Origin of the sequence: Pseudomonas syringae pv. coryli str. NCPPB 4273 (assembly GCF_000972175.1) — a bacterium.
Taxonomy (GTDB): domain Bacteria; phylum Pseudomonadota; class Gammaproteobacteria; order Pseudomonadales; family Pseudomonadaceae; genus Aquipseudomonas; species Aquipseudomonas syringae.
On sequence record NZ_AWQP01000062.1, the window covers coordinates 1 to 54,426 of the forward strand.

The 54,426-nt window shown below is 60.1% G+C and carries 43 protein-coding genes and 1 pseudogene; 25 read left to right on the forward strand and 19 right to left on the reverse strand.

The features are described 5' to 3' along the window. Positions 1-147 precede the first annotated feature (147 nt). Both acnD and prpF read left to right on the forward strand, forming a co-directional pair. Positions 148-2,736 carry a Fe/S-dependent 2-methylisocitrate dehydratase AcnD gene (acnD, locus tag P406_RS22215; protein WP_046237385.1) on the forward strand — a complete coding sequence of 863 codons (2,589 nt, stop codon included), beginning with the start codon at positions 148-150 and terminating at the stop codon, positions 2,734-2,736. A gap of 136 nt (positions 2,737-2,872) precedes the next feature. Next, positions 2,873-4,063 (forward strand): 2-methylaconitate cis-trans isomerase PrpF, encoded by a 1,191-nt coding sequence (gene prpF / locus P406_RS22220; RefSeq protein ID WP_046237386.1) that lies wholly within the window; start codon positions 2,873-2,875, stop codon positions 4,061-4,063. 34 nt (positions 4,064-4,097) lie between these two features. Here prpF and ppsR read toward each other — a convergent pair whose 3' ends face one another. After that, positions 4,098-4,916, reverse strand: a complete 819-nt coding sequence (gene ppsR, locus P406_RS22225; RefSeq protein ID WP_003347114.1) for a posphoenolpyruvate synthetase regulatory kinase/phosphorylase PpsR — start codon at positions 4,914-4,916, stop codon at positions 4,098-4,100. A gap of 39 nt (positions 4,917-4,955) precedes the next feature. Beyond that, on the reverse strand, positions 4,956-5,192 hold the full coding sequence (locus P406_RS30405) for a hypothetical protein (RefSeq protein ID WP_370737612.1): 237 nt from the start codon (positions 5,190-5,192) through the stop codon (positions 4,956-4,958). On the opposite strand from P406_RS30405, the gene ppsA reads away from it, so the two are divergent. The 8 genes from ppsA (at position 5,139) to P406_RS22265 (ending at position 13,264) form a co-directional block, all read left to right on the forward strand. Next, positions 5,139-7,514, forward strand: a complete 2,376-nt coding sequence (gene ppsA, locus P406_RS22230) for a phosphoenolpyruvate synthase (protein ID WP_004418234.1) — start codon at positions 5,139-5,141, stop codon at positions 7,512-7,514. The genes P406_RS30405 and ppsA overlap by 54 nt on opposite strands. 192 nt (positions 7,515-7,706) lie before the next feature. Next, positions 7,707-8,696 (forward strand): alpha/beta fold hydrolase, encoded by a 990-nt coding sequence (locus P406_RS22235; RefSeq protein WP_046237387.1) that lies wholly within the window; start codon positions 7,707-7,709, stop codon positions 8,694-8,696. A 98-nt stretch (positions 8,697-8,794) separates the two neighbouring features. Further along, the gene (gene rraA / locus P406_RS22240) at positions 8,795-9,283 is read left to right on the forward strand and encodes a ribonuclease E activity regulator RraA (RefSeq protein ID WP_046237388.1); all 489 of its coding nucleotides are present in this window, start codon (positions 8,795-8,797) and stop codon (positions 9,281-9,283) included. A gap of 11 nt (positions 9,284-9,294) precedes the next feature. After that, positions 9,295-10,290 (forward strand): divalent cation transporter CmaX, encoded by a 996-nt coding sequence (gene cmaX, locus P406_RS22245; protein WP_003315689.1) that lies wholly within the window; start codon positions 9,295-9,297, stop codon positions 10,288-10,290. 85 nt (positions 10,291-10,375) lie between these two features. Beyond that, a complete protein-coding gene (locus tag P406_RS22250) occupies positions 10,376-10,624 on the forward strand; it encodes a hypothetical protein (RefSeq protein WP_003347124.1) in 249 nt (82 codons plus the stop codon). 2 nt (positions 10,625-10,626) lie between these two features. Then, positions 10,627-11,451: a mechanosensitive ion channel family protein gene (locus P406_RS22255; RefSeq protein ID WP_004410479.1), complete on the forward strand. Its 825-nt coding sequence runs from the start codon at positions 10,627-10,629 to the stop codon at positions 11,449-11,451. Positions 11,452-11,533: 82 nt separating this feature from the next. Then, positions 11,534-12,124, forward strand: coding sequence for an RNA polymerase sigma factor SigX (gene sigX, locus P406_RS22260; RefSeq protein WP_003315686.1), 591 nt, complete (start codon positions 11,534-11,536; stop codon positions 12,122-12,124). Between the two features lie 105 nt (positions 12,125-12,229). Continuing rightward, the gene (locus P406_RS22265) at positions 12,230-13,264 is read left to right on the forward strand and encodes an OmpA family protein (protein WP_003416159.1); all 1,035 of its coding nucleotides are present in this window, start codon (positions 12,230-12,232) and stop codon (positions 13,262-13,264) included. 87 nt (positions 13,265-13,351) lie between these two features. Here the strand turns inward: P406_RS22265 and cobA are convergent, their stop codons facing one another. The 5 genes and pseudogenes from cobA to P406_RS22290 form a co-directional block, all read right to left on the reverse strand. Beyond that, a complete protein-coding gene (cobA, locus tag P406_RS22270; RefSeq protein ID WP_004410483.1) occupies positions 13,352-14,113 on the reverse strand; it encodes a uroporphyrinogen-III C-methyltransferase in 762 nt (253 codons plus the stop codon). A 10-nt stretch (positions 14,114-14,123) separates the two neighbouring features. Continuing rightward, positions 14,124-16,844 (reverse strand): nitrate reductase, encoded by a 2,721-nt coding sequence (locus P406_RS22275; protein ID WP_046237389.1) that lies wholly within the window; start codon positions 16,842-16,844, stop codon positions 14,124-14,126. A 26-nt stretch (positions 16,845-16,870) separates the two neighbouring features. Further along, positions 16,871-18,070, reverse strand: a pseudogene (locus tag P406_RS22280) (NAD(P)/FAD-dependent oxidoreductase); the annotation flags it as partial. Between the two features lie 276 nt (positions 18,071-18,346). Next, entirely contained in the window at positions 18,347-20,008 is a 1,662-nt protein-coding gene (locus P406_RS22285; protein ID WP_046237390.1) for a bifunctional protein-serine/threonine kinase/phosphatase, read from the reverse strand. 7 nt (positions 20,009-20,015) lie between these two features. Beyond that, positions 20,016-21,227: a nitrate/nitrite transporter gene (locus P406_RS22290; protein WP_024649053.1), complete on the reverse strand. Its 1,212-nt coding sequence runs from the start codon at positions 21,225-21,227 to the stop codon at positions 20,016-20,018. Between the two features lie 903 nt (positions 21,228-22,130). Between P406_RS22290 and P406_RS22295 the strand changes: the two genes are divergently transcribed. Further along, complete coding sequence (locus P406_RS22295; protein WP_046237391.1) at positions 22,131-23,378, forward strand: glycoside hydrolase family 68 protein; 1,248 nt, start codon at positions 22,131-22,133, stop codon at positions 23,376-23,378. Positions 23,379-23,437: 59 nt separating this feature from the next. Here P406_RS22295 and P406_RS22300 read toward each other — a convergent pair whose 3' ends face one another. Further along, positions 23,438-24,013: an ANTAR domain-containing response regulator gene (locus tag P406_RS22300; protein WP_046237392.1), complete on the reverse strand. Its 576-nt coding sequence runs from the start codon at positions 24,011-24,013 to the stop codon at positions 23,438-23,440. 14 nt (positions 24,014-24,027) lie between these two features. Beyond that, entirely contained in the window at positions 24,028-25,239 is a 1,212-nt protein-coding gene (locus P406_RS22305; RefSeq protein WP_046237393.1) for a CmpA/NrtA family ABC transporter substrate-binding protein, read from the reverse strand. A 251-nt stretch (positions 25,240-25,490) separates the two neighbouring features. Between P406_RS22305 and P406_RS22310 the strand changes: the two genes are divergently transcribed. Then, complete coding sequence (locus tag P406_RS22310) at positions 25,491-26,522, forward strand: quinone-dependent dihydroorotate dehydrogenase (RefSeq protein WP_003346110.1); 1,032 nt, start codon at positions 25,491-25,493, stop codon at positions 26,520-26,522. A 141-nt stretch (positions 26,523-26,663) separates the two neighbouring features. Here P406_RS22310 and rmf read toward each other — a convergent pair whose 3' ends face one another. Continuing rightward, entirely contained in the window at positions 26,664-26,879 is a 216-nt protein-coding gene (gene rmf / locus P406_RS28255; protein WP_002553055.1) for a ribosome modulation factor, read from the reverse strand. A 588-nt stretch (positions 26,880-27,467) separates the two neighbouring features. On the opposite strand from rmf, the gene rlmKL reads away from it, so the two are divergent. The 3 genes from rlmKL to P406_RS22325 all read left to right on the forward strand — a co-directional run bounded on the left by rlmKL (position 27,468) and on the right by P406_RS22325 (position 34,410). Next, the gene (rlmKL, locus tag P406_RS22315) at positions 27,468-29,720 is read left to right on the forward strand and encodes a bifunctional 23S rRNA (guanine(2069)-N(7))-methyltransferase RlmK/23S rRNA (guanine(2445)-N(2))-methyltransferase RlmL (protein WP_003416174.1); all 2,253 of its coding nucleotides are present in this window, start codon (positions 27,468-27,470) and stop codon (positions 29,718-29,720) included. A 513-nt stretch (positions 29,721-30,233) separates the two neighbouring features. Continuing rightward, positions 30,234-31,853 carry a methyl-accepting chemotaxis protein gene (locus P406_RS22320; protein WP_046237394.1) on the forward strand — a complete coding sequence of 540 codons (1,620 nt, stop codon included), beginning with the start codon at positions 30,234-30,236 and terminating at the stop codon, positions 31,851-31,853. Between the two features lie 166 nt (positions 31,854-32,019). Next, positions 32,020-34,410 (forward strand): sensor domain-containing diguanylate cyclase, encoded by a 2,391-nt coding sequence (locus tag P406_RS22325; protein WP_046237395.1) that lies wholly within the window; start codon positions 32,020-32,022, stop codon positions 34,408-34,410. A gap of 52 nt (positions 34,411-34,462) precedes the next feature. Here the strand turns inward: P406_RS22325 and dacB are convergent, their stop codons facing one another. Further along, positions 34,463-35,929 carry a D-alanyl-D-alanine carboxypeptidase/D-alanyl-D-alanine endopeptidase gene (gene dacB / locus P406_RS22330; RefSeq protein WP_003346102.1) on the reverse strand — a complete coding sequence of 489 codons (1,467 nt, stop codon included), beginning with the start codon at positions 35,927-35,929 and terminating at the stop codon, positions 34,463-34,465. Between the two features lie 338 nt (positions 35,930-36,267). Between dacB and P406_RS22335 the strand changes: the two genes are divergently transcribed. After that, positions 36,268-36,612: a YggL family protein gene (locus P406_RS22335; RefSeq protein WP_003346101.1), complete on the forward strand. Its 345-nt coding sequence runs from the start codon at positions 36,268-36,270 to the stop codon at positions 36,610-36,612. Between the two features lie 94 nt (positions 36,613-36,706). Here P406_RS22335 and P406_RS22340 read toward each other — a convergent pair whose 3' ends face one another. The 7 genes from P406_RS22340 to P406_RS22370 form a co-directional block, all read right to left on the reverse strand. Beyond that, on the reverse strand, positions 36,707-40,327 hold the full coding sequence (locus P406_RS22340; RefSeq protein ID WP_082100905.1) for a transporter substrate-binding domain-containing protein: 3,621 nt from the start codon (positions 40,325-40,327) through the stop codon (positions 36,707-36,709). Between the two features lie 8 nt (positions 40,328-40,335). Next, positions 40,336-40,962, reverse strand: coding sequence for a response regulator transcription factor (locus tag P406_RS22345; RefSeq protein WP_003346094.1), 627 nt, complete (start codon positions 40,960-40,962; stop codon positions 40,336-40,338). A gap of 358 nt (positions 40,963-41,320) precedes the next feature. Then, the gene (locus P406_RS22350; protein ID WP_003346092.1) at positions 41,321-41,713 is read right to left on the reverse strand and encodes a response regulator; all 393 of its coding nucleotides are present in this window, start codon (positions 41,711-41,713) and stop codon (positions 41,321-41,323) included. A 249-nt stretch (positions 41,714-41,962) separates the two neighbouring features. Further along, the gene (locus P406_RS22355; protein ID WP_003416181.1) at positions 41,963-43,294 is read right to left on the reverse strand and encodes a deoxyguanosinetriphosphate triphosphohydrolase; all 1,332 of its coding nucleotides are present in this window, start codon (positions 43,292-43,294) and stop codon (positions 41,963-41,965) included. A 179-nt stretch (positions 43,295-43,473) separates the two neighbouring features. Beyond that, entirely contained in the window at positions 43,474-43,830 is a 357-nt protein-coding gene (locus P406_RS22360) for a hypothetical protein (protein ID WP_003346087.1), read from the reverse strand. Next, on the reverse strand, positions 43,827-44,219 hold the full coding sequence (locus P406_RS22365; protein WP_002553117.1) for a phage holin family protein: 393 nt from the start codon (positions 44,217-44,219) through the stop codon (positions 43,827-43,829). The genes P406_RS22360 and P406_RS22365 overlap by 4 nt, the downstream gene beginning before the upstream one ends. Before the next feature lie 4 nt (positions 44,220-44,223). Further along, positions 44,224-44,538, reverse strand: coding sequence for an ElaB/YgaM/YqjD family protein (locus tag P406_RS22370; RefSeq protein WP_003315618.1), 315 nt, complete (start codon positions 44,536-44,538; stop codon positions 44,224-44,226). A gap of 247 nt (positions 44,539-44,785) precedes the next feature. Here P406_RS22370 and P406_RS22375 point away from each other — a divergent pair, with 247 nt between their 5' ends. The 8 genes from P406_RS22375 to pcaC all read left to right on the forward strand — a co-directional run bounded on the left by P406_RS22375 (position 44,786) and on the right by pcaC (position 51,818). After that, a complete protein-coding gene (locus P406_RS22375) occupies positions 44,786-45,856 on the forward strand; it encodes an acyltransferase family protein (protein ID WP_046237396.1) in 1,071 nt (356 codons plus the stop codon). 57 nt (positions 45,857-45,913) lie between these two features. Beyond that, entirely contained in the window at positions 45,914-46,156 is a 243-nt protein-coding gene (locus tag P406_RS22380; RefSeq protein WP_032698229.1) for a glutaredoxin family protein, read from the forward strand. A 52-nt stretch (positions 46,157-46,208) separates the two neighbouring features. Further along, complete coding sequence (gene pcaQ / locus P406_RS22385; protein WP_046237397.1) at positions 46,209-47,129, forward strand: pca operon transcription factor PcaQ; 921 nt, start codon at positions 46,209-46,211, stop codon at positions 47,127-47,129. Between the two features lie 137 nt (positions 47,130-47,266). Then, complete coding sequence (gene pcaH / locus P406_RS22390) at positions 47,267-47,986, forward strand: protocatechuate 3,4-dioxygenase subunit beta (protein ID WP_003416184.1); 720 nt, start codon at positions 47,267-47,269, stop codon at positions 47,984-47,986. Between the two features lie 11 nt (positions 47,987-47,997). Next, entirely contained in the window at positions 47,998-48,600 is a 603-nt protein-coding gene (pcaG, locus tag P406_RS22395) for a protocatechuate 3,4-dioxygenase subunit alpha (protein ID WP_003315612.1), read from the forward strand. Positions 48,601-48,687: 87 nt separating this feature from the next. Beyond that, the gene (pcaK, locus tag P406_RS22400; RefSeq protein WP_046237398.1) at positions 48,688-50,037 is read left to right on the forward strand and encodes a 4-hydroxybenzoate transporter PcaK; all 1,350 of its coding nucleotides are present in this window, start codon (positions 48,688-48,690) and stop codon (positions 50,035-50,037) included. 24 nt (positions 50,038-50,061) lie between these two features. Next, on the forward strand, positions 50,062-51,423 hold the full coding sequence (locus tag P406_RS22405) for a 3-carboxy-cis,cis-muconate cycloisomerase (RefSeq protein WP_046237399.1): 1,362 nt from the start codon (positions 50,062-50,064) through the stop codon (positions 51,421-51,423). Next, on the forward strand, positions 51,420-51,818 hold the full coding sequence (pcaC, locus tag P406_RS22410) for a 4-carboxymuconolactone decarboxylase (protein WP_003315610.1): 399 nt from the start codon (positions 51,420-51,422) through the stop codon (positions 51,816-51,818). The genes P406_RS22405 and pcaC overlap by 4 nt, the downstream gene beginning before the upstream one ends. Positions 51,819-51,876: 58 nt before the next feature. Here the strand turns inward: pcaC and P406_RS22415 are convergent, their stop codons facing one another. Then, the gene (locus tag P406_RS22415; RefSeq protein WP_046237400.1) at positions 51,877-53,133 is read right to left on the reverse strand and encodes an OprD family porin; all 1,257 of its coding nucleotides are present in this window, start codon (positions 53,131-53,133) and stop codon (positions 51,877-51,879) included. Between the two features lie 246 nt (positions 53,134-53,379). Here P406_RS22415 and P406_RS22420 point away from each other — a divergent pair, with 246 nt between their 5' ends. Next, on the forward strand, positions 53,380-54,267 hold the full coding sequence (locus tag P406_RS22420; protein ID WP_046237401.1) for a DMT family transporter: 888 nt from the start codon (positions 53,380-53,382) through the stop codon (positions 54,265-54,267). Positions 54,268-54,426 lie beyond the last annotated feature (159 nt).

Here is a 54,426-nt window from a genome sequence, read left to right on the forward strand (position 1 = left end):
TCTACGTGTTGTAAATGAGCATTCCGAGCCTGTTTTTAACGAAGCATCACCGAGCGCAGCCACTTTTCGTACAGAGCCTAAAAGGGGGCAGGGGAGCCGCTGAAGCTCCCCACCCGTATTCCGAACACTCCGTGATCGAGTCCCGCAATGAACAGTGAATTTCGCAAACCGCTCCCTGGCACCCGACTGGATTATTTCGACGCTCGGGCGGCCGTCGAGGCGCTCAAGCCCGGTGCCTATGCCACGCTGCCCTACACCTCGCGGGTGCTGGCCGAGAACCTGGTGCGCCGTTGTGATCCGGCGACCTTGAATGCCTCGTTGATGCAGCTCATCGAGCGCAAGCGTGATCTGGATTTTCCCTGGTTCCCGGCACGCGTGGTCTGCCACGATATTCTGGGTCAGACCGCGCTGGTCGACCTTGCCGGGCTGCGCGACGCGATCGCTTCGCAGGGCGGCGATCCTGCGCTGGTCAACCCGGTGGTTCCGGTGCAACTGATCGTCGATCACTCGCTGGCAGTGGAGTCCGACGGTAATGACCCGCAGGCGTTCGCCAAGAACCGCGCCATCGAAGACCGTCGCAACGAAGACCGTTTTCATTTCATTGACTGGACCAAGCAGGCGTTCAAGAACGTCGAAGTGATCCCGCCGGGCAACGGCATCATGCACCAGATCAATCTGGAGAAAATGTCACCGGTGGTGCAGGTGCTCGACGGCGTAGCCTTTCCCGACACACTGGTGGGCACGGACAGCCACACGCCGCACGTCGACGCCCTTGGCGTGATTGCCATCGGCGTCGGCGGGCTCGAGGCCGAGAACGTCATGCTCGGGCGCGCCTCGTGGATGCGTCTGCCGGACATCATCGGCGTCGAACTGACCGGGCGCCATCAGCCAGGCATCACCGCCACCGACCTGGTGCTCGCGCTGACCGAATACCTGCGTCAGCAGAAAGTGGTCGGTGCCTATCTGGAGTTTTACGGCGCAGGTGCGTCGAGCCTGACCCTGGGCGACCGGGCAACAATCTCCAACATGGCACCTGAATACGGCGCGACGGCGGCGATGTTTTCGATTGATTCGCAAACCATCGACTATCTGCGTTTGACAGGTCGCGAGGACGAGCAGGTCAAGCTCGTCGAGCTGTATGCCCGGCACACCGGTCTTTGGTCGGACAGCCTGAGCGAGGTGCAGTACGAGCGGGTGCTGAGTTTCGATCTGTCCAGTGTGGTACGCAACATGGCCGGGCCCTCCAACCCCCATGCGCGGGTCGCCACCGCTGATCTGGCGGCCAGAGGGATTGCCGGGCAATGGGACGAGGTGCCGGGGCAGATGCCCGACGGCGCGGTGATCATCGCTGCGATCACCAGTTGCACCAACACCAGCAACCCGCGCAACGTCATTGCCGCCGGTCTGCTGGCACGCAACGCCAACCGCCTGGGGCTGCTGCGCAAACCCTGGGTCAAGTCATCGCTGGCCCCCGGCTCGAAAACCGTAGCGCTGTACCTGGATGCCGCCGGGCTGACGTCCGAGCTGGAGCAACTGGGTTTCGGCGTCGTGGCCTTTGCCTGCACCACCTGCAACGGCATGTCCGGCGCGCTCGATCCGCTGATCCAGCAGGAAATCATCGACCGCGACCTTTACGCCACGGCGGTCTTGTCCGGTAACCGTAATTTCGACGGGCGTATTCACCCCTATGCCAAGCAGGCCTTTCTGGCCTCGCCGCCCTTGGTCGTGGCGTACGCCATTGCCGGGACCATCCGTTTCGATATTGAGAACGACGTGCTGGGCGTCGCCGAGGGCCGGGAAATCCGTCTCAAGGATATCTGGCCGAGCGATGAAGAGATTGATGCCGTCGTGCAGGCATCGGTCAAGCCGGAGCAGTTCCGCCAGGTCTATATCCCGATGTTTGCCATCGAAGAGCACAGCGGGCCGAAGGTCGAGCCGCTTTACGACTGGCGTCCGATGAGCACCTACATCCGTCGCCCGCCCTACTGGGAAGGTGCGCTGGCCGGAGAGCGCACGCTCAAGGGCATGCGGGCGCTGGCCGTACTGCCGGACAACATCACCACCGATCACCTGTCGCCGTCCAACGCGATCATGCTCGACAGTGCGGCGGGCGAGTACCTGGCGAAAATGGGCCTGCCGGAGGAAGACTTCAACTCCTACGCGACCCATCGGGGCGACCACCTGACCGCCCAGCGCGCGACCTTTGCCAACCCGCAACTGGTCAACGAGATGGCAGTGGTCGACGGCAAGGTCAAAAAAGGCTCGCTGACCCGTATCGAACCCGAAGGCGTGGTCACGCGCATGTGGGAAGCCATCGAAACCTACATGGCGCGCAAGCAACCGTTGATCATTATTGCCGGTGCCGACTATGGGCAGGGCTCGTCCCGTGACTGGGCGGCCAAAGGCGTCAGGCTGGCGGGCGTCGAAGCGATTGCTGCAGAAGGGTTCGAGCGTATTCACCGCACCAACCTGGTGGGCATGGGTGTGCTGCCGCTGGAGTTCAAGCCCGGCACCAGCCGTCTGACCCTGGGCATCGACGGCAGTGAAACCTTCGATGTGATCGGCCAGCGCACACCCCGTGCGACGTTGACGCTGGTGATTCAGCGCCGTAACGGCGAGCGCGTCGAGGTGCCGGTGACCTGTCGTCTGGACACCGCCGAAGAGCTCTCTATTTATGAGGCGGGCGGCGTATTACAGCGTTTTGCTCAGGACTTTCTGGAGGCTACTGCATCGTAGCTACGCTGGAGCGTGAGGAACGCCAAGCGTGCGCAAGAGCACTATCGTGCCCATGCTCCGCGTGGGCATGCAGTTCTGGACGCTCTGCGTCCGATTTTGAGCGCGCAGCGCGCTCTTTGAACAGGACAACGAATTCATGGCTCATTCACCCCAGATCCGCATCCCCGCCACCTACATGCGCGGTGGCACCAGCAAGGGTGTGTTTTTCAGGCTGACTGATCTGCCCGAAGCTGCACAGGTTCCGGGCGCGGCGCGGGATGCGCTGCTGTTGCGGGTCATCGGCAGCCCTGACCCCTATGAAAAGCAGATCGACGGCATGGGCGGGGCGACGTCGAGTACCAGCAAGAGCGTGATTGTGTCGCGTAGCAGCAGGCCCGACCACGATGTCGATTACCTGTTCGGCCAGGTGTCCATCGACAAGCCGTTTGTCGACTGGAGCGGCAATTGCGGCAACCTGTCAGCGGCCGTGGGGCCATTCGCGATTACGAATGGCCTGGTCGACCCGGGCCGTGTTCCGCAGAACGGCGTCGCGGTGGTGCGTATCTGGCAGGCCAACATCGGCAAGACCATCATCGCCCACGTGCCTATCAGCAACGGCGCGGTGCAGGAAACCGGTGATTTCGAGCTGGATGGCGTGACCTTCCCGGCAGCTGAAGTGCCACTGGAGTTTCTTGATCCGGCGGCGGACGAAGAGGGCGCGGGCGGCTCGATGTTCCCCACCGGCAACCTGGTGGACGAGCTGGAGGTGCCCGGCATCGGCATTCTGAAGGCGACCATGATCAATGCCGGCATCCCGACGATTTTCGTCAATGCTGCCGACATTGGTTACTCCGGCACTGAGCTGCAGGGCGATATCAACAGTGATTCGCAGGCGCTGGCCCGTCTGGAAGCCATTCGCGCCTACGGTGCTGTACGCATGGGCCTGATCGGCAACATCGATGAAGCTGTCGCACGCCAGCACACGCCCAAGGTTGCATTTGTCGCTGCACCCGCCGATTACGTGGCGTCGAGTGGCAAGCCTGTCGCTGCGCAGGATATCGAGCTGCTGGTCCGCGCCGTGTCGATGGGCAAGCTGCACCACGCGATGATGGGCACGGCTGCGGTAGCCATCGGCACAGCTGCGGCCATTCCGGGCACGCTGGTGAATCTGGCCGCTGGCGGTCAGGCGCGCAGTGTCGTCAGCTTTGGCCATCCCTCCGGCACATTGCGGGTCGGCGCTCAGGCCGTTCAGGAGGGCGGAGACTGGAAAGTCACCAAGGCCCTGATGAGTCGCAGCGCCCGCGTGCTGATGGAAGGCTGGGTACGTGTGCCGCAGCCAGGCGCCTGAAGTCGTCAGCTTGCAAGGGGGGGGCTCGCAGCGTCTACTTGAAACGTCGCTCCACGCCTTTTTCGACCAGCACCTTGGCGGAGATTTCTTCCACCGAAAAATGCGTGGAATTGATGTGCGCGATGTTCTCGCGGCGGAACAGGCTTTCCACCTCGCGCACCTCGAATTCGCACTGCGCGTAGCTGGAGTAGCGGCTGTTGGGCTTGCGCTCATGGCGGATCGCGGTGAGACGGTCCGGGTCGATGGTCAGGCCAAACAGTTTTTCGCGATGCTGTTTGAGCGCCGCAGGCAGTTGCAGCCTCTCCATGTCATCTTCGGTCAGCGGATAGTTGGCGGCCCGGATACCGAACTGCATGGCCATGTACAGACAGGTCGGGGTTTTGCCGCAGCGCGAGACGCCGACGAGGATGATATCGGCCTTGTCGTAATAATGTGTTCGTGCGCCGTCATCGTTGTCCAGCGCAAAGTTGACCGCCTCGATGCGCTCCATGTAATTGGAGTTATGCCCGATGGAGTGAGATTTACCCACGGAGTAGGAGGAGTGTGAACTAAGCTCCTGCTCCAGCGGGGCGAGGAAGGTCGAAAAGATATCGATCATGAAGCCATTGGACGTCGCCAGAATCTCGCGAATGTCCTGATTGACGATGGTGTCGAAGATGATCGGCCGTACATCGTCCTTGTCGGCGGCATTATTGATTTGTTGTACCATCGCCCGCGCCTTCTCGACGCTGTCGATATAGGGCCTGGTGAACTTGTTGAACGTAATGTTTTCAAATTGTGCCAACAGGCTCTGGCCCAGGGTTTCGGCGGTGATACCCGTGCCGTCCGAGATGAAGAAAGCGGATCGTTTCATTTTTGCCCCAGGCCTTAAGCAGTTGACGAATTCTGGCTATCATAGGCGTGCTGGCCTGCCATGAGAGCCCGCAGGTGCAGCTTTTTTGCACGCATGGTTCTGCACACTCGGTTTTGAACGCCCGACCTGTACGTCCGGGCAGACACGCCTGAAGCCACACCGCCTGTGGCGCAGGTGAATGAGCTTTTCCCAACAACAAACACAGTTAGTGGAGAGATCACCTTGGTAGAGTACGTAGTTTCCCTCGATAAGCTCGGCGTCCATGATGTAGAGCACGTGGGGGGCAAAAACTCGTCCCTCGGCGAGATGATCAGCAACCTCGCAGGTGCTGGTGTTTCGGTGCCCGGCGGCTTCGCGACTACCGCCCAGGCTTACCGTGACTTTCTTGAGCTCAGCGGCCTGAACGAGCAGATCCATGCTGCGCTGGACGCCCTTGACGTCGATGATGTCAACGCGTTGGCCCGCACCGGTGCGCAGATTCGTCAGTGGATCATGGAGGCCGAGTTCCCCGAGCAGCTCAACGCCCAGATCCGTACTGCGTTTGCCGAGCTCTCTGCGGGTAATCCGAACTTGGCCGTGGCCGTGCGTTCCTCCGCAACGGCCGAAGACTTGCCGGATGCCTCGTTCGCCGGCCAGCAGGAGACCTTCCTGAACATCCGCGGCGTCGAGAACGTGATCCGTGCCGCCAAGGAAGTCTTCGCTTCACTGTTCAACGACCGTGCGATTTCCTACCGCGTACACCAGGGCTTCGACCACAAGCTGGTCGCGCTGTCTGCGGGCGTGCAGCGCATGGTGCGTTCCGAAACCGGTACGGCCGGTGTCATGTTCACCCTCGACACCGAGTCCGGCTTCCGCGACGTGGTGTTCATCACCGGCGCTTACGGCCTGGGCGAGACGGTTGTGCAGGGCGCCGTCAACCCGGACGAGTTCTACGTGCACAAGGACACGCTGGCGGCTGGCCGCCCGGCGATCCTGCGTCGCAACCTGGGCAGCAAGGCGATCAAGATGATTTACGGCGAAGAAGCCAAGGCCGGTCGTTCGGTCAAGGTGATCGACGTCGAGCCTGCCGATCGCGCGCGTTTCTGCCTGAGCGATGCCGAAGTGTCCGAGCTGGCCAAACAGGCGATGATCATCGAGAAGCACTACAAGTGCCCGATGGACATCGAGTGGGCCAAGGACGGTGACGACGGCAAGCTGTACATCGTTCAGGCGCGTCCGGAAACGGTGAAGAGCCGTGCTTCGGCCAACGTCATGGAACGCTATCTGCTTAAGGAGACCGGCAAGGTGCTGGTCGAAGGCCGTGCCATCGGTCAGCGCATCGGCGCGGGCAAGGTGCGCATCATCAAGGACGTGTCCGAGATGGACAAGGTCCAGCCCGGCGACGTGCTGGTGTCGGACATGACCGACCCGGACTGGGAGCCGGTCATGAAGCGCGCCAGCGCAATCGTCACCAACCGTGGCGGTCGTACCTGCCACGCGGCGATCATCGCCCGTGAGCTGGGCATCCCGGCAGTGGTCGGCTGCGGCAACGCCACGCACACCCTTCAGGATGGCCAGGGTGTCACGGTTTCCTGCGCCGAGGGCGACACCGGTTATATCTTCGAAGGCGAGCTGGGCTTCGACATCAAGACCAATTCGGTCGACGCGATGCCTGATCTGCCGTTCAAGATCATGATGAACGTCGGCAACCCGGACCGCGCCTTTGATTTCGCCCAGTTGCCCAATGCCGGTGTCGGTCTGGCGCGTCTGGAGTTCATCATCAACCGCATGATCGGCGTGCACCCCAAGGCGCTGCTCAACTATTCGGTGCTGCCACCGGAAATCAAGGAAAGCGTCGACAAGCGCATCGCCGGTTACGACGATCCGGTCGGTTTCTATGTCGAAAAGCTGGTCGAGGGCATCAGTACCCTGGCTGCCGCGTTCACGCCGAAGAAGGTCATCGTGCGCCTCTCGGACTTCAAGTCCAACGAGTACGCCAACCTGATCGGCGGCAAGCTCTACGAGCCTGAAGAAGAAAACCCGATGCTGGGCTTCCGCGGTGCGTCGCGCTATATCAGCGAGAACTTCCGTGACTGCTTCGAGCTGGAGTGCCGTGCGCTCAAGCGTGTGCGCGAAGAGATGGGCCTGACCAACGTCGAGATCATGGTGCCGTTCGTCCGCACCCTGGGCGAGGCGAGCCAGGTGATCGATCTGCTGGCCGCCAATGGCCTGAAGCGTGGCGAAAACGGCCTGCGCATCATCATGATGTGCGAACTGCCGTCCAACGCGATTCTGGCGGAAGAGTTCCTCGAGTACTTCGACGGCTTCTCCATCGGCTCCAACGACCTGACCCAGCTGACGCTCGGTCTCGATCGTGACTCCGGCGTGATTGCCCACCTGTTCGATGAGCGTAACCCGGCGGTCAAAAAGCTGCTGTCCAATGCCATTCAGGCGTGCAACAAGGCTGGCAAGTACATCGGCATCTGCGGGCAGGGGCCTTCCGATCACCCGGATCTGGCGCGCTGGCTGATGGATCAGGGCATCGAGAGTGTGTCGCTGAACCCCGATTCGGTACTGGAGACCTGGTTCTTCCTCGCCGAGGCACAGGCGCCTGTCTGACAGGCGGCGGCTTACCTGAGGCACGTCCCTTACAAGACCGGGCGGCCGTGTGACGCGAACGCGGCCTGAGCCGTCATGTGGTTCAGGTGTTTGAATGAGGCGGTTTCTTCGGAAGCCGCCTTTTTTATGGCGCACCGCGAGAAGCCGGAACGCGTGGTTTCATCCCGTCTGTCAAACCAGATAAAGAGTGATATGCAGAGCAGCAGCCAGCTTTTTCCCGTGGCCTTGATCAGCGCCGAGCGTCGTGGCGATCTGGTCGAGGACGTCTACCGTCTCAAACCTGCCAACAGCCCCGACGCCAGTGTCGAACTGGCGGTAACCCGGCTGGGGCGCGTCGATCAGCCGGATGTGCGTGGCACTCCGGTCATACTGCTGCATGGCAGTTTTTCCAACCGGCGGTTCTGGTATTCGCCCAAGGGCATCGGTCTGGGCGCGTATCTGGCGCGGGCCGGCTATGACGTGTGGATTCCTGAAATGCGCGGCCATGGCTTGTCGGCTCGCAACCTGAGTTATCGCAGCAATTGCGTGGCGGACTACGCGCGTTTCGATTTGCCAGCCATTGCCGCGTTCGTCGTCGAGCAAAGTGGCCAGATACCGCACTGGATCGGCCACTCGCTGGGCGGCACGAGCCTGGCGGCAGCCTTGGGCGGTCAGTATCTGGGGGCTGATACTGCGGCGTCTGTGGCGCTGTTCGGCAGCCAGGTCAGCCGCACCTACTGGCCGCTGAAAGTCCCGCCACTGCAATGGTCTGCGAAGTTGCTGTTGAGGTCCTTCGAGCATATCTCCGGACCGCGTTTCAAGCGCGGGCCGGAAGACGAGCCGATCGGTCTGGTTCTGGAAAGCATGCGCTGGCACGGGCTGTTCGGACGTTTCGGTGAGCGTGACAACAACTGGTGGGCAGGGTTGAGCGCGGTTCAGGTGCCGGTTCTGGCTGTCGCTGCGGCCGGCGACCATCAGGACCCGGTGTGGGCATGCCGTGAACTGTTCGAGCAGATCGGCAGCGAACACAGGCAATTCCTCTGCCTGGGCCGCGAACACGGCTTCAGCGAGGATTTCGACCATGTGCAGATGCTGGTCAGCAAGGCCGCGCAGCAGCAGGTCTGGCCGCGAGTGATCGAGTGGCTGGGTGAGCGTTCCGTTCCTGAACAGGTTGCAGAGTTTCAGGTCGCGGTAGGCAGTTAGCCGGTAAAGTCGCTATGGTTAGGCTCATCCGGTCGTGTCTGTTTCAGTAAACCGTCTGTATCAATCGCGACCCCATAGCCGATGACAGGAGTTGACCCATGCACTACCTCACCCCCGATCTGTGTGACGCCTATCCGGACCTGATTCAGGTCGTGGAGCCGATGTTCAGCAATTTTGGCGGCCGCGATTCATTTGGTGGCCAGATCGTCACGCTGAAATGTTTCGAGGACAACTCCAAGGTCAGGGAGCACGTCGAGCTCGACGGCAAGGGCAAGGTCCTGGTCGTCGACGGCGGTGGCTCACTGCGTTGTGCGCTGCTGGGTGACATGCTGGCTGACAAGGCTGCAAAGAACGGCTGGGAAGGCATGTTGATCTACGGCTGCGTCCGTGATGTGGATGTCATCGCCCAGACTGACCTGGGTGTCCAGGCGCTCGCCAGTCATCCGAAGAAAACCGAGAAGCGCGGCATAGGTGAGCTGAATGTGCCGGTGACCTTTGGCGGCGTGACGTTCCGCCCCGGTGAGTACCTGTACGCCGACAACAACGGCGTCATCATTTCCCCATCACCTCTGACCATGCCGGAATAAGCGAAGTATCCATGTTCGATGAAGCAAACGCGCAGTGGGGGCTGGTTCATGCCCTCGTTTTGGACGGTAAGGGTGGGGCGCGTTTCATCGCTCGAACCGAGTTGCAGGACCTTGCATTGCAGCCAGAAGAAAGCCTCTGGCTGCACTGGGATCGTAGCCATCCGCAGACGCATGCCTGGCTGCGCACCGGCAGCGGTCTGAGCGAGTTTGCCTGCGACCTGTTGCTGGAAGAGAACACCCGGCCGCGTTTGCTGCCGTTGCCGGAGCAAGAGCTGCTGCTGTTTCTGCGCGGCGTGAATCTGAATCCCGGTGCGGAACCCGAAGACATGGTCTCGGTGCGTATCTTCGCTGCCGCGCAGCGGGTGATCTCGCTGCGCCTGCGTCCGTTGCGCGCCACCGAGGAACTGATTGAGCTGCTGGGGCAGGGCAAAGGCCCGAAGAGCGCCTCGGAGCTGATTCTGCACCTCGCGCAGCACCTCACTGACAAGGTTCAGGACCTGGTGGGTGAACTGACCGAGTCGGTCGATGAAGAGGAAGAAAAGAACGACGCCGACGAACGGTACAATCCCGAGCATGGCAAGCTGCTGCACATCCGTCGACGCGCTGCCGGCCTGCGCCGGTTCCTTGGGCCGCAGCGAGATATTTATGGTCAGCTTTCACGCATCAAGCTGTCCTGGTTTGCCCATGACGACGCTGATTACTGGAATGAGCTGAACAACAGCCTGACCCGTTATCTGGAAGAGCTCGAGCTGACCCGCGAGCGGGTGGGGCTGCTGCTGGAGTCCGAGGACCGGCGCCTGCGCGAGCACATGAACCGCACCATGTACCGCTTCGGGATCATTACCTGTATCTTTCTGCCGATGAGTTTTCTCACCGGTCTGCTGGGTATCAACGTTGGCGGCATTCCGGGTTCGGCCAGTTCGTACGGCTTTCTGGTGGCCTGTCTGCTGATCGTCGCACTGGGCGCAGGGCAGTGGTGGTTGTTCCGCCGTTTGCGTTGGGTATAGGGCGGGCCTGGATGGTTATTTGGCGAGCCTGTGTGACTTGTTGTTTTCGCGTCGCGTCTTTGAATGACATTACGTGAGGTGCCTGATGCACGATCCGTTTGAAGAATCTTTACGCGACATGCTCAATTCTTCATCCTCCAGCCGGGATGATGACGCATGTCTGGGACGCGTCCTGAAGACCGCCAATCGCCAGGTCGGCGCCGGTGTGTTGTTCGGGTTGCTGGGCCGCTGGTCGCAGGCGCTGATGATCGCCGTGAACAACGGTTCGGCCCACGTCTCTCCCGTTTCTCGTCGCACCTCGAGTGGTGCGCGTTCTATCGATAAGGCTGATTGAGCATGGAACTGAACCTCTGGACCCAGAGCCTTCTTGCTGCAATGACTGCATTGTGGACCAAAGTCGCAAACTTCATCCCCAACCTGTTCGGCGCCCTGGTTGTGGTGTTGCTCGGTTTTGTCGTCGCCAAGCTGCTCGACGCACTGCTTTCCAAATTACTGGCCAAACTGGGCCTTGATCGTCTGGTCGGCGGTACCGGCCTGACCAAGATCATCGGCCGCGCTGGCGTCAAGGTGCCGGTCTCCACGCTGATCGGCAAGGTCGTCTACTGGTTCGTTCTGCTTATCTTTCTCGTATCGGCCGCTGAATCTTTGGGCCTGCAGCGGGTCTCAGCGACGCTGGACATGCTGGCGCTGTATTTGCCCAAGGTATTTGGTGCCGCGCTGGTGCTGCTGGTCGGTGTGCTACTGGCGCAACTGGTCAATGGCCTGGTACGCGGTGCTGCCGAAGGCGTAGGGATCGACTACTCTGCAGGCTTGGGGCGAATTGCCCAGGGGCTGGTCATTATCATCAGTATTTCGGTCGCGATCAGCCAGTTGGAGGTCAAGACCGACCTGCTGAACCACGTTATCGTGATTGCGCTGATTACCGTTGGTCTGACAGTGGCGCTTGCCCTGGGCCTCGGCAGTCGCGAAATTGCCGGTCAAATCATTGCCGGAATTTACGTCCGCGAGCTGTTTCAGGTCGGGCAACAGGTACAGATAGGCGAGACGGAAGGGCAGATCGAGGAAATCGGTACGGTCAAGACAACACTACTGACAGACGAGGGGGAGCTGGTGTCGTTTTCCAACCGCATCCTGCTCGAGCAGAGAGTAAGCAGCCGTTAAGCGGTTAACCTGCTAATGTATGCCGCCAGGTTGCCGATACAGGCCATGGCGGACATTGACCTGACTGTCGGCAAGATTTGTTTTGAATAAACCTCAACCGTTTTCGACGCGCTACGATCCACGCGAGCTCTCAGATGAGGAGCTGGTTGCGCGCGCCCACGTTGAGCTGTTCAATGTGACGCGGGCCTACGAAGAATTGATGCGCCGTTACCAGAGGACACTTTTTAACGTCTGTGCACGTTATCTGGGGAACGATCGCGACGCTGACGATGTCTGTCAGGAGGTGATGCTTAAAGTGTTGTATGGGTTGAAAAATTTTGAAGGTAAATCTAAATTTAAAACCTGGCTGTACAGCATCACCTACAATGAATGCATCACGCAGTACAGGAAGGAACGGCGTAAGCGTCGCTTGATGGACGCGCTGAGTCTGGATCCACTTGAGGAAGCGTCGGAAGAAAAGGCGCCCAAACCTGAAGAACGGGGCGGACTTGATCGCTGGCTTGTGTATGTGAACCCGATCGATCGGGAGATTCTGGTCCTGCGTTTTGTTGCAGAACTTGAATTCCAGGAGATCGCTGACATCATGCACATGGGCTTGAGCGCAACGAAAATGCGTTACAAGCGGGCTTTAGATAAATTACGAGAGAAATTTGCGGGAATCGCCGAAACTTAATACGGTGCAAATATCTCTAACAAACTGGCAAGGTCTGGTAGACTTGCCGCTGAGTTGTCCCCCTGTGTGGGACTGCTTAATAATCATCAGATGGGGATTTAACGGATGAAACTGAAAAACACCTTGGGCTTGGCCATTGGTACTATTGTTGCCGCAACTTCGTTCGGCGCTCTGGCTCAAGGCCAAGGCGCGGTCGAAATCGAAGGCTTCGCCAAGAAAGAGTACTACGACAGCGATCGTAACTTCAAAAACGACGGCAACCTGTTCGGCGGCTCCGTTGGCTACTTCCTGACTGACGATGTTGAGCTGCGTCTGGGCTACGACGAAGTCCACAACGTCCGTAGCGACAGCGGCAAGAACATCAAGGGCGCAGACACTGCTCTGGACGCTCTGTACCACTTCAACAACCCAGGCGACATGCTGCGTCCATACGTATCTGCCGGTTTCTCTGACCAGAGCATCGGTCAAGACGCTCGCCGTGGCCGTGACGGTTCCACCTTCGCCAACATCGGCGGCGGCGCCAAGCTGTACTTCACTGACAACTTCTATGCCCGTGCAGGCGTTGAAGCTCAGTACAACATCGACCAAGGCAACACCGAGTGGGCGCCTAGCGTCGGTATCGGTGTAAACTTCGGCGGCGGCAGCAAGAAAGTTGAAGCAGCTCCAGCTCCAGTAGCTGAAGTGTGCTCCGACAGCGACAACGACGGCGTGTGCGACAACGTCGACAAGTGCCCGGACACCCCAGCCAACGTTACCGTTGATGCTGATGGCTGCCCAGCAGTTGCCGAAGTGGTTCGTGTTGAGCTGGACGTGAAGTTCGATTTCGACAAATCCGTAGTCAAGCCTAACAGCTACGGCGACATCAAGAACCTCGCTGACTTCATGCAGCAGTACCCACAGACCACCACCACTGTTGAAGGTCACACTGACTCCGTCGGTCCTGACGCTTACAACCAGAAACTGTCCGAGCGCCGTGCAAACGCCGTTAAACAGGTTCTGGTTAACCAGTACGGTGTTGGCGCTAGCCGCGTAAACTCGGTTGGTTACGGCGAATCCCGTCCAGTTGCTGACAACGCAACTGAAGCTGGCCGCGCAGTTAACCGTCGCGTAGAAGCAGAAGTAGAAGCTCAAGCTAAGTAATTAGCCGCTTGTACTGAAAAGCCCGGCTTATGCCGGGCTTTTCTTTGCCTGCGATTTGGCAATGCGTCTGTTCAGGCGGCCTCGAGGTCAGCCGGCATTCAGCTGCGCGTGGTCTGTCAGGGTTTGATTGAGCAGCTCATTGCTGTACGCGGCAACCGCGCCGATCACCAGAATGGCGGGGCTCTTCAGCTGGAAAGCGACTGCGTCCTGTTGCATGGCACTCAGGGTGCTGCGGCATTCACGCTGCCACGGCAGTGAAGCGTTCTCGATCATCGCCACCGGCATCTCGCCACCCATCCCGCCTGCCAGAAGACTCTCGCGAATTTCCGCCAGTTTCGCCACGCCCATGTAAACCACCAGGGTGGTTCCGCCTTGCGCGAGTGCCTGCCAGTTGAGGGTGCTGTCGTCCTGAGTGTGGGCGGTGACCAGCGTCACGCCACGGCTTATACCGCGCAGGGTCAGCGAAATGCCGCACTGTGTTGCGCCGGCAAGACCCGCTGTAATGCCGTTGACCAGTTCCACGGCGACACCGCGCTCCTGCAGCCATTGAGCCTCTTCACCACCACGTCCGAAGATGCATGGATCGCCGCCTTTGAGGCGAACGACACATTTGCCCTGACGTACATAGCGCAGCATCAGGCGATGGATAAACGCTTGCGGCGTCGAACGACAACCGCCGCGCTTGCCGACCGCGATCACCCGCGCTCCCGGACAATGTCCCAGCACTGCGGGGTTGACCAGATCGTCGATCAGCACCACGTCGGCTTCAGCCAAGGCACGTACCGCCTTGAGGGTCAGTAATTCCGGGTCGCCGGGGCCTGCGCCCACCAGCCATACTTTTGCGCTCATGCCGCATTCCTCATTCTGTAACCGCCACGGTATGGATCAGTCTTCTTATTTCCGGCACGCAGGAGCCGCACTGGGTGCCGCAGCCCAACTGTGTCTTGAGTTCATTCAGGTTCAGGCCACGCTCGATAGCGCTCATTACTGCGTTCTGGCTGACATTCATGCAGTTGCACAAGGTCTTGTCGCGAGTCTGTGTCGAGTCTTTGCCCGGTTCGCTGCTCAACGGTGCCAACAGCCAGCGTCGCAATGAAGCATCGACGCGTTCTTCCAGCCACAACGTCTGCAGCCAATGCCGGGCAAGTGTTTCGCCGGCCAGGCGAATCGCGGTAATACGATCATCGTCAATCCGAACCCGCTTACCGATCGAGCGCTTTGGGTCGTCATACGCCATGACCGGTCCTTCATCCAGGCCCAGTACACGATCAATCTGCTGCAGCAGCCCGGAATCCGGTGCTTCTGCGCTGGCGGCACGTATCACCAGCGCCGGCCGCTCGCGTCCGGCAAGGCTCATGCTCAGGTAAGTGAAGGTGTCGCACAAGGCGCGCAGCGTTTCCATTCGTTGCTGCACGTTGCCCTCGACCAGCGCAAAAAACTGCCAGGGCAGGTGGGCTTTTTCGATCCTCACGCCGGCGTGCTTGAGTTCCGGTTGCTTCGAGACCGGGTCGAAGGCTGGCTGAGTGAGAACGTTGACACCGCCCTTGAGGAACCTGTCGCCCCAATGCATCGGCACAAAGGCCTGGTCGACTGCAACGCTGTCCTCACTGCTGACCGGCAACAGCAGCTCGCCGCGCCGACTGATCAGTTTGACCAGGTCGCCGGGTTGCAGGTCATGGCTGAGCATGTCCTGCGGATTGAGGCTCAACACAGCTTCGCTGGCATGCCCGAACAAGCGCGCAGCGGTGCCGGTGCGGCTCATGCCGTGCCACTGATCGCGCAGCCTGCCGGTGTTGAGCGTCAGCGGGTAGTCGGCATCGCGCAATTCCCTTGCGGCAATGTAAGGCTCGGACAGGAACTGCGCCCGGCCTGAATCGGTGGGGAAGATGCCATCGTTGTACAGGCGCGGCGTGCCGCTGCTGGCGCCACGCGGGAAGGGCCATTGTTGTGGGCCATGCTGGTCGATGAGCTCGCGGTCGATTCCGGACATGTCCAGATCGCGCCCGACCGTCAGGCCCTTGAACTCATCGAACAAGGCTTTGGGTGTCGCGAAATCGAACAGCGCGGGTGCGTCGGGTTGCAGGCGTTTTTGCAGGCGCTGGGCGAAATCTACCGTGATTGCCCAGTCCGAGCGCGCTTCGCCGGGCGCCTGGATGGCTTTGCGCACGTTGGAGATGCGCCGTTCGGAGTTGGTCACCGTGCCTTCTTTCTCGCCCCAGCTGGCAGCAGGCAGCAACAGATCGGCATAACGCGCAGTTTCGGTGGTTTTGAACGCTTCCTGGAGTACCACGAACGGGCAGGTTTCCAGCGCTTGCCTGATGCTGTTCTGGTCGGGCAGTGATTGTGCCGGGTTGGTGCAGGCAATCCACAGGGCCTTGATTGTTCCGTTCTGCAATTGCTCGAACAGTTCGATGGCTGAAAGACCGGGATTGGCAGGCAGGCTGTCGACGCCCCAGTAGTCTGCAACCTCCTGACGATGCTGAGGATTTGCCGCGTCGCGATGGCCAGGCAACAGGTTGGACAGGCTGCCGGTCTCACGTCCGCCCATGGCGTTGGGCTGGCCGGTGAGCGAGAAGGGGCCTGCGCCGGGTTTGCCAATCTGCCCGGTCGCCAGGTGCAGGTTGATCAGCGCGCTGTTTTTCGCGCTGCCGGCCGTGGACTGATTCAGCCCCATGCACCACAGCGACAGAAAAGCCGGCGCTTCGCCCACCCAGCGGGCGCAGGTGTGCAGTTGTTCAAGGGGGATGCCGCAGAGGGCGGCCACGTGTTCGGCCGGGTAATCACCGGCCAGCGTGGCCAGTTCCTCATAGCCCTGCGTGTGCGCGGCAATGAACGCCGAGTCGATCAGGCGTTCGTTCATCAGTATATAAAGGATGCCGTGAAACAGCGCGACGTCCGTGCCGGGCTGAATCGCCAGGTGCAGGTCGGCCAGTTCGCAGGTGTCGGTACGCCGTGGGTCGATGACGATGAGTTTCATCTGCGGACGACGGCTTTTTGCCTCTTCCAGACGACGAAACAGAATCGGGTGCGCGTACGCCATGTTGCTGCCGACGATCATCACGCAGTCGCTCAGTTCGATATCTTCGTAGCTGCAGGGCGGTGCATCGGCACCCAGGCTGCGCTTGTAGCCAGCTACGGCCGAGGACATGCACAGCCGTGAGTTGCTGTCGATATTGTTGGTGCCGATCAGTGCGCGCGCCAGCTTGTTGAACGCGTAGTAGTCTTCGGTCAGCAACTGGCCGGAAATGTAGAAGGCGACGCTGTCGGGACCGTGTTCGCGAATGGTCTCGGCGAACACATTGGCCGCGTGCTCCAGCGCGGTATCCCAATCGGTGACGCTGCGCGCCAGGCCCTTGCCCAAACGCAGTTCCGGGTACAGCGCGCGGGCTTCGATGTCGCCGGTCAGGTGCAGGCTCGAACCTTTGCTGCACAGCTTGCCGAAGTTGGCCGGGTGCTTCGGGTCGCCGCTGACACCAAGAATATGCTCGCCGTCATGTTCGATCAGTACGCCGCAGCCCACGCCGCAATAGCAGCAGGTAGACGCCGTGACTTGAGGGGTGTGGAGGGCAAGGCTGTTCATGCGCAGGCAGTCTCTGGAGCAACGGGTTTGCCGAACATCAGGTGGTCGCGTATGGCGTCGATACCTTGGCCATCACGGATCTGCTGCAGGTACCAGTTGCCGTCGGCGGTGTCGCCGTACAGGCAGGCGCCGACCAGTACATCGTTCTTTATTACCAGCTTCTTGTAGACACCGCCGATGGGGTCGGAAAGGGTGATGCTTTCAGTGCCTTCACCACCCAGGAAATCCCCGGCGGAAAACAGGTCGATGCCGGTGACTTTCAGCTTGGTCGAGGTGACCGAGCCCGGATAACGCGCAAAGCCCAGTTGCGCAAGGTGATTGGCGCACACTCGCGCCTGCTCGAACAGCGGCGCCACCAGCCCATAGGCGATGCCACGGTGGCTGACACATTCGCCAATCGCGTAGATGCGCGGGTCGTAGGTCTGCAAGGTGTCATTGACCAGGATGCCGCGGTTACAGGGCAGGCCGGCTTGCTCGGCCAATTCGGTGTTGGGCCGTATGCCGGCGGCCATGACCACCAGATCGGCGTCGATCCTGTCGCCGTTGTTGAATGTCACTGCGGTTATACGGCCCTGATCATCGCCGAGCAGGGCGTTGGTCTGTTCGTTGAGGCGAAAGCTCAGGCCGCGCTTTTCCAGCGCCGCTTGCAACATCCGCCCGCTGGTTTTGTCCAGCTGGCGCTCCAGCAGCGTCTGGCCGTTATGCACCACCGTGACGTGCATGCCGCGCAGGCTCAGACCGTTGGCCGCTTCCAGGCCGAGCAGTCCGCCGCCGATGACGACTGCGCGTTTGTGCGTGACGGCGGTGTCGATCATCTGCCGCGTGTGGCCGATGTCGCGATAACCGATGACGCCGTTCAGCGTGTTGCCGGGGATCGGCAGTATGAACGGTCGCGAACCGGTGGCAATCAGCAGCCGATCGTAATGGGCCTGGGTGCCGTCATCGGCGATCACCAGGCGTTTGATGCGGTCGATCTTCACCACGCGACGGTTGAGCAACAACCGGATACCGTTGCGTTCGTACCAGTCGAGGTCGTTGAGCACGATGTCTTCGAAATTCTGTTCGCCGGCCAGTACCGGCGACAGCAAAATGCGATTGTAATTGGGGTGTGGCTCGGCGCCGAAGACCGTGATGTGGTAAAGGTCTTCGCTCAGTTTCAGCAACTCCTCGAGTGTGCGCACGCCGGCCATGCCGTTGCCGATCATCACCAGTTTGAGTTTGGTCATCTTGCCTCCGAGTCACTGCAGCGCGTGCTCGACACGTTTCGCGCAAACAAAAAAAGGCGTCCCGTCAGTGGCCTGACGAGGACGCCTTTGTCCGGTCCCGTTCTCTCGGGAGACGCAGCCTTCAGCGTTGAGGGCGGCGTTTTATGAATTATCTAACAAGGACCATGCAGCGCTTGTGCCAACTCGGATTTGCCGGCCTGCGCGGCGTGCAGCCGATAATGCAGACCCTTTCTGCACTGCGTTGAGGCGCGTTGCACAGAAGCGGGGCGCAAGGGCTCAGTGGCGGCTCATCAACCAGATCATCAGCACCAGATTGAACAGCAGGGAGAGCAGGGCCAGTGTTCGCCAGACTTTCAGCGGTTCGCGTTCCAGCAGCGGACGCGGCTTTGCCACCAGCGGACGATGCTCGGCCTGCTCCAGTTCCAGCAACCACTGTTCGGCGGTTTCATAACGCTGGTTCGGGTCGGCGTGCAGTGCCTTGTCCAGGCTTTGGCTCAGCCACTGCGGCAGATCCGGCCGATAACGGCTGGCGGGTATCGGTGCGCCGAAGCGACGGTGCTGAAAGGCTTCGATCTCACCGTACGGGTATTGCCCTGTCAGCAGGTAATACAAGGTGACGCCTGCCGCGTAGAGGTCCTGCTGCGGATGCGGTTCGGCACCGTTGAAGGCCTCCGGTGCTATATAGCTCGGTGTGCCGGGCAGGTCTTCGGTATTGACCGCCGAAAGGCCCGGGCAGAACGCCAGGCCAAAATCCAGCAAGCGCAACTCGCCGTCGTCGGCCAGCAGCAGGTTTTCCGGTTTGATATCGCGATGGATGATGTTGCGTCGATGCAGCAGGCCCGTGGCCCGCAGCAGCCGAGTGGCGAGGTCCTGCCACTGGGCCAGCGGCAACGGCCCTTTGCCAGTGAAAAGCTCGGCCAGTGTGTGCCCGCGGTACTCGCGCATCACGTAATACAGATGCTGCCGGTCTGGCAGCGGGTGTATCTCGGGAAAGAAGCGCCCGGCGACCCGGCGCAGAAACCACTCCTCCAGCAGCAGCCCCTGACCGGCACCGGTCTCGTCATGACGACTGGCTGGCAAGGTCTTCAGCAGCCAGGGCTGCTCATGGATATCGGTGACTCGATAAACGATGGACTGGCGTGATTGCGCCATGATGCTGCCGACTTTCCAGCCCTCGAATGCCTGATCGGCCTTGAGCGCGGGTGGCAGCGGCCATTGTTGCAATTGCAGCAGCGCATCCCCCAAATCGTCTTCGCCGAGCGTGTCGACCTGGATCAGCAGGGCGCTGGCATTGTCCTGACTGCCGGCCAGGTGCGCCGCGCTGACCAGGGTTTTCACCGCCGCGTCGAGGTCGTGCTGTTCACTTAGAATAGAGCGAATGCTCGCATCGCCCAGCGTCGCCCAGACCCCGTCGCTGACCAGCAGCAGGCGTTCGCCCTCACACAGCTCGCCGTCCAGGTAATCCATGACCACGTACTGATCCAGCCCCAGCGCACGCTTGAGCACATGCTGCATGTCGGCCTGTTCCCAGACGTGATCTTCACTGATGCGTTTGAGCGTCCCGGACTGCCAGCGATAAGCCCGGCAGTCGCCGACATGGGCGAGAGTGAAACGCCGTCCGCGCAGCACCAGCGCGCTGAGGGTGGTCAACAGGCCGTTGGCCAGCAGCCAGCGATTCTGCGCCAGCAGCAAGCGATCGAGGGACTGCGCCACGCCCCAGGTTTCCGGCGTGGCGTAATAGTCGAGCGCCAGCGCCTGCAGGGTCGACTGCGCGGCCAGTGCGCCGTCGGCACACTGGCTGACGCCGTCGGCAAGGGCGAACAGATAACCCTTGCTGGCCGCCAGCGCCGGGACTGGCGTGACCAGGCGCACGGCGTCCTGATTCTCCGCTCGCGGTCCGCTGGCGCTGAACTGCGCGAACTGCAGTCGCAGGGTCATCGGCGCTTCAGACCCGAGCCGCCGTGACTGCGGCCGAACCCCAGGTGGTTCTCCAGCGACGCTTGACGTTCAGCAGGCCGAACCAGGCCAGTACCGCCAAGCCGGCGAACAGCCACAGGCCCAACTGGTAATCGCCGGTGTTCTGTTTGATGGTGCCCAGGCCGGCCGCCAGCAGGAAGCCACCGATGCCACCCGCCATGCCGATCAAGCCGGTCATGACCCCGATTTCCTTGCGGAAGCGCTGCGGTACCAACTGGAATACCGCGCCGTTGCCAGCACCCAGACCCAGCATGGCGGCCACGAACAGCGCCAGCGCTGCCCAAGAACTCGGCAGGTTGAAGCCCACGGCGGCAATGCCGATGGCGGCAACCGCATACATGACGGTCAGCGTGCGAATCCCGCCGAAACGGTCGGCCAGCGCGCCACCCAAAGGGCGCATCAGGCTGCCTCCGAACACGCAGGCAGCGGTGTAGTAACCGGCGGTGATCGGGCTCAAGCCATATTGGTCGTTGAAATAGCCGGGCAGGGCGCTGGCCAGGCCAATGAAGCCACCGAACGTCACGCTGTAGAAAAACATGAACCACCAACTGTCACGATCACCCAGCGCCTTGAGGTAGTCCGCCACGGATTTGGGTTTGCTGCGTTGCGGGGCGTTGCGTGCCATCAGGGTGAAGGCAATCAGGGTCAGAACCAGCGGGATCAGCGCCAGGCCGAAGACGTTGCCCCAGCCGAAACTGGCCGCCAGCACTGGCGCGATCAGCGCGGCCAGCACAGTGCCGGAATTGCCAGCACCGGCGATGCCCATGGCCTTGCCTTGATGCTGGGCTGGATACCATTGCGACGCCAGGGGCAGCGCTACAGCGAACGAAGCACCGGCCATACCGAGGAACAGGCCCAGCACCAGCACCTGGCCATAGGTGTGAATGCCCAGTTGCCAGGCCACCAGCAGTGCGCCGATAACGATTACCTGGCCGATGATCCCGGCAGTCTTGGGTGACAGCTGGTCGGCCAGCAGGCCCATGAAGAAGCGCAGCACCGCGCCCGCCAGAATCGGCGTGGCGACCATCAGGCCACGTTGCTGAGTGGTCAGGTGCAGGTCAGTGGCAATCTGCACCGCCAGCGGGCCAAGCAGGTACCAGACCATGAAACTCAGGTCAAAATAGAGAAAGGCCGCGAACAGGGTCGGTTTGTGGCCTGCCTTCCAGAAGCTTGTATCCATGTGCACACCTCATCATCTGCTAGTTAGTCAGTCGGGCCATGACCGCGACACGGGGTATTCAGACGCTGTGGTGGAGTGTTCCGAATGACGGCGACTCCACCGGCCCCTTCGCCGGGGCCAAAACGCAAAAACGTCGCCTCTCTGTCCATGGGGGCGGAAAGAGATGAGCGACGTCTTTGTCGTAAAAGGTGATAGCCGCCGTTGGCTACCGGTGCGATTGCTTTAGCAATAGACGGGCCAAGGGTTGTGCAGGCGCGTCAGCCATAGGTTGCAGGCAGGTTGTGTGGCTTTCAGGGGCTGCGAGCAGACTGATGTATGACCTCGAACCGGGCGTGGGTCGGCAGGTACGCTGCAAAAAAGGGCGTGGCGGCGAAAAGCCAGATAACGGCTTGCACAGTTCGTATCAGTCAACAGAAACAGGCAGTTAACAGGATTCAAGAATATTTTATTAAAGTTCAAACTATTTAATATTATTTAATGTGCCATCAGTTTTGCGTGTAAGTACTGTCATTGTGATGCTGTTTCGATACGCCGCTATGATGACCTTAATGTATATAAGTTAATGCGCGGCTCGCACAGTTGTACGATAACAATGCTGCAAATATTTAATTTACTTTGCGTGGTATGTCTGAGAGCATCGCTTCTGTCGCAACGTGTGACGCTTATTCAGCAGAAAGTGATTTCACTTTTCAATCCGGTAATCTGTAGTTGCAGTTTGCCAGTCAATTTCGATAAATGCTTACTTTAAAAGAAGTAATCGGCTACTCGCTCTTTTATCGGCTTCCGGTCGTCCTCGACACCTGAATGCCCGACACACTCTGCACTTCGGCATTGCACCCATGCCTGCCGTGTGCCTTCCTATCCGCGCTGCTTGTAAAGGCGCCTGCAAAGGACATCATCATCATGAGTAACATCAATTACGCACCTACCATCTGGTCCCGTGCCGATGCGTTGAAGGTCAATGAAAATGACCCGACCACCACGCAACCGTTGGTAAAAGCGGACTTCCCGGTCATGAGTGATAAGGTCTTCATCTGGGACACCATGCCGTTGCGCGAGCTTGACGGCACGGTGGTCTCGGTCAACGGCTGGTCGGTCATTGTCACGCTGACAGCTGATCGCCATCCCGATGACCCGCAGTATCTCGGCGCCAACGGCCGCTACGACATCAAGCGCGACTGGGAAGATCGTCACGGGCGGGCGCGCATGTGCTACTGGTATTCGCGTACCGGCAAGAACTGGATCTTCGGTGGCCGGGTCATGGCCGAAGGCGTGTCGCCCACCACCCGTGAGTGGGCGGGCACACCGGTACTGTTGAATGACAAGGGTGATATCGATCTTTACTACACCTGCGTGACACCGGGGGCGACGATTGCCAAAGTACGCGGCCGTATTGTGACGTCCGATCAGGGCGTGGAGTTGAAAGACTTTACCCAGGTCAAAAAACTGTTCGAGGCCGACGGCACTTATTATCAAACCGAAGCGCAGAACTCGACGTGGAACTTCCGCGACCCGAGTCCATTTATTGATCCCAATGATGGCAAGTTGTATATGGTCTTTGAAGGTAATGTCGCCGGCGAACGCGGTACGCATACCGTTGGCGCTGCGGAACTTGGCCCGGTGCCACCCGGCCATGAAGAAGTTGGGGGTGCGCGTTTTCAAGTGGGCTGTATCGGGCTGGCGGTTGCTAAGGATCTCAGCGGTGAAGAGTGGGAAATATTACCGCCACTGGTCACTGCGGTGGGTGTCAATGATCAGACCGAACGTCCGCATTATGTCTTTCAGGACGGCAAGTATTATTTGTTCACCATTAGTCACAAGTTTACGTATGCCGACGGTGTGACCGGGCCGGATGGCGTTTACGGTTTTGTGGGCGAGCATTTGTTCGGGCCTTACCGGCCGATGAACGCATCCGGACTGGTGCTGGGCAATCCGCCTGCACAGCCTTTCCAGACGTACTCCCACTGCGTGATGCCGAACGGCCTGGTGACTTCGTTCATTGACAGCGTGCCCACCACCGGCGATGACTACCGTATCGGCGGCACCGAGGCGCCGACGGTCAGAATCCTGTTGAAGGGCGACCGCTCGTTCGTGCAGGAAGAGTATGACTATGGCTACGTGCCAGCGATGAAGGATGTGCAGCTGAACTGACAGGCTGTGCTCCTGTAACCCTTGAAGAACGCCTGTGCGGGCAGGCGTTCTTCGTGGCTTCAGCCCAGCAGTTCGCTCATCGCGATAATCTGCTCGGCCACCTGAATCAGCTTCTGCTGGCGACTCATTGCCTGACGTCGCATCAGCGTATAAGCCTCTTCTTCGTTGCAATCCTTCATCTTCATCAGCAGCCCCTTGGCCAGTTCGATGCGCTTGCGCTCGGCCAGTTGCTGGTCGCGGGCATGCAATTGCGCGCGCAGCGCCTGATCGCTTTCAAAGCGGGCCATTGCTACATCCAGAATCGGTTGCAACCGTTGCGCCTGGATACCCTCGACGATATAAGCGCTGACCCCGGACTTGATCGCCTGGCGCATCACGCCTGGATCGTGCTCGTCGGTGAACATCACGATGGGACGTGGCTGGTCACGGCTGACCAGCACCACTTGCTCCATCACGTCGCGACCTGGCGATTCAGTGTCGATGAGGATGACGTCCGGGCGCACGGCTTCAACGCGTGCGGGCAGGTCGATGATCAGGCCGGATTCGTCGATCACTTCGAAACCGGCTTCTATCAAGGCTGACCTGAGGCGACCGACCTTTTTGGCGGTGTCATTGATAAGCAGGATACGCAGCATGGTTACGTTCTCCTTCAACGACTGGCCACAGCGGGCACGTCGTCGGCCAGCGAGTGGAGCTTGAAGCTACGCGCGTAGCCCGCCGGATCGCTGCCGTCCCAGACCCTGCCGTCGATCAGCTGGCTGCTGCGCAAGGTTGCGGCGGGTACGTCGACGCCCAGCGCACTGGCGGCCTGACGGTACAGGTCGAGTTGCTGCACGCGGCTGGCCACCGCCAGGTAATCCGGGTCTTCGCGCAACAGGCCCCAGCGTCGGAACTGGGTCATGAACCACATGCCGTCAGACAGCCAGGGGTAGTTGACCTGTCCCCGGGCATGGAAGCTGACCGCGTGAGGGTCTTGCCAGCGATTGCCAAGACCGTCGCTGTACTGGCCGAGCAAACGCGGTTCGATGCAGTCCACTGAGGTGTCCAGGTAATCGGCACCGCTGAGCAGTTGTGCGGTGCTGCGCCGGTTATGACCGTTTTCCTCGATGAAGCGGCTGGCTTCCAGCACGGCCATGATCAGCGCTCTGGCGGTGTTGGGGTTCTGCTCGACAAACTCACGGGTACAGCCCAGCACCTTGCCCGGGTGATCCGGCCAGATCGACTGGCTGGTCGCCATGGTGAAGCCCAGTTGCTGCTGAACGGCGCTGGCGCCCCAGGGTTCGCCGACGCAGAAACCGTCGATGCGCCCGGCCTGCAGGTGTTGCGCCATTTGCGTGGGCGGCACCACGACACTGTTCACATCATCGAGCGGATGAATGCCCTGGCTGGCCAGCCAGTAGTAGAGCCACATGGCATGGTTGCCGGTGGGGAAGGTCTGCGCGAAGGTCAGCCTTGAGCCGCTTTGGTGCGCGCGTTTGTCCAGTGCTTCAGGAGTGATCACGCCCGCCTGTTGCAACTCGCGGGACAGGTTGATGCACTGGCCGTTCTGGTTGAGCCCCATGAGGATGGCCATGTCGGTCGCCGGGCCGCCGCTGATGCCCAGTTCCACAGCATAGATCAGACCGTACAGGCTGTGTGCCGCCTGCAGTTGTCCGCTGACCAGTCTGTCGCGCAGCCCGGCCCAGGAGGTCTGACGCTCGAGGTTCAGGCTCAGGCCGTAAGGCTGGGCGAAACCCTGCGTGGCCGCGACCACCAGCGGGGCACAGTCGGTCAATGCCATGAAGCCCACGTCCAGGCTGTTCATTTCCGGGGCGTCGCTACCGGCCACCCAGTCCAGCGCATTACCGGTTCGTTCGTTCATCGCGCGTGCTTCATCAAAGGTCCGTCCAGAAAAAAGGCGTCGTCCGACCCATTGCAATGCAAGTGTCGAAGCGACGCCGTTGTCCATGCACCGCTCCGCCGTTGGAGTGAGTGCCGATAGCGGTTTCAAGCAAGGCATATGCCATCGCCGGGGGAGGGCGAGCAACAAGTTTGTCGCGCGCCTCGCCTGACAGGCCCGCACACGTCTATAATCGCCACCCTGAATTCAGCTGCTCACGAGCCCATCCCGCCATGTATAACCTGGCCCGCCAGTTACTGTTCAAACTTTCCCCGGAAACCTCTCATGACCTGTCGCTGGACCTGATCGGTGCAGGCGGACGGCTGGGCCTCAATGGCCTGCTGAGCAAGTCCCCGGCGAAGTTGCCGGTCAGTGTGATGGGCCTTGAGTTTCCCAACCCCGTGGGGCTGGCAGCCGGCCTGGACAAGAATGGTGCGGCCATCGATGGCTTCGCGCAACTGGGCTTCGGTTTCGTCGAGATCGGCACAGTGACGCCACGTCCGCAGCCGGGCAATCCCAAGCCGCGTATTTTCCGCCTGCCCAACGCCGAGGCGATCATCAACCGCATGGGCTTCAACAATCTGGGCGTCGACAACCTGGTGTCCCGTGTCGAAGCGGCAAAGTATCGCGGTGTTCTGGGCATCAATATCGGCAAGAACTTCGACACGCCGGTCGAGCGCGCGGTCGACGATTACCTGATCTGTCTGGACAAGGTCTATGCCCATGCCAGCTACGTCACGGTCAACGTCAGTTCGCCCAATACGCCGGGGCTGCGCAGCCTGCAGTTCGGCGACTCGCTCAAGCAACTGCTCCAGGCCCTGAGCCTGCGCCAGCAGGAACTGACGCAACGGCATGGCAGGCGTGTGCCACTGGCGATCAAGATTGCCCCGGACATGACCGACGAAGAAACCGTGCTGGTGGCCGCAGCCCTGATCGAGTCCGGTATGGACGCAGTCATTGCCACCAACACCACGCTGAGCCGCCAAGGCGTCGAAGGCCTTCCGCATGCTGATCAGGCGGGCGGTTTGTCGGGCGCGCCGGTTCGGGAAAAAAGCACGCACATCGTCAAGGTTCTGGCCGGTGAGCTCGCGGGTCGTCTGCCGATCATCGCCGCCGGGGGGATCACCGAAGGCCGGCATGCCGCCGAGAAGATCGCTGCGGGTGCCAGTCTGGTGCAGATCTATTCGGGGTTCATCTACAAGGGCCCTGCGCTGATTCGCGAGTCGGTGGATGCCATTGCGGCAATGCCTCGCGCCGCACGCTGAACCCGGGATAAAAAAAGGGGCTCTGCAAGAGAGCCCCTGGGCGTTGGCCCGCCGCCCGGGTCGGGCGTGCATGGTGCAGGTGTGAATCAGTCAGTCATGTATGGCCCGACAGAGGCCTGAAAGTCTTTGATGTGAATCGCCTCATCCGACCGCGTGAAGTTCGTTGAGTCTGTGGATGCCCGCAGTGCCGGTCATACCGTCCCAGTTGTCGCCGCGTCCTTCGCGCCAGCCATTGATCCATGCCTGGCGTACTGACGGTAGAGTAAAAGGGCAAAGCTCACGGGATTTACCATGAACGCCGTATTGATAACCGCGTAAAAATGCTCTTTCCAACGGATCACGCTTAAGTCTTCTCATAGGGTAATGCCCTCGTCTGTTGACTGTAATATCCCTGAGACCCCGTGTTGAGGTCGGGCAGAATCTTCTGCCGTTGGGGCCCGCTGCCGGCGTCGCGGGCCTTGATGCCATCCCCATTGCGGCGATGACCTGAGACGATTTCTAACCAAAGCGCAGGGCGGTGTGAATGATCGTTTTGTCATAAGCACGTCATATTCAGGTCTGTCGAGCAATAAGCGCTGACCTGTTTCAACCACGATTTTTTCTGCAGCCCCGTGAACATGGGGGTTTGCGAGCCCATTGAGATCGCTTATCAGGCTCATATACTGGCTCAATGCCTTGGCTGCTTAAGCGACGAAGGGTCACAGCAAGGCTGCAAAAATGTGACTTTTCAAAAAAAGACTTTTGACTGCGCGCCTTCATTGCCGACATCGCCTTGCCTGATATCTGTTCTAATACGCGCCAAAACTGCCGCAATGACATGACAGGATCATGCGGTGGACCGGCACACATCACGTGCCACGCAGGCGTTCTCCATGAAAGACGCCTGTTCAAATCTGGCAGGGCAATGCGTTGCCCGCCGCAGACGGCTCAGGCCCTGGAATACACATGTCGGATCGCTACGAACTTTTCCTCACTTGCCCAAAAGGCCTTGAAGGCCTGCTTGCCGAGGAAGCCACTGCGCTGGGTCTGCAAGAGACCCGCGAGCACACTTCAGCCATTCGCGGCTCGGCCGACATGGAGACCGCTTACCGGCTGTGTCTCTGGTCGCGCCTGGCCAACCGCGTGTTGCTGGTGCTCAAGCGCTTCCCGATGAAGGATGCCGAAGACCTTTACCACGGCGTACTGGATGTCGAGTGGCAGGACCATCTCGAATCCGACGGCACCATTGCCGTGGAATTCAGTGGCCATGGTTCGGGCATCGACAACACCCATTTCGGTGCACTGAAGGTCAAGGATGCGATCGTCGACAAGCTGCGCACCCCGGATGGCGAGCGCCCTTCGGTCGACAAGATCAACCCCGATCTGCGCGTGCACCTGCGTCTGGATCGCGGTGAGGCCATTCTGTCCCTCGACCTGTCCGGGCACAGCCTGCACCAGCGCGGTTACCGTCTGCAGCAGGGAGCTGCACCGCTGAAGGAAAACCTCGCCGCCGCCATCCTGATCCGCGCCGGCTGGCCGCGCATCGCTGCCGAGGGTGGCGCGCTGGCTGACCCGATGTGCGGTGTCGGTACATTCCTGGTCGAGGCCGGGATGATCGCCGCCGACATCGCCCCGAACATCAAGCGTGAACGCTGGGGCTTCTCGGCCTGGCTGGGCCACGTCCCGGCGTTGTGGCGCAAGCTGCACGACGAAGCGCTGGCCCGCGCCGAAGCCGGGTTGGCCAAGACACCTTCGTGGATCCGCGGTTATGAGGCCGATCCGCGGCTGATCCAGCCGGGACGCAACAACATCGAACGTGCCGGCCTGAGTGACTGGATCAAGGTCTATCAGGGCGAAGTCGCGACCTTCGAACCGCGTCCCGACCAGAACCAGAAAGGCCTGGTGATCTGCAACCCTCCGTACGGCGAGCGTCTGGGAGATGAAGCCAGCCTGCTGTATCTCTACCAGAACCTCGGTGAGCGCCTGCGTCAGGCCTGCCTCAACTGGGAGGCTGCGGTGTTCACCGGCGCGCCGGACCTCGGCAAGCGCATGGGCATTCGCAGCCACAAACAGTATTCGTTCTGGAACGGCGCCTTGCCGTGCAAACTGCTACTGATCAAGGTCACGCCTGACCAGTTCGTGACCGGTGAGCGACGCACCCCCGAGCAGCGTCAGATCGAACGCGAAAACCCTGTCGAGGTTGAAGTCGTTGAGCGCAAACTCAACAAGAACGGCAACCCGATCAAGCCGGAACCGGTGGTGGTCGAACAGGCGCGCCTGAGCGAAGGCGGGCAGATGTTTGCCAATCGCCTGCAAAAGAACCTCAAGCTGATGGGCAAGTGGGTGCGTCGCGAAGGGATCGATTGCTACCGCGTGTATGACGCCGACATGCCTGAATACTCGCTGGCGATCGATCTGTATCACGACTGGGTGCATGTTCAGGAATACGCAGCACCCAAATCCATCGATCCGGAAAAGGCCTCAGCCCGGCTGTTCGATGCGCTGGCGGCCATTCCGCAAGCACTGAACATCGACAAGAACCGCGTGGTGATCAAGCGTCGCGAGCGTCAGAGCGGCACCAAGCAGTACGAGCGCCAAAGTGCCCAGGGCCAGTTTCTGGAAGTCAGCGAAGGCGGCGTCAAGCTGCTGGTCAATCTGACCGACTACCTGGACACCGGGCTGTTTCTCGACCACCGCCCGATGCGCATGCGTATCCAGCGCGAGGCGGCCGGCAAGCGTTTCCTGAACCTGTTTGCCTACACGGCGACGGCCAGTGTGCATGCTGCCAAGGGCGGTGCGCGCAGCACCACCAGCGTCGACCTGTCGCGGACCTATCTGGACTGGGCGCGTCGCAACCTGTCGTTGAACGGTTTCTCCGACAAGAATCGTCTGGAGCAGGGCGACGTGATGGCCTGGCTGCAGGCCAACCGCGACGAGTACGACCTGATCTTCATCGACCCGCCGACGTTCTCCAACTCCAAGCGCATGGAAGGCATTTTTGATGTCCAGCGTGATCAGGTCGAGCTGATCGATCTGGCCATGGCACGTCTGGCACCGGGTGGCGTGTTGTACTTCTCCAACAACTTCCGCAAGTTTGTGCTCGATGAAAACCTGAGTCAGCGTTATGCGGTCGAAGATATTACCGCGCACACCATCGATCAGGACTTCGCCCGTAACGGCAAGATCCACCGCGCCTGGAAAATCATGGCGCGTAGCTGATCCGGTGCGCGATGAACGGATCGGTAACGGTCCGTTCATCGCACCTCGCGATATCTACTGCACTCGTTTGCATGCCATTGTGCTCAAACGCGTTTAATCCGTTGGCAAACGTCTGATTGGGTGTTGCGTATAAACGTCCTTTGAATCAACAGCTTGATGTGCAACATCTACGTTCATTGGGTATTTTAAACTTATTTCGGGAAGTTTTGAACTTTTGCATTGCACGGCGTTGCGCGGTGTTATACTCGCGATATCAGATGGCTATATATTTTTCTTTATTCATATTTCGATCGTAATCCTACGGTTATGCAGCGGCTGTCTTGTTGAATGTCTTGTCTGTTTTCGTTTCCTCGGAGTGCGCACTTTTATTCCCGATAATATTTCCTCGGGAAAGCGGTATAACGAATTTCAACTGCCGACCTCTTGAGTGACGTCCCTGTCCAATCGGGCGACTGAAGGTATCGACCGTGTCTTGAGATTGTCCACGCCGTACCTACCTCCGAAGGTAACAAGATGAGAAACGTCAAGGTCGCTGTTCGTGCCGGGATGAGCTTTATGCTGATCACCTGCCTGCTCATTGCGTTGGGAGGGATCGCGCTATGGAAAATGGGCGAGTTACGGTCCAGCATGGACACGCTGCAGAATAACGCTATGGCCAGCATCATCGTAGCGAACAAGGTAAGCAGCGCTACCATGCGCTTGCGGCTGGATGTACGGCGGCTGATCGGGCAGTCCGATCCTCAGGCCCAGGCAGCAACTGCGGCGCGAGTGAAAGCCTCGCGAGAGGAAATGCTCAAGCAGTCTGCCGCGTACGCGCCACTTGTAAGCAATGCCAGCGAGGCAAGCCTTTATCAAACGGTCAACACCTCCGCCCAGAAGTTTGCGTCACTTCTGGAGACGGTGCTCGAGTTTAGTCAGAAAGGCGACAACGCCGGGGCTGTAATGTTTACCGACGTCAACATAGTGCCCATTACCGAGACCTTGCAAACGGCAGTGGATGAACTGGTTCAGATGAATATCGAGCAGGCCGATAGTTTGGGTGCAGATGCAATGGCGTCGTATCAAAGCGGCTTCACCTTTACCGTAGTTATTATTATCGCGTCGCTGATTATTACGATCATCCTCGCTGTTCTGTTGACGCGCAGTATTGTCACTCCTTTGAAATCATTGTTGTCGGTCAATGAGCGTATTGCCAGCGGTGATCTTCGTGGTGACATTCCGGTCACGGGTGACGACGAGTTTTCCGAACTGCAACGCTCGACACTGGCCATGCAGAAGAACCTGCGACAAACCATTGGCCTGATCGGCAACTCGTCACAGCAACTGGCTTCCGCTGCCGAAGAAATGAACTCCATCACCGTGCAATCCAGTACCGGGTTGGGTCGTCAGAATCAGGAGATCGAGCAGGCCGCCACAGCGGTCAACGAAATGACCGCAGCGGTGGATGAGGTCGCGCGCAACGCAGCGGCTGCATCTGATGCTGCGAAAGAATCCAATGCCTCCACCGTGCGCGGAGCCGAGCGAGTGGCCAGTACCGTCACCGCGATCGAAAAACTGAGCGCCACGGTGCTTGCCACCAGCGCCGATGTGCAGCGTCTGGCCGGGCAATCCAACGACATCAGCAAAGTCCTCGCGGTGATCCGTACCATCGCCGAGCAAACCAACCTGCTTGCCCTCAATGCCGCCATCGAAGCTGCGCGTGCCGGCGAGCAGGGGCGCGGTTTTGCCGTCGTGGCGGATGAGGTCCGGGCACTGGCGCATCGTACTCAGCAGTCGACCCAGGAAATCGAGCAAATGATCGGTGCCGTTCTAGAGGGCTCCGAACAAGCCACCCGGTCGATGCAGGAAAGCTGCATGGGCGCGCAGGATACTCTGGGAATTGCACATGAGGCCGGTGCGGCGCTTGACGATATTGCCCGGCGTATCGAAGAAATCAATGACATGAACACGCTGATCGCTACAGCTTCCGAAGAGCAGGCGCAGGTGGCTCGTTCCATTGACCACAATCTGATCAGTATTCGCGACCTTTCCGTACAGAGTACCGAGGGCGCCAATCAGACTTCCCTTGCCAGTGGCGAACTGTCGAGACTGGCGATTGAAATGAACGGCGTCGTTACACGATTCAAGATGTAACTTGAGTGGCTGCCCGCAAGGTTGAAGCCCGGTCTTCAACCTTGCGGACAGACCAACGGATCGTTCTGAAACAGTCATAAGCCTATGAAAATTACTGGCGAATAGCTATAACAGAAGTTATAGCCAGCCTGACGCTTCCGTATGTTGGCGTCTTGAGTTTGTGTGTATGACAGTCAAGCGGTTCAAGCTCAGAATTCTGAGTTTTATCAATGGTCAGCTTTCAGCGTGGCTTATCGCAGTCCTGGCATTGCTGGTCGGCGCGGCACTTACGATCATGTTGGCGCTGGCCGACAACGAGTTGTATCAGCGCCAGTTGCGTCAGCGTTTCGACATGGTTGCCGCGGAGCGCTTCAGTCGTCTGCAGGAACGTCTGGACAGGCAGGTTACCCGGCTCGACACCCTGGCTCGTTTCTTTATCTACTCCCATCAGGTTGAACTGTCCGAATTCGACGGGTTTGTCGCGCCGTTGCTGATTGGCACCCAGGCGTATGCCTGGAACCCGAGGGTACTGCAGGCCGAACGAGCAGCTTTTGAAAGACAGTCGCGTGAGGAAGGCTCGCCTGGATATGCCATACGCGAGATGGATGAAAACGGCGCCTTGAAAATCGCCGCGGCACGAAATGAGTATTTCCCGGTTCGATACATCCAGACGCTCAGCAACATTCCGACGCCAGCGGGGTTCGATATCGCCTCGGAGCCGGTGCGCCGTGCCGCGCTGGAGCGTGCGCGGTTGCTGAAACGAACCGTCGCAACGCCGCGTATTCACCTGTTGTCCCTGGAGCCTTCCGACACGTATGGCATTTTGCTGGTCGCGCCGGTGTTCTCGATTGGCCAACCGGTTGCACAATTGCGGGGTTACGTCACCGCAGTGATCAGCCTGACGCAATTGATGAACATCGGCACGGCAGAGCAGGACAACCTTGCCGTGACCATGCTCGACCTCAGTTCGCCGGAAACGCCCGAGCAGGTCTATCAGTCGCCGCTCCCTGCGATACGCAGTCCGCTGTACGCCAGCAGTCTGCTGAGCCTGGGCGACAGGGATTATCTGGTCGAGGTTCGCCCTACGCAGATTTTCAGCCTGAACAACCAGATCATGATGCCTGGCCGGGTGCTGTGGCTTGGAGGGCTTTTGAGCCTGATGCTCAGTGCCTTGCTCTACAGCCTGATCAGCCAGCGTCAGCGTGCCCTGCAACGGGTTGCGCAGCGCACCCGCGAGCTGCGCCAGCGCGAGCAGCAATTGAGGGCAGCGCACGGGCAGTTGCGCAGTGTGCTCGATGCGGCGACCGAAGTGGCGATCATCGCGACCGATCTGGACGGGCTGATCAAGACGTTCAACGTCGGTGCACAGAAGATGCTCGGCTATGCGCAGGAGGATGTGCTGGGCAGGTTCCGCCTCATGGACTTTTACCAGTCAGCCGATCTGGAGGCCCGTGCGAGCCGCTTGAGCAAAAGCCGCGGGCAACCGATCAGCGCCTCGCAACTGATGTTTCTCGATGCCGTGCAGGACGGTAACCACCCTTCGCAGGAGTGGACCCTGCAGCGCAGCGATGGCAGCACGCTGGTGGTGAACATGCTGGTCACTGCGGTGCGTGACGATCAGGGGTTGTGGACCGGGTACCTGGCGGTGTGCATCGACGTCACTGAGCATAAACGCGTCAACCAGGCGCTTGCCGAGAAGGGGCAGTTGCTGAAAAAGCTCGGCTCGCAAGTGCCAGGCGGCATTTACCAGTACCACCTGGCCGTCGATGGCAGCGCACGTTTCAGGTACGCCAGCGCCGGCATGTGCGAGCTGTTCGAGGTGGGCGAAGAACAACTGCTGGACGATTCCGAAACTATCCTGCGACGCATACAGGCGGTGGACCTGATGCGGGTCAGAAGCTCCATCCTGATCAGTGCCGAACACCTGACACCGTGGAGCGAAGAGTACCGCGTCGAGCTGCCACGCAAGGGGCTGCGCTGGTTACGTTCGGCGTCGACGCCTGAACGCCTGGCCGATGGCAGCGTGCTGTGGCATGGCTTTGTGTCCGATATCACCGACCTCAAGCGCGTCGAGCAGGAGCTGCGGGCGCTGTCGGTCACCGATGTGCTGACCGGTGCCTACAACCGGCGCTACTTTCAGGACCGGATGCAGGCCGAGTTGAAAAGAATCGACCGGCACGGCGGTAACCTGTCGATCATCATGCTCGATATCGATCACTTCAAGCGGATCAATGACCGCTTCGGGCATGCCGCAGGCGATCAGGTGCTCAAGGCCATCTCGGAAAAGATCAGCCAGCGGCTGCGCAGCGATGATGTGTTCTGCCGTCTGGGTGGTGAAGAGTTCATGGTGATCTGCCCCGGAACGCGCGGTGCCCAGGCCTATCAACTGGCACTGAGCCTGCGCGAGGAACTGCGCAGGCAGGTTATCGAAGGCGTCGATCAGGTGGTCACAGGCAGCTTCGGGATCGCCAGCTGGCGCGAGGGTGAGGGGATCGACGCGATGTTGCTGCGCGCCGACTCCGGAGTCTACGCCGCCAAACAGGCCGGTCGCGATCGGGTCGAGCCCGAGCAGGACTGATGCAGACAGACCCGCTGCTCAAGCGGGCCTGCCGATTGTCGGTATCGATTGGTTATTGCTGGATCGAGACCGTGGTGTTGGTCAACTTGGGCTGCCGGTACAGATCGACCAGTACCTCGTCGAGTATCGAGGATGCACCAAACGGACGCGGGTCGTTGAGGATCGCCACGACGGCCCAGGTGTTGCCGTTGCTGTCGCGGCTGAAGCCGGCAATCGCACGCACAGTATTCAGGGTGCCGGTCTTGATGTGTGCCTCGCCGAGCAGCGGGGTGCGCTTGAGTCGCTTGCGCATGGTGCCGTCGAGGCCGGCCAGCGGCATGGAGCTCATGAACTCGGCAGCATAGGGACTGCGCCAGGCCGCTTGCAGGATCACCGCCATTTCACGCGCGCTGACACGCTCGGCCCGCGACAGCCCGGAGCCATTCTCCATGACCAGATGCGGCGCGGTGATGCCTTTCTTCGCCAGCCACTGACGGATGACACGCTGTGCGGCCTTGCCGTCGTCACCGTCGGCTTCGTTGCGGAACTCTTCGCCCAGGCTCAGGAACAGTTGCTGGGCCATGGTGTTGTTGCTGAACTTGTTGATGTCACGAATGACTTCCACCAGATCCGGGGAAAAGGCCTTGGCCAGCAGCTTGGCATTGCCGGGCAGCACGCCAACGCGGTCCTTGCCCTGAATGGTGCCGCCCAGTTCCTGCCAGATGGCCCGCACTGCGCCAGCCGCATAGGTGGGGTGGTCCAGCAGTGACAGGTAGGTCTGTGAGTTGCAGCCATTGCCCAGCTGGCCGGTGACCGTCACGTTGACGCTGCCATCGGCCTGGGTGACCGGGTTGTAGCGCACATCCCCGGTGCATTGCTTCGAGGCGCTTGCCTTGACCTGATTATCAATGCGGATGCTGGCAATCGGCGGCTCGACCGAGACCAGAATCCTGCCGTCGTCATTGCGGGTCACGAAGCGCAGCGCCTTGAGGTTGACCATCAGCGCGTCGGGCTTGACCAGAAACGGCTTGTTGTCGTCATTGCCGTCATCGTTGAACACCGGCAATTGCGGTTGCACGAAATGACTGCGATCCAGTACCAGGTCGCCAGTCACCTGCTGCACGCCATTGGCGCGCAGGTCACGCATCAGCAGCCAGAGCTTTTCCATATTCAGCTTGGGATCGCCGCCGCCCTTGAGGTACAGGTTGCCGCGCAGCACGCCATTGCTCAGGGTGCCGTCGGTGAAGAATTCGGTTTTCCACTGGTGGGTCGGGCCGAGCATTTCCAGGGCCGCGTAGGTGGTGATCAGCTTCATGGTGGAAGCCGGATTGACCGAGACGTCGGCGTTGAACACGGTTGGCGTGCCGGGGCCATTGAGCGGCAACATCACCAGCGACAGTGCGTCATCGCCGAGTTTGCTGGCTTTCATGGCCTGTTGAACCTTGGGGGGCAGCGTGGTGTTGATGACGGCGGCGTAGGAGGGCAGAGCCAGGGGCAAAAGGAGTGACGCGAGCAACAATGGACGTAGCGACTTGATCATTGACTAAAACCCTACTGCAAAGAGGGAAACGAAAAAGAGGGCATGGATGAATTCCCTCGGTAACTATTGCAAATGTCGATTCGATTTCGATAACTATAGTAGTGAATGCGCGGCGGGCTTTTTTTGTAACACACAATGCCACGCATGAAACGAGCCGCATTATGCCCCAAGCGGGGCAGGCTTGTGACCGGGGGGCAAGCCGGTAAATGCTATTTTTTATTGATTCGGCGTTCATGGCGGTCGCAAAGCCGGATATCCACCACACGCCGCAATTGTCGGGCTTTTAAATCGCCAAGCTGGTAAAGTGCCGCCCGATATTTATTGATGAGGATTGTCCCATGGCCACTAACCGCTCCCGCCGTCTGCGCAAAAAACTGTGTGTGGACGAGTTCCAGGAATTGGGTTTTGAACTGAACCTGGACTTCAAGCAAGAGCTGGACGACAAGGCAATCGATGCTTTCCTTGACGCTTTCCTGAAAGAAGCAATGGAAGCCAACGGTCTTGGCTATGTGGGCGGCGACGACTTCGGTCTGGTTTGCCTGAGCAAGCGTGGCTCGGTCAGCGAAGAGCAGCGTGCTGCTGTCGAAGCCTGGCTCAAGGGCCGTAGCGAACTGACAGAAGTCACTGTCAGCCCGCTGATCGACGTCTGGTACCCGGAAAAGGAAATCAATCCGGCCGCCTGATGTAACGGGAAGCAGGCCAGCGCCTGCTTCCCTTGCTTGTTCCCCGCACGTCTCCCGTATATCTCCCCCTTCGTTGTACCGTCTCTGCGCTCGCTCAGTCAGGCTTTGCCTGTTGCAGCATCAGTGCGTCCTCAAGTTCGATCATGGCCAGTTCGACTGCCTGCTGGCAGGTGTAGAACTGTTCATCGGGTGTGTCCGGTTCGCAGGCCAGTTCGAGCGCATCACAGGCATCGACCACCCGTGAAGCCGTGATGATCCGTGCCGCGCCCTTTATCCTGTGCGCCAGGTCACGGGTTTTCTGACGATTGTTTTCCGGTATCAGTCTGGCCAGCAACAACCGGTCTTCGTGGTTGCTGTGCAGCAGTTGCGCGAGCAGACGCTCAACCATTTCAGGACGGTCACCGGTCAGGTTGCTGATGCTCTCGAGGCTGAAGGGCAGGGCCCGGCTGGGCGCCAGCGGGGCAATGGCTGCCAGTCGTTCGCTGAGCATCGAGAGGCTGATGGGTTTGAACAGGCAGTCGTCCATGCCCGCCGTCCGGCAGCGCTCGATCTCGTCAGGCTGCGCGTTGGCCGTGAAGCCCCAGACAGGGCAGCGTTGGCGTTCGCAGGCGCGCTCCTGTTCGCGGATCGCAGCGGTCATGTCGTAGCCGTTCATGATCGGCATGTTGCAATCGGCGACGACCAGATCGAAGGCATCTGTTTTCCAGCGATCGAGCCCTTGCGCGCCGTTTTCGGCCATTTCGCAGTGATGGCCGAGAAAGCCGAGCTGCTGGTAAAGCAGCAGTCGATTGGCAGGATGATCGTCGACGATCAGGATTCTGAGGGTCTGATGAGCGACGGCTGCCGGTTGCGCAACGACGGGCTGCCCGGTCAGCGGTTCAAGTGTGGTCAGCACCAGATTCATGCTGATCCGGGTGCCGTGCCCCGGCGTGCTGTCGAGCGAGAGATTGCCGCCCATCATCATGCACAGGTTGCGGCAGATCACCAGCCCGAGCCCGGCGCCGGTACGCGCCATTTGTCCGGTGTTGTCGGCCTGGGCGAACGGTTCGAACAGGCGTTGCTGGTCTTCGAGACTGATGCCGATGCCGCTGTCCTGAACGGTGATGTGCAGATGCAGCAGTTGCGGGTCTGGACTTTCGGCTGCCTGCAGTACGACCTTGATCCGCCCCATCGGGGTGAACTTGATGGCGTTGCTGACCAGGTTGGACAGGATCTGTTTGAAGCGCAACGGGTCGATCAGCACGTCGGCGTTGATCCTGCTGTCCAGTTCCAGCACCAGTTCGAGGTCCTTCTGTCGCGCCAGACCGTCGAATACCCTGAGCACCGACTCCACCAGCCGGCGCAGATTCGCCCGCTCGGGGTTGAGTGACAGCCGCCCGGATTCGATGCGGGCGATGTCGAGGATATCTCCGATCAGGTCCAGCAAGTCGTTGGCCGAGCTGTAGGCGACTTCGATGGCGGACCGATCCAGTTCGCCGTGATCGGCACGTTTGAGCGCCAGCTCCAGCATGCCGATCACCGCATTCATGGGCGTGCGGATTTCATGGCTCATGGTGGCAAGGAAGGTGCTCTTGGCCCGGCTGGCGGCGTCGGCCTGTTCCTTGGCAGCCTGTAGGTCCTCGATGAGCTGGCGACGCTCGCTGATGTCGATCCAGCCACCGATGATGCCCTGTACTTCGCCCAGAGAGTCACGAAACGGCAGGATCCAGTGGTAGATGGTCAGCTGTCGATCGCCAATGCGCAGAGGGCGGTCGAGGATCAATGCGGTATTGCTGGCCATGACCCGCTGATAGTCGGCAGCGTATTCCCGGGCTTCGAAGGCGTTGCCCAGCACCCCTTCGGTGGCGCTCTTGCCGATGATGTCTTCCCGTTGCGCGGAGAACACCCTGAGGTAGCTGTCATTGCACATGCGCAACATACCTTCGCGATCCCGTACGTAGATGGGATGCGGCGTACCCTCGACCAGGGCGCGCATGAATTCGAACTGATCGCCCAGCGCCCGCTCAGCAGCCTCGCGCTGACGTATCTGCCGGCGCATCCAGGCATTCCAGGCCAGCAGGCCCAGCAGCAACAGGCCTGCACCCACCACAATCTGATAGATCAGCCGTTCATAGTCATGCCAGTTGGCGCGTGAGGGTGTGTAGACGCGCCAGCGGTTGTTGATCGCTGCCATGTCCTGCGGAGCGATGCTTGCCAGGGCCTTGTCGAGAATCGAGCTCAGCTCGATGGCATTGCGTGAGGTCGCCATGGAAATCAGCGCCGGGTCCTCGCCGACGGTGGCGGTCATCTGCAAACGCTCCTCGAAGATCCCGGAAGACAGGAAATAGTCTGCGCTGAGCAGCGAGATGACCGCACCTTCCGCCCGGCCCAGTGACAACATGTCCAGCGCCTGGAACGGGTTGTCGATTTCCAGCGGCACGACCCGGGGGTATTTGCGGCCTAGCCAGTCGAGCACCGGGCTGCCCTGGGTGATTGCCAGACGCTTGCCGTCCATTTGCTCCAGATAGCTGGGGGCACCCTGGTCCTTGCGGGTGACCAGCACGAACGAATTGTCGATGTAGGGGCGGGTGAAGCTGAATCGGTCCTCACGCGCATCACTGGACACCAGCGCGCCGATCATGTCTGCCTGACCTTCGCCGACCTGATTGAGCATGTCGGTCAGGCTGGGCGAGCGTTTGACGTCGAACCTGAGCCCGGTACGCAGGCGCACCAGTTCGAGCAAGTCTGCGGTGATGCCGCGAAAGTTACCCTTGGCATCGAAGAATGTCAGCGGTGCATACGCTTCGTTGACGACCACGCGCACGGTCGGGTGCTGAGCGATCCAGCGCTCCTCGCGTTGCGTCAGTTGCAGCTTCTGGTCGGTGAGCATCAGGTCGCTGCCGGTGCTCCAGCGTCTGGAAATATTGATCCGTTCATCGACGGGGATGGCTTTCAGCGTCTGATTGATGATGCCCAGCAGTTGCGTGTTTTCGTTGCTGACCGCGAAGCTGAAACCGTTGGGCTCGTGCTTGCCGAAATTCGACATCTGCACGTTGTTCAGATAACCCTTGTTGATGATGTACTGGGTGGAAATCGTATCGCCCAGGAACACGTCCGCCTGATTGAAGGCGACTGCGTTGATGGCGTTCTGAAAAGAGGGATAGGTCTTCAGCGTTGCGCCGGGATAGGACGCTTCGACCTCGGCAGGCGGCAGGTAGTGATAGACCATGCTCAGCCGCATGCCTTTCAGGCCCTCGTTCAGGGGGCGGGTGTCTCCGACCCGGGTGACCAGGACGGGCTGGTCCACCGAGTAGGGCTGTGAAAGCCTGATGTTGCGATCGACGGCTTCAAAACCGTTGGCGGTGCCCAGCAGGTCGATCTGGCCTGCGGCAAGGGCCTTGATCGCCGCATCACGGGTTTCGAAACGCTGAACCCTGACGGGCAGGTCCAGCGCATCCGAAATGATCCCTGCGTAGTCGGCAGTGATGCCTTCGTAATCGTTACCTGAAATCGTGATATCGAAGGGCGGGTAATCGGGGCTCGAGGTGCCGAGAATCAGTTCGCGTTGACCGCGCACCCACTGCCACTGGTGACTGTCCAGCTTCACGTCCATGTGCGCCGGGCTCGAGCGACCGAGCAGGGTATAGTGATCGGCCGCATGAAGACCGGCCTCAGCACCCCAGCCTATGCACAGGCTTGTGGCCAGTATTAATAATTGTCTGAAGCGCTTGGGCATCCGTTTTCTCACACTAGCGCGTTGCGTTTTGCCATCTCGATAAGTTCTACCAAGGTTCTGGTTTTCAGTTTTTGCATAAGCCGCGTTTTGTAAGTACTGACGGTTTTGTTACTGAGAAACATGCCCTTGGCTATTTCCTTGTTGGAACGGCCCTGGGCAAATAACTGCAATACCATCAGTTCGCGGTCATTGACCAACTTGAACAGCTCCAGCTCGTTGGTCTGACCCTCTTCACGAACTGCGCACGTCAACGCCTGACTGGGAAAGTAATTGTAGCCGGATAATACCGCTTTCACCGAACTGAGCAGTTCGCTAAGGTCTTCCTGCTTGCACACATAACCCGAGGCACCCGATTGCATGCAGCGAATGGCAAACAGGTTGGGGGTCTGCGACGTCAGCACCAGAATCTTGGAGGGCAGCCCCATCGTATTGAAGCGCGCCAGCACCTCGAGGCCGTCAAGCTTGGGAATGCTGATGTCGAGGATGATCAGGTCAGGCATGCATTCACGCACCATCTGCATGGCGTCGACACCGTTATCGGTTTCGCCGACCACCTCATAATTTTCGTTCTCCAGAAGCATTCTGACCGCCATCCGGATGACCGGATGATCGTCGATGATAAAAACTGAGTTCATATTCCATTCCATAACAAGCAGTGAAGAAAGCGCGCACCTTAGCTCAGATGTTCGGGCAGGCACATAAAGAGACTTGCTCGGCAGGCATATATAGGAAAAGTCCTACAAAAATTAGCGTATCGGAGTACGTAAAAGCCTACGTAGAACATAACTGTGTTTAAACGTTAACGCTTATTTCAATGTGTGTTTGGCAAATGATGCGTCGGGTGTTTATTACTTTCTGGAATCATCATTCATGTTGACTGATGATTTCCTACGCATCTGAACGTCGAATTTAATCGTTCCAGTTTGCCGGTGTCTGGCATGTATCTGTTTTTGCCCGGTATATCTCAAGCCGGATAAAGCCGGCTGGCCGACGTCAGTCAACGAGGTGCCCCAGCAGGCGACTGAGGTCGGGCCCGTGCAGGGGCTTGCTCAGGCAGCCGAGCAGGGGCAGATCGCGCTGCAGGGCGAGTTGCTGCAGGTTTTCAAGCTGTGTGTCCGGCAAGCCGCTGAGCAGAATGGCCTGGCGCAGCCAGCCGTGTCGGGCTGCCTCGTCAATCAGGTCGAGGCCTGACATGTCCGGCAGGCACTGATCGCACAGCACAAGCCCGTAGGGTTCGGCACTGCGTTGCATGGCGGCCATGGCCTCGGCAGCCGTCAGCACGGGCGTCAGCAGGAAGTAGCCATGGTTGTTGAGCAGCACCTCAGTGGCAATCAGTTGAAACGGGTGATCTTCCACCAGAAGGATGCGCAGGCTATGTGTGGACATGAGCGTTCCGGAAAAGCCCTGGCGAGGCGTTCAGGCATCGGCAGGCGGCGTGCGGACCCGTGAGTATCGCAGGCGGATGGATAACGTGCCGGATGGCAGTTGAAGTGGCTGGAATTATTGAGGGATGCAAGAAAAGCTGCGATAGGACTCGTCTGACATGCATGTAGGGCCTGTCTGAGTTTTGCGAGGCAATCAGTCTGACCAGCCTTTTGCCTGCATCCATTCAGGCAGCGGGCGGGTCGATGGAGGCTATATCTGTCCGGAGCGGCCAGTCATTTCCCGGGCCATTTCGCTGGCGTAGCTGTCGGTCATGCCCGCGATGAAGTCGATCATGCGCAGGAACGAGGCATGCAGCGGTGCCTTGGGATCGGGCGCGCTGTTACCCAGCAAGTCGAGGATGCGTCGATGCTTGAACGACGGCGTCCTGCCGCCAAACTGTTCGACTGCCGCACCGCAGAACGCGTTGAGGAGGATCTCCAGCGTGGTGTAGGCACCGATTTCATGCAGTGTCTTGCGCTTGTCCTGAAAGATTTTCTTGCGCGCCATGTCCTTGGCGTTGAGCACGCAGCGTTTGGCCGGGCCGTGCATGTGCTCGACCAGATCGCCAGGCAGGGTGCCGGCCAGCAAGGCGTCCTGCTGCTCGACGAAGGCTCTGGCGGCCGCGTTGGTCAAGTGTTCGATGGCCTTGCCACGCAGGATTGCCAGTTTGCGCCGTCGTGAGTCGCCCGGACCCAGTTGCCGGTAGGTTTCCGGAAGATCATCGCCGACCAGCCCGAGCAAAAGCGATTCCACTTCCGCGTAGTTGAGCAGGTCCATCTCCAGGCCGTCTTCCAGGTCGATCAGGGCGTAACAGATGTCGTCGGCGGCTTCCATCAGATATACCAGCGGATGACGCGCCCAGCGCTGGTCTTCAAGCTGCGGCAAACCCAGCTTGCCGGCGATCTGCTCAAGGATCGGCAGTTCGCTCTGATAGCAGCCGAACTTGTGCTTCTTGTAGCCCAGCGAGTCCGCGTGGCGGGCGGTCCACGGGTATTTGAGGTAAGTGCCCAGTGTGGCGTAGGTGAGGCGAGTGCCGCCGTCGAACTGGTGGTATTCCAGCTGCGTCAGTACCCGAAATCCCTGGGCATTGCCTTCGAAATTGAGGAAGTCATTGCGCTCGGTCTCGCTCATCGCGTCGAGCCAGCCACGCCCGGCCGCCTGATTGAACCAGTTGCGAATTGCATCTTCGCCCGAGTGACCGAACGGCGGATTGCCGATGTCGTGGGCCAGACAGGCCGATTGCACAACCATGCCCAGGTCGCTGGGGTCGCACCATTCAGGCAGGGCAGAGCGCAGCGTTTCGCCGACACGCATCCCCAGCGAACGGCCGACACAACTGACTTCCAGCGAATGGGTCAGGCGCGTATGGATATGGTCGTTGCTGGACACCGGATGCACCTGGGTCTTGCGTCCCAGGCGACGGAAGGCCCCGGAAAAGATGATCCGGTCATGGTCCTTGTGAAACGGACTGCGCCCCAGTTCCTCGGGGCTGTGCAGGGTCTTGCCCAGTCGTTCGCGGTTAAGCAGCGTTTGCCAATCCAATGCGTTCACTCCGTCAATAATTGGGGCGTAGCTTCCCGGTTCGACACGCCTGCCGCAAGGGCCGCATCGATGAAAACAGGCCCCATGGAAAAACAAATGCCTGCTCCGGAAAACCTGAGCAGGCATTTGTATTAAGGCCAGTACCGTCAGGCCAGGGTCATGCTGGACGCGTGGCGCAATCAGACTTTGCGATTGCGATTCTGCAGGGCGCGCGCTTGCATGGCGACCTTGACCACCGGCGTCAGCGTGATGCCCAGCTTCAACAGGCGTCCCAGCAGGCTGGTACGTCCGGTCTTGGCTCGTTTGCCGCTCAGGAAGCCCAGCAGGGCAACCGAGCCCACGCCCCAGAGCGGCGCGTGGCGAAAGCCCAGCGCGCTTTTCCAGTCATGGCGGATACCGCGAAAGCGTTGCAACGGCTGCATCAGTTGCGTCGATTCGTGGCGAATTTCCTGGCGGTGCATTTCCATGCGCAGGCGAATCAATGCCTTGCGCAGTTCTCGACGAGTATTGCTCTGGTGCGACTTGGGTTCACTCATGGCATCAATCGCTCACGGTCATTGGCCAGTTCTTCGAGGGTCGCATGGAAGGGCGAAGACTCGTCGAAGATCGCTGCCTTGAGGCGCAATCCACAAAAGATCGCGGCCAGCAGGTAAAACGTACACAGGCCGACGATGCCCGCCAGGCGATAACTGTCCCACAGAACGATCAGCAGCAAGGCCGAGAGCCCGGTGAGCAGCAGCAGGCCGAAAACCAGTGCCAGACCGGCGAACAGCAGCAGGCTGACGGTTCGCGCTTTCTGTTCCTGCAATTCAATGCCGAACAGCTCGACGTGAGTGTGCAACAGGCCAAGGAAGGCAGCGCCCAGGCGCCGCGGTGAAGAGCCCGGAGTTCCCTCGGGCGGTGCTGATTCCGTTCCCAGAGTCATGATGTTAGCGCCTTGTAGCCAGCAGACCGATCAGAAAGCCGACACCTGCGGCGATACCGACGGACTGCCAGGGGTTGTTCTGAACGTAATCTTCGGTGGCGACCACTGCCGCTTCACCGCGCTCGCGCAACGAATCTTCGGTGGTCTTCAGGGTTTCCTTGGCACGCAGCAGGCTTTCGCGGATCTGGGCGCGCAATTCATCGGCCTGATCACCCGCGAGAGAGGCGGTATGCGCCAGCAATTTCTCAGTGTCGGCAACCAGTACCTGGAAGTCGGCTCTCAGGATTTCCTGAGCATTCTGTGCAGTTTCGCGGGCCATGATGTTCTCCGTTTGGTGGGCGTATGAATGTTTCGAGTACAGGTGATTCCTGAAGGTTCACTTCGATTGGCGTATCGTGTTCGATCAGGCTTTACACTGCCGTCGCACCTTACTCCAAAAGTATCTGCCAGGAAAAACCGCAACCACGGGAAGATTGGGGTTCCGTATTTCTGGCCATTGGCTATGCTCCACACGCGTGACCACGGGATGGCCTGGCGCGCGCGACATCCGTTGAATGGAGAGTGGCATGGAGCGGCTGTATTCCCTGCAGGGACTCAGGGGCGTAGCGGTCCTTGGCGTTGTGTTGTTTCACATGATGTCGGTAGAGAGCAAGTTTTCCGGTGGCGATATCCTTTTGCCGCCCTGGCTCGATTTTTTTCAGTTGGGCGTCGATCTGTTCTTCGTCATCAGCGGATTCGTCATGGTGATTGTCAGCCGTGGCCGTTTTCAGAGCGCAATCGAAGCCCAGCGCTTTCTGTTCAATCGGGTATCGCGGATCTATCCCACGTACTGGTTGTACTTTTTCATCACCCTGGCGGTTTATCTGGTGCAGCCGGGCATGGTCAACAGCGGGCATGGCTCGTCCAATCTGATCATGTCGTTCCTGCTGTTGCCCAACGACAAGGTGCTGCTGGTGATGGTGGCCTGGTCGCTGCTGTTCGAACTGTGGTTCTACGTGGTGTTCTCCGGTTTCCTGCTGTTTCGCGAGCGCAATCTGCCGTTTCTGCTCGGCGGCTGGTGTCTGATCATCGTGGCGTTCAACACGCTGGCAAACTGGCAGGACTATTCCCCGGCAGTGAAGATCATCCTGCATCCCTATGCCCTCGAGTTCATGCTGGGCGCCGCGCTGGCCTTGTTCTTTTACGGTCGCCACAGTGCCCGCGTGCCGACTGCTGCGGTCTGGTTACTGCTCGGTGTCGCGCTGTTGGCGGCGGTGCCCCTGATCGGCTATTACCGGCTGTATGAGAGTCAGGGGCTGCTGCGCATGCTCATGGTCGGCGGCACGTTCGGCGTACTGGTGGTGACGCTGGCCTTGCTCGAACGACGTCGACATCTGCGGGTGCCGGTGTTTCTGGTTGCCGTGGGCGATATGTCCTACACGATCTATCTGTCTCATCTGCTGGTGCTGGGGGTGATCGGCAGGGTCTGGAGTCTGGTGGGAGCCTGGCCCGAAAGCTACCTGGACAACCTGTTTTTCGCGCTGCTGATGATGGCTGCGGCGGTGTGCTATGGCTGGGTCGGTTATCGTTGTTTCGAGAAACCGGTACTGGATCGCGCCAATGCGTTCAGCAAGGCGCATTTCCGGGTGTCGACGTGATCCCGGTGCGCGCCTAGAATAATTTCCGCTCACCGAGGATTCGCCGAGGATCGACCCATGCCCCCCGAATGCCAGCTGTTCAGCACCCCGGGATGCCCGCTGTGCGAGGTTGCCGAGGCGGTTTTACTGCCGTTCGCCATCGAGCACGGCCTGCTGGTTGAGCTGGTCGACATCTGCGAGGATGAGCAACTGCTGGAACGCTACGAGTTGCGCGTTCCTGTGTTGCGTCGAGTCGACACCGGTGACGAACTGGACTGGCCATTTGACGCGCCTCAAGTGGCGTCGTTTCTGAGTCGCTGAGCTGCCTTGTCGTTGAGCTGCATTCCCTTTCATTTACCGGACACGACGCGCAGTGAATATCGATACACGCATCAAATTTCGCCATCTGGTCTGCTTTCTCGAAGTGGCCCGGCAGGGCAGTCTGGCGCGTGCTTCCGACGTTCTGGCGATCAGTCAGCCGGCGCTGTCGAAAAGTCTCAAAGAGCTGGAAACCCTGCTCGACACTACGTTATTCGTGCGCAGCAAGAGCGGCGCGGCACTCACCGAAGCGGGCGTGGCGTTCATGCGCTTTGCCGGGCCCAGCGTGCAGGCCCTGCGCGAGGGCGTCAGCAGCCTGCGCTCGGGCGAGCACGACACGGTCACTGCACGACTGGGCGTACTGTCGACGGCCGAAAGCCTGTTGGTGCCCGAGGTGGTTCATCGCCTGCACCAGCGGCACCCGGCGCTGATCGTCAGCGTGATGACCGGGCCCAGTGCCTATCTGCTGTCGCAATTGAGGGTAGGGGAGCTGGATCTGGTGGTCGGGCGCATGACGGACAGCCCGCAGATTCAGGGGCTGACGTTCGAGCACCTGTACAACGAGTCGATGACGCTGGTGGTGCGCAGCGATCACCCATTGCTGGCTGCGCCGCTCAAGCCCGAAAGTCTGGAGCAGTTCCCGCTGGTGTTGCCGCTGGCAGGCACGACCATCCGCAAGTTTGCCGACAGCCTGTTCGTGCAGTGCGGTATCCGCATGCCGCGTCAACGCCTTGAAACCCTTTCGCTCACCCTCAGCCGCCGCTATGTGCAGTGCAGCGATGCGGTGTGGATCGCGCCACTGGATGCCGTGTCGCTGGAGTTGAAAGGCGGCACACTGGTCGAGCTGAACATGGGTATCCGTGAGCCGGGCGGCTCGGTCGGTTTGTGCAGCAACCCGGCCTTGCCACTCACGCGCGCAACGCAGTGGTGCGTGGACGAGCTGCGGAGTCTTGGAGAGGCCTATCGCAACGTCTAGCATCCATAACCAAGTGGTTATGGATCATCGGGTTTATTTCAGTTCTCTATAAGCATGGATCGCGCGACACTTCGCGGCAGCCTGTAGCGCATGTGACCCACGCCTGCGCGCCCCATAAGAAAAACGAGGAGAACGCCATGTCTGCCGCGGACAACAGCCGCTTCGTCATTCGTGACCGAAACTGGCATCCAAAAGCTCTCACCCCTGATTACAAGACCTCGATCCTGCGCTCGCCGCGTCAGGCGCTGGTCAGTATCCCGCAGTCCATTTCCGAAACCACCGGCCCGGATTTCTCGCATTTGAAATTCGGCCAGCACGATAACGACCTGCTGCTCAATTTCAACAACGGTGGGCTGCCCATCGGCGAGCGTATCCTGCTGGCCGGGCGGGTCTGCGATCAGTACGGAAAGCCGATCCCGCACACGTTGGTGGAGATCTGGCAGGCCAACGCCGGCGGGCGTTATCGCCATAAGCGCGATGCCTATCTGGCGCCCATCGATCCCAATTTCGGCGGCGTCGGACGTGCACTGACCGACAGCGAAGGCAATTACAGCTTCCGTACCGTCAAGCCAGGGCCTTACCCATGGCGCAACGGTCCCAACGACTGGCGCCCGGCGCACATTCATGTGTCGATCAGCGGGCCGTCGATTGCCACACGTCTGATCACCCAGTTGTATTTCGAAGGCGATCCGCTGATTCCGATCTGCCCGATCGTCAAGGCCATCGCCAACCCGGACGCCGTGCAGAGCCTGATTGCCAGGCTCGACCTGGGCCTGGGCAATCCGATGGATTGCCTGGCGTACCGCTTTGATATCGTGTTGCGCGGCCAGCGCAAGACTCACTTCGAAAACTGCTGAGGAGGCCCGACATGCCCGTTCAATTGCTGCAGGAAACCCCTTCACAGACCGCTGGCCCGTATGTCCACATCGGTCTTGCACCGCAGGTGGCCGGCAACCCGACCCGCGAGCTGGAAATCTGGAACGAGATGGCCAGGCCCGAGGCGCCCGGCGAGCACATCGTATTGCTGGGCAACGTCTTCGATGGCAACGGTCACCTGATCCGTGATGCCTACCTGGAGTTCTGGCAGGCGGATCATCAGGGTGCGTATCACAGCGAATTCGACCCGGACAGGCCGTTCAACGGCTTTGGTCGCACGGCTACCACGGACGATGGCCAATGGATCCTCAAGACCATCAAGCCAGGCTCGGCGCGCAATGCGGCGGGCGTGCCGATGGCGGCGCACATCAATGTTTCGCTGTTTGCGCGGGGCATCAATATTCATCTGCAGACGCGGTTGTATTTCGACGACGAAGCCCAGGCGAATGCGCAGGACCCGGTGCTCAATCTGATCGAGCAGCCCCCGCGCCGCGAAACCCTGGTGGCACGTCGTTGCACGCACGAGGGGCAGACGGCCTATCGTTTTGATATCCGCGTACAGGGTGAGGGCGAGACAGTGTTTTTCGATTTCTGAATCGCTTGTCGATTCAGCAATCAATGTGCGTGCGTTTCAAGGCGCCTGCATCGGCAGGCGACCCTATAAAAATAAAAGGACATCTCCATGACGCTTTCCGCCGGCAGCCCCGCGCCGAGTACGCTCGACGTTCAGGCCTTCATCAATGCGCAACCGCTGTCCAGGTATCAGTGGCGAGTGGTTGCGCTGTGTTTTCTGATCGTGTTTCTCGACGGCCTCGATACTGCCGCAATGGGCTTCATTGCACCTGCGCTCAGCCAGGATTGGGGGATCGATCGGGCCAGTCTGGGGCCGGTGATGAGTGCCGCGCTGATCGGCATGGTGTTCGGCGCGCTGGGTTCCGGCCCGCTGGCCGACCGCTTCGGGCGCAAGGTGGTGCTGGTGGTCGCGGTGCTGCTGTTCGGTCTTTTCAGCCTGGCCTCAGCCTACAGCAGCAACATTGATCAATTGCTGGTACTGCGCCTGTTGACCGGGCTGGGTCTTGGCGCGGCGATGCCCAACGCCACCACCTTGCTGTCGGAATATACCCCCGAGCGGCTCAAGTCGTTGCTGGTGACGAGCATGTTCTGCGGTTTCAATCTGGGCATGGCGTGCGGCGGTTTTGTATCAGCCAAACTGATCCCCAGCATGGGCTGGCATAGCCTGCTGATGCTGGGCGGTATTCTGCCCCTCCTGCTGGGGTTGGTGCTGATGTTCTGGCTGCCGGAGTCGGCGCGGTTTCTGGTGGTACGCAATCGCGGTGCAGAGCGGATCCGCAAGGTGCTGGCACCGATTGCGCCAAAGGCGCTGGCCGGCATCACTGATTTCAGCGTTCCCGAGCAGAAAACCGTCAGCAGCCGTAATGTGCTGAAAGTGATTTTCTCCGGCAACTACAGTGCCGGCACGCTGTTGCTGTGGCTGACGTATTTCATGGGTCTGGTCATCGTCTACCTGCTGACCAGCTGGCTGCCGACGCTGATGCGCGACAGCGGCGCGAGCATGGAACAGTCGGCCTTTATTGGCGCGCTGTTTCAGTTCGGCGGGGTGTTGAGTGCTGTGGGCGTGGGCTGGGCGATGGATCGTTACAACCCGCACAAGGTCATTGGTTGTGCCTATGCACTGGCGGGGGTGTTCGCCTGGCTGGTCGGGCAGAGTCTGGGTAACGTCGCGCTGTTGGCGACACTGGTGCTGCTGGCCGGCATGTGCATCAACGGCGCGCAGTCGGCAATGCCGTCGCTGGCGGCGCGCTTTTACCCCACCCAGGGGCGTGCCACGGGCGTGTCGTGGATGCTCGGGATCGGCCGCTTCGGCGCCATTCTCGGCGCCTGGGCCGGTGCCACGCTGCTGGGCGTGGGCTGGACGTTCGAGCAGGTGCTGACCGCGCTGGTAATCCCGGCAGCGCTGGCCGCGATAGCGGTGCTGATCAAGGGCTGGGTCAGTCATTCGGACGCTACCTGAAACCTTTCAATCTGGAGTGGTGATGTGAACAGAGCGAGCAATCAACTTTTCGATGCCTACTTCATGCAACCCGAAATGCGCGAGATCTTTTCCGATGAAGGCCGGGTGCAGGGCATGCTCGATTTCGAGGCTGCGCTGGCCCGGGCACAGGCACGCGTCGGCCTGATCCCGCCCGAGGTGGTCGCCGACATCGAGCTGAGCTGCGACGCACGGCTGTTCGATTTCGACGCGCTGGCAATTGCCATCGGCAGTGCCGGCAATTCGGCGATTCCGCTGGTCAAGGCGCTGGGCAAACAGATTGCCGCACGCAGCGCTGAAGCCGAGCGCTACGTGCACATGGGCGCGACCAGTCAGGATGTGATGGACAGCGGGCTGGTCCTGCAACTGCGTCGAGCCATCGTGCTGCTTGAGCGTGACCTCACCCGACTGGCCGATGCGATGGCTGAGCAGGCACAGCGTCATGCCGGCACGCCGCTGGCCGGACGCACCTGGCTGCAGCAGGCCACGCCGGTCACGTTGGGGATGAAAATCGCTGGCTGGCTGGGCGCAGTCACTCGCCATCGGCAGCGCTTGAACGAGATCAAACCGCGTTTGCTGTGCCTGCAGTTCGGTGGTGCTTCCGGCAGCCTCGCGGCGCTGGGCGATCAGGCCTTTTCGGTGGCCGAAGCGCTGGCCGATGAGTTGCAGCTGGCGTTGCCCGAGCAGCCCTGGCACACCCAGCGCGACCGACTGGTGGAGTTTGCCGGTCTGCTGGGCCTGATCGCCGGCAGTCTCGGCAAGCTGGGGCGCGATGTGAGCCTGCTGATGCAGACCGAAGTGGGCGAGGTTTTCGAGCCTTCGGCACCGGGCAAGGGCGGATCTTCGACCATGCCGCACAAGCGCAACCCGGTCGGCGCTGCGGTCATGATCAGCACCGCGACTCGCGCACCGGGGCTGGTGGCCACCATGCTGGCGGCCATGCCGCAGGAGCACGAACGCAGTCTGGGCCTGTGGCATGCCGAGTGGGAGACCTTGCCGGAACTGTGCTGTCTGGTCTCCGGTTCGCTGCAGCAGGCGTTGCAGGTGATACCCGGTCTGCAGGTCGATGCCGAGCGCATGGCGATCAATCTGCAATCCACCAAAGGCCTGGTTCTCGCCGAGGCAGTGAGCATTGCCCTGGCTCAGCGCATCGGGCGCGATGCTGCCCACCATCTTGTAGAGCAGTGCTGCCGGCGTGCGGTGGAGCAGGGCGCGCATTTGCGTCAGGTGCTCGGCGAAACCCCGCAGGTCAGCGAGCAGTTTTCTTCTGACGAGCTGGATCGTCTGCTCGATCCGGCCCATTACCTCGGCCAGGCTCGCCATTGGGTCGAGCGCGCCGTGGCCGAACACACAAGGATTTCCCGATGACCGAAGATGAACGTTACGAAGCCGGCATGCAGGTGCGCCGCGCGGTGCTGGGCGATGCGCATGTCGATAACAGCCTGAGCAAACTGACGCCGTTCAATGAAGAATTCCAGGAGATGATCACTCGTCACGCCTGGGGTGATATCTGGACGCGTCCGGGGTTGCCGCGCCATACCCGCAGCCTGATCACCATCGCGATGCTGATCGGCATGAATCGCGAAGGCGAATTGCGCCTGCACCTCAAGGCCGCGAAAAACAATGGCGTGACCCGTGAGGAAATCAAGGAAGTGCTGATGCAGAGCGCGATCTACTGCGGCATTCCGGCGGCGAATGCGACGTTCCACCTGGCTGAAGCGGTGTGGGATGAAATGGGCGTGGAGTCATTGCAGGACAATTGAGAGCGGTGATCGAGAACGCCGCCGCAGCGCCCTCGGCCACGGCGGCGTCCTGTTCGGATCAGAGCAGCGACAGCGGGTAGCTGACGATCAGGCGGTTTTCGTCGAACTGGTTGGTGTTGTAGTCGCGGCGCATGGTGGAGTTGCGCCATTTGACTGACAGGCTTTTGAACGCGCCGTTCTGGAACACATAAGCCAGCTCGGTTTCGCGTGCCCACTCTTCGCCGTCGGTGATGGCCCCGGTATGCACGTTGTCGCCGCTGATGTAGCGGTTCATCAGGGTCAGGCCGGGTACGCCCAGAGCTGCGAAATCATAGTCGTGGCGCAACTGCCAGGACTTCTCCCTGGCGTTGTCGAAGCTGGAGTTGTAACTGTCGTTGGCCAAGGTCCCGCCACTGGTACCGTTGACGCGCATCCAGGCGCTGTCGCCGCTGACTTTCTGCAGGCCCACATAAAAGGTGTTGCCACCGTGCCGTGCCGAAAGCAGCGCTGACCAGGTCTTGTTGTCCAGATCGCCGGCCAGCGACTGACCGTCGTCCTTGCCCTGGAAGTAGCCAAGGTTGGCCCCCAGCGTCCAGCTGCCCAACGGCTGGCTGTGCAGCAGGTTGAAATATTGCTGGTGGTAGATGTCTTCAAGCTCGGCGTACCACACGCCGACCTGGGTGCGCTTTTCGTTGAACACGTACTCGCCGCCGCCAAAGTTGAAACGGTCGGAGGTGAACGCGGTGCGGCCATTCAGGGACATGTCTTCCATGCTCGCGTCGTTGCGCGGGCTGTTGCCACGGAACTGACCACCGTAGAGGGTCAGGCCGTCGATCTCCTTGGAGGTGATCTGCCCGCCCTGAAAGGTTTGTGGCAGCGAGCGGCCGTCATCCGAGCGCAGGATCGGCAGCACCGGCATCCACTCGCCGACCTTCAATTCGGTCTTAGAGAAGCGCGCCTTGCCGGCCACGGCCAGTCGCCCGAAGTCGTCGGCCGGGCGTCCATCGCTATGGATGGGCAGCAATTGTGTGCCGCCGGTACCCTTGCCGCCGTCCAGCTTGAGCGAGTAGAGGCCCAGCGCGTCGACACCAAAGCCGACGGTGCCTTGGGTGAAGCCGGAGCGGGCGTCGAGGATGAAGTTTTGCGTCCACTCCTCGGCGTAGTTCTGCGCGTTGGCCGGGTCGACGAAGTTGCGGTTGATGTAGAAGTTGCGTAGGTTCAGATTGACCTTGGCGTCTTCGACGAATCCGGCACTCTGGCCGCTGATGGGCGTCAGGCTTGCAGCGACGGCCGCGGACAGACCGCAAAGGAGTTTGCAGGGGGAATTCACGCGCATGGAACAGACCTTTTTTGTAGTTATTGAGTCGTGTAGCTGGCTGTGATAGTGAAATGCCGGAACGCGCCACGCAATTGTGGAACAGTTGTTTTGGGCGATTATCGAACGTTAATGAACCGGTTCGAACATTTTCTTCAAGAAGCCGCAAACGTGTGTGCGATGCTCACTGTTTTGTAGACATGGGTAGCGGGCGCGGGCGCTTTCGGCCACTGCGTCTGGCTGCTGAAACTTGAACAAGGAAGCGCAATGAGCACTGCCAGCACGCCGTTGTCCGGCGTCAATCAACCTCTCAAAGGTATTGGCTTCATTCTTCTGGCGACCTTTCTGTTTGCCAGTCACGACACCCTGTCCAAATACCTGTCCGGCTTCTATCCGATCATTCTGGTGGTCTGGGCGCGCTATCTGGTGCACACACTGCTGATGGCCTGCATCTTCATGCCGTCATCGGGCTTGCGGGTGTTGCGCACCAAGCGTCCCGGCCTGCAGGTCTTGCGTGCGCTGGCGTTGCTGGGTACCAGTCTGCTGTTTACCAGCAGCCTGATGTTCATCCCGCAGGCAGAGGCGACGGCGGTCAACTTTCTTGCGCCGTTGCTGGTTACCGCGTTATCGGTGCCACTGCTGCACGAGCGTGTGACGCGTGGGCAGTGGATTGCGGTGGTGGTGGGGTTTGTCGGGGTGATGATCATCATTCATCCGGGCGGCGAGCTGTTTACCCCGGCGATTCTGTTGCCGCTGTCGTCGGCCTTGTGTTTTGCGCTGTATCAACTCCTGACGCGGTTGGTCAGTCCGTTCGACAGCCCGACCACCAGCAATTTTTTCGCGGGGCTGTTCAATACCCTGTTGATGAGTGCGTTGGTGCCGTTCTTCTGGGAAGTGCCTGCGCTCAAGCACTTGCCGTTTCTGCTGGCGCTGGGTGCGTGCGGGATGTCGGCGCATTTGCTGCTGACCCAGGCCTTCCGCTTCGCCGCCCCGGCCATGCTTGCGCCGTTCAGTTATTGCCAGATCGTGTTCGCCGGACTGCTGGGCTACCTGGTCTTCGACCACACCCCGTCTCCGACCGCGCAGGCCGGCATCGCCATCATCTGCCTCAGCGGTCTGGCGGCGGCTTGGCAACAGCGGCGCAAGGGTGGGTAACTACCGGGGCTGAAGATCCGATTGGCGCCTATGCCGATGTTCAGTTGGCATGTTTTTCCTGACGCCCTGCGTCGCAGCACAATGTCATGCTGCGCCTGCAGGAGGCCGCCATACGTGCTTTTCGATCACGGTGGCACAGACGACGCAAATTGCGACGTA

Excerpts from the sequence above, each read along its gene's own strand:
- P406_RS22285 (WP_046237390.1), bottom strand. The coding sequence starts at position 20,008 with ATGACCCTGCGACTGCAGTTCGCGCAGTTCAGCGCCAGCGGACCGCGA.
- P406_RS22420 (WP_046237401.1), top strand. The coding sequence starts at position 53,380 with ATGAGCACTGCCAGCACGCCGTTGTCCGGCGTCAATCAACCTCTCAAA.
- P406_RS22265 (WP_003416159.1), top strand. The coding sequence starts at position 12,230 with ATGAAACTGAAAAACACCTTGGGCTTGGCCATTGGTACTATTGTTGCC.
- cobA (WP_004410483.1), bottom strand. The coding sequence starts at position 14,113 with ATGAGCGCAAAAGTATGGCTGGTGGGCGCAGGCCCCGGCGACCCGGAA.
- rraA (WP_046237388.1), top strand. The coding sequence starts at position 8,795 with ATGCACTACCTCACCCCCGATCTGTGTGACGCCTATCCGGACCTGATT.
- P406_RS22335 (WP_003346101.1), top strand. The coding sequence starts at position 36,268 with ATGGCCACTAACCGCTCCCGCCGTCTGCGCAAAAAACTGTGTGTGGAC.
- dacB (WP_003346102.1), bottom strand. The coding sequence starts at position 35,929 with ATGATCAAGTCGCTACGTCCATTGTTGCTCGCGTCACTCCTTTTGCCC.
- pcaH (WP_003416184.1), top strand. The coding sequence starts at position 47,267 with ATGTCTGCCGCGGACAACAGCCGCTTCGTCATTCGTGACCGAAACTGG.
- P406_RS22290 (WP_024649053.1), bottom strand. The coding sequence starts at position 21,227 with ATGGATACAAGCTTCTGGAAGGCAGGCCACAAACCGACCCTGTTCGCG.
- P406_RS22350 (WP_003346092.1), bottom strand. The coding sequence starts at position 41,713 with ATGTCCACACATAGCCTGCGCATCCTTCTGGTGGAAGATCACCCGTTT.
- P406_RS22300 (WP_046237392.1), bottom strand. The coding sequence starts at position 24,013 with ATGCTGCGTATCCTGCTTATCAATGACACCGCCAAAAAGGTCGGTCGC.
- P406_RS22320 (WP_046237394.1), top strand. The coding sequence starts at position 30,234 with ATGAGAAACGTCAAGGTCGCTGTTCGTGCCGGGATGAGCTTTATGCTG.
- prpF (WP_046237386.1), top strand. The coding sequence starts at position 2,873 with ATGGCTCATTCACCCCAGATCCGCATCCCCGCCACCTACATGCGCGGT.
- P406_RS22325 (WP_046237395.1), top strand. The coding sequence starts at position 32,020 with ATGACAGTCAAGCGGTTCAAGCTCAGAATTCTGAGTTTTATCAATGGT.
- P406_RS22360 (WP_003346087.1), bottom strand. The coding sequence starts at position 43,830 with ATGAGTGAACCCAAGTCGCACCAGAGCAATACTCGTCGAGAACTGCGC.
- ppsR (WP_003347114.1), bottom strand. The coding sequence starts at position 4,916 with ATGAAACGATCCGCTTTCTTCATCTCGGACGGCACGGGTATCACCGCC.
- acnD (WP_046237385.1), top strand. The coding sequence starts at position 148 with ATGAACAGTGAATTTCGCAAACCGCTCCCTGGCACCCGACTGGATTAT.
- P406_RS22275 (WP_046237389.1), bottom strand. The coding sequence starts at position 16,844 with ATGAACAGCCTTGCCCTCCACACCCCTCAAGTCACGGCGTCTACCTGC.
- rlmKL (WP_003416174.1), top strand. The coding sequence starts at position 27,468 with ATGTCGGATCGCTACGAACTTTTCCTCACTTGCCCAAAAGGCCTTGAA.
- P406_RS22380 (WP_032698229.1), top strand. The coding sequence starts at position 45,914 with ATGCCCCCCGAATGCCAGCTGTTCAGCACCCCGGGATGCCCGCTGTGC.
- P406_RS22365 (WP_002553117.1), bottom strand. The coding sequence starts at position 44,219 with ATGACTCTGGGAACGGAATCAGCACCGCCCGAGGGAACTCCGGGCTCT.
- P406_RS22340 (WP_082100905.1), bottom strand. The coding sequence starts at position 40,327 with ATGCCCAAGCGCTTCAGACAATTATTAATACTGGCCACAAGCCTGTGC.
- P406_RS22375 (WP_046237396.1), top strand. The coding sequence starts at position 44,786 with ATGGAGCGGCTGTATTCCCTGCAGGGACTCAGGGGCGTAGCGGTCCTT.
- P406_RS22295 (WP_046237391.1), top strand. The coding sequence starts at position 22,131 with ATGAGTAACATCAATTACGCACCTACCATCTGGTCCCGTGCCGATGCG.
- P406_RS22250 (WP_003347124.1), top strand. The coding sequence starts at position 10,376 with ATGCACGATCCGTTTGAAGAATCTTTACGCGACATGCTCAATTCTTCA.
- P406_RS22345 (WP_003346094.1), bottom strand. The coding sequence starts at position 40,962 with ATGAACTCAGTTTTTATCATCGACGATCATCCGGTCATCCGGATGGCG.
- P406_RS22235 (WP_046237387.1), top strand. The coding sequence starts at position 7,707 with ATGCAGAGCAGCAGCCAGCTTTTTCCCGTGGCCTTGATCAGCGCCGAG.
- rmf (WP_002553055.1), bottom strand. The coding sequence starts at position 26,879 with ATGAGAAGACTTAAGCGTGATCCGTTGGAAAGAGCATTTTTACGCGGT.
- P406_RS22415 (WP_046237400.1), bottom strand. The coding sequence starts at position 53,133 with ATGCGCGTGAATTCCCCCTGCAAACTCCTTTGCGGTCTGTCCGCGGCC.
- pcaK (WP_046237398.1), top strand. The coding sequence starts at position 48,688 with ATGACGCTTTCCGCCGGCAGCCCCGCGCCGAGTACGCTCGACGTTCAG.
- P406_RS22310 (WP_003346110.1), top strand. The coding sequence starts at position 25,491 with ATGTATAACCTGGCCCGCCAGTTACTGTTCAAACTTTCCCCGGAAACC.
- P406_RS22255 (WP_004410479.1), top strand. The coding sequence starts at position 10,627 with ATGGAACTGAACCTCTGGACCCAGAGCCTTCTTGCTGCAATGACTGCA.
- P406_RS22370 (WP_003315618.1), bottom strand. The coding sequence starts at position 44,538 with ATGGCCCGCGAAACTGCACAGAATGCTCAGGAAATCCTGAGAGCCGAC.
- pcaG (WP_003315612.1), top strand. The coding sequence starts at position 47,998 with ATGCCCGTTCAATTGCTGCAGGAAACCCCTTCACAGACCGCTGGCCCG.
- cmaX (WP_003315689.1), top strand. The coding sequence starts at position 9,295 with ATGTTCGATGAAGCAAACGCGCAGTGGGGGCTGGTTCATGCCCTCGTT.
- pcaC (WP_003315610.1), top strand. The coding sequence starts at position 51,420 with ATGACCGAAGATGAACGTTACGAAGCCGGCATGCAGGTGCGCCGCGCG.
- P406_RS22305 (WP_046237393.1), bottom strand. The coding sequence starts at position 25,239 with ATGAACGAACGAACCGGTAATGCGCTGGACTGGGTGGCCGGTAGCGAC.